55 protein-coding genes, 1 tRNA gene and 1 pseudogene (1 of these 57 running past the window's edge) are annotated in these 57,671 nt (G+C 39.4%); 25 read left to right on the top strand and 32 right to left on the bottom strand.

Annotated elements, in window-relative coordinates:
• Positions 1 to 54 precede the first annotated feature (54 nt).
• Positions 55 to 525 (top strand): annotated as a pseudogene (locus CAL6303_RS23850) (ABC transporter); the annotation flags it as partial.
• Between the two features lie 295 nt (positions 526 to 820).
• Complete coding sequence (locus CAL6303_RS23845) at positions 821 to 1,243, top strand: hypothetical protein (RefSeq protein ID WP_015200398.1); 423 nt, start codon at positions 821 to 823, stop codon at positions 1,241 to 1,243.
• Positions 1,244 to 1,432: 189 nt separating this feature from the next.
• Here the strand turns inward: CAL6303_RS23845 and CAL6303_RS23840 are convergent, their stop codons facing one another.
• The 8 genes from CAL6303_RS23840 to hemL form a co-directional block, all read right to left on the bottom strand.
• Positions 1,433 to 2,119 carry a J domain-containing protein gene (locus CAL6303_RS23840; RefSeq protein ID WP_015200397.1) on the bottom strand — a complete coding sequence of 229 codons (687 nt, stop codon included), beginning with the start codon at positions 2,117 to 2,119 and terminating at the stop codon, positions 1,433 to 1,435.
• A gap of 25 nt (positions 2,120 to 2,144) precedes the next feature.
• Positions 2,145 to 3,107 (bottom strand): cysteine synthase A, encoded by a 963-nt coding sequence (cysK, locus tag CAL6303_RS23835; RefSeq protein ID WP_015200396.1) that lies wholly within the window; start codon positions 3,105 to 3,107, stop codon positions 2,145 to 2,147.
• A 116-nt stretch (positions 3,108 to 3,223) separates the two neighbouring features.
• Entirely contained in the window at positions 3,224 to 3,661 is a 438-nt protein-coding gene (locus tag CAL6303_RS23830) for an RrF2 family transcriptional regulator (protein WP_015200395.1), read from the bottom strand.
• Positions 3,662 to 3,879: 218 nt separating this feature from the next.
• Positions 3,880 to 5,649 carry an iron uptake porin gene (locus CAL6303_RS23825; protein WP_015200394.1) on the bottom strand — a complete coding sequence of 590 codons (1,770 nt, stop codon included), beginning with the start codon at positions 5,647 to 5,649 and terminating at the stop codon, positions 3,880 to 3,882.
• Positions 5,650 to 6,055: 406 nt separating this feature from the next.
• Positions 6,056 to 6,337 (bottom strand): 4a-hydroxytetrahydrobiopterin dehydratase, encoded by a 282-nt coding sequence (locus CAL6303_RS23820; RefSeq protein WP_015200393.1) that lies wholly within the window; start codon positions 6,335 to 6,337, stop codon positions 6,056 to 6,058.
• A 465-nt stretch (positions 6,338 to 6,802) separates the two neighbouring features.
• The gene (locus CAL6303_RS23815) at positions 6,803 to 7,801 is read right to left on the bottom strand and encodes a glycosyltransferase (RefSeq protein WP_015200392.1); all 999 of its coding nucleotides are present in this window, start codon (positions 7,799 to 7,801) and stop codon (positions 6,803 to 6,805) included.
• A gap of 159 nt (positions 7,802 to 7,960) precedes the next feature.
• Positions 7,961 to 8,614 (bottom strand): DUF6391 domain-containing protein, encoded by a 654-nt coding sequence (locus CAL6303_RS23810; protein ID WP_015200391.1) that lies wholly within the window; start codon positions 8,612 to 8,614, stop codon positions 7,961 to 7,963.
• Between the two features lie 176 nt (positions 8,615 to 8,790).
• A complete protein-coding gene (gene hemL / locus CAL6303_RS23805) occupies positions 8,791 to 10,089 on the bottom strand; it encodes a glutamate-1-semialdehyde 2,1-aminomutase (RefSeq protein WP_015200390.1) in 1,299 nt (432 codons plus the stop codon).
• Positions 10,090 to 10,193: 104 nt separating this feature from the next.
• Here hemL and CAL6303_RS23800 point away from each other — a divergent pair, with 104 nt between their 5' ends.
• Positions 10,194 to 10,382, top strand: coding sequence for a ChaB family protein (locus tag CAL6303_RS23800; RefSeq protein ID WP_015200389.1), 189 nt, complete (start codon positions 10,194 to 10,196; stop codon positions 10,380 to 10,382).
• Positions 10,383 to 10,577: 195 nt separating this feature from the next.
• A complete protein-coding gene (hisIE, locus tag CAL6303_RS23795; RefSeq protein ID WP_015200388.1) occupies positions 10,578 to 11,228 on the top strand; it encodes a bifunctional phosphoribosyl-AMP cyclohydrolase/phosphoribosyl-ATP diphosphatase HisIE in 651 nt (216 codons plus the stop codon).
• A gap of 78 nt (positions 11,229 to 11,306) precedes the next feature.
• On the opposite strand, the gene CAL6303_RS23790 is transcribed toward hisIE, so the two are convergent.
• A complete protein-coding gene (locus CAL6303_RS23790; RefSeq protein WP_041739921.1) occupies positions 11,307 to 12,287 on the bottom strand; it encodes a HEPN domain-containing protein in 981 nt (326 codons plus the stop codon).
• A gap of 427 nt (positions 12,288 to 12,714) precedes the next feature.
• On the opposite strand from CAL6303_RS23790, the gene CAL6303_RS23785 reads away from it, so the two are divergent.
• The 10 genes from CAL6303_RS23785 (at position 12,715) to CAL6303_RS23740 (ending at position 21,717) form a co-directional block, all read left to right on the top strand.
• Positions 12,715 to 13,092: a nuclear transport factor 2 family protein gene (locus CAL6303_RS23785; protein ID WP_041739919.1), complete on the top strand. Its 378-nt coding sequence runs from the start codon at positions 12,715 to 12,717 to the stop codon at positions 13,090 to 13,092.
• Positions 13,093 to 13,224: 132 nt separating this feature from the next.
• Positions 13,225 to 13,794, top strand: a complete 570-nt coding sequence (locus CAL6303_RS23780) for a Uma2 family endonuclease (RefSeq protein WP_015200385.1) — start codon at positions 13,225 to 13,227, stop codon at positions 13,792 to 13,794.
• An 83-nt stretch (positions 13,795 to 13,877) separates the two neighbouring features.
• Positions 13,878 to 14,360, top strand: coding sequence for a GNAT family N-acetyltransferase (locus tag CAL6303_RS23775; RefSeq protein ID WP_015200384.1), 483 nt, complete (start codon positions 13,878 to 13,880; stop codon positions 14,358 to 14,360).
• A 325-nt stretch (positions 14,361 to 14,685) separates the two neighbouring features.
• On the top strand, positions 14,686 to 15,747 hold the full coding sequence (rseP, locus tag CAL6303_RS23770) for an RIP metalloprotease RseP (RefSeq protein ID WP_015200383.1): 1,062 nt from the start codon (positions 14,686 to 14,688) through the stop codon (positions 15,745 to 15,747).
• Positions 15,744 to 16,400, top strand: coding sequence for an endonuclease III (nth, locus tag CAL6303_RS23765; protein WP_015200382.1), 657 nt, complete (start codon positions 15,744 to 15,746; stop codon positions 16,398 to 16,400). Before rseP ends, nth begins: the two co-directional genes overlap by 4 nt.
• Before the next feature lie 94 nt (positions 16,401 to 16,494).
• On the top strand, positions 16,495 to 16,797 hold the full coding sequence (gene rpsN, locus CAL6303_RS23760; protein ID WP_015200381.1) for a 30S ribosomal protein S14: 303 nt from the start codon (positions 16,495 to 16,497) through the stop codon (positions 16,795 to 16,797).
• Positions 16,798 to 17,674: 877 nt separating this feature from the next.
• Positions 17,675 to 18,715, top strand: a complete 1,041-nt coding sequence (locus tag CAL6303_RS23755; protein ID WP_015200380.1) for an amino acid ABC transporter substrate-binding protein — start codon at positions 17,675 to 17,677, stop codon at positions 18,713 to 18,715.
• A 169-nt stretch (positions 18,716 to 18,884) separates the two neighbouring features.
• Entirely contained in the window at positions 18,885 to 19,802 is a 918-nt protein-coding gene (locus CAL6303_RS23750; protein ID WP_015200379.1) for an amino acid ABC transporter permease, read from the top strand.
• Positions 19,803 to 19,858: 56 nt separating this feature from the next.
• On the top strand, positions 19,859 to 20,881 hold the full coding sequence (locus tag CAL6303_RS23745) for an amino acid ABC transporter permease (RefSeq protein WP_015200378.1): 1,023 nt from the start codon (positions 19,859 to 19,861) through the stop codon (positions 20,879 to 20,881).
• A 95-nt stretch (positions 20,882 to 20,976) separates the two neighbouring features.
• Complete coding sequence (locus CAL6303_RS23740) at positions 20,977 to 21,717, top strand: amino acid ABC transporter ATP-binding protein (protein WP_015200377.1); 741 nt, start codon at positions 20,977 to 20,979, stop codon at positions 21,715 to 21,717.
• A 220-nt stretch (positions 21,718 to 21,937) separates the two neighbouring features.
• Here CAL6303_RS23740 and CAL6303_RS23735 read toward each other — a convergent pair whose 3' ends face one another.
• Positions 21,938 to 22,267 (bottom strand): hypothetical protein, encoded by a 330-nt coding sequence (locus tag CAL6303_RS23735; protein ID WP_015200376.1) that lies wholly within the window; start codon positions 22,265 to 22,267, stop codon positions 21,938 to 21,940.
• A gap of 178 nt (positions 22,268 to 22,445) precedes the next feature.
• Here CAL6303_RS23735 and aat point away from each other — a divergent pair, with 178 nt between their 5' ends.
• Positions 22,446 to 23,021 (top strand): leucyl/phenylalanyl-tRNA--protein transferase, encoded by a 576-nt coding sequence (gene aat, locus CAL6303_RS23730; RefSeq protein ID WP_015200375.1) that lies wholly within the window; start codon positions 22,446 to 22,448, stop codon positions 23,019 to 23,021.
• Between the two features lie 112 nt (positions 23,022 to 23,133).
• Here the strand turns inward: aat and CAL6303_RS23725 are convergent, their stop codons facing one another.
• Complete coding sequence (locus CAL6303_RS23725) at positions 23,134 to 23,376, bottom strand: hypothetical protein (RefSeq protein WP_015200374.1); 243 nt, start codon at positions 23,374 to 23,376, stop codon at positions 23,134 to 23,136.
• 988 nt (positions 23,377 to 24,364) lie between these two features.
• Between CAL6303_RS23725 and CAL6303_RS23720 the strand changes: the two genes are divergently transcribed.
• A complete protein-coding gene (locus CAL6303_RS23720) occupies positions 24,365 to 25,753 on the top strand; it encodes a pentapeptide repeat-containing protein (protein ID WP_015200373.1) in 1,389 nt (462 codons plus the stop codon).
• 100 nt (positions 25,754 to 25,853) lie between these two features.
• Here the strand turns inward: CAL6303_RS23720 and CAL6303_RS23715 are convergent, their stop codons facing one another.
• From CAL6303_RS23715 to CAL6303_RS23695, 5 genes are all read right to left on the bottom strand, one after another.
• Complete coding sequence (locus CAL6303_RS23715; RefSeq protein ID WP_015200372.1) at positions 25,854 to 26,486, bottom strand: Uma2 family endonuclease; 633 nt, start codon at positions 26,484 to 26,486, stop codon at positions 25,854 to 25,856.
• Between the two features lie 172 nt (positions 26,487 to 26,658).
• Positions 26,659 to 27,708: a c-type cytochrome biogenesis protein CcsB gene (ccsB, locus tag CAL6303_RS23710; RefSeq protein ID WP_015200371.1), complete on the bottom strand. Its 1,050-nt coding sequence runs from the start codon at positions 27,706 to 27,708 to the stop codon at positions 26,659 to 26,661.
• A gap of 231 nt (positions 27,709 to 27,939) precedes the next feature.
• A complete protein-coding gene (locus tag CAL6303_RS23705) occupies positions 27,940 to 29,649 on the bottom strand; it encodes a DUF3352 domain-containing protein (protein WP_015200370.1) in 1,710 nt (569 codons plus the stop codon).
• A 133-nt stretch (positions 29,650 to 29,782) separates the two neighbouring features.
• Positions 29,783 to 30,403, bottom strand: a complete 621-nt coding sequence (locus CAL6303_RS23700; RefSeq protein ID WP_015200369.1) for a chorismate lyase — start codon at positions 30,401 to 30,403, stop codon at positions 29,783 to 29,785.
• A gap of 583 nt (positions 30,404 to 30,986) precedes the next feature.
• Positions 30,987 to 31,068: transfer RNA gene (locus CAL6303_RS23695), tRNA-Leu, on the bottom strand.
• Between the two features lie 470 nt (positions 31,069 to 31,538).
• Between CAL6303_RS23695 and accC the strand changes: the two genes are divergently transcribed.
• A complete protein-coding gene (accC, locus tag CAL6303_RS23690) occupies positions 31,539 to 32,897 on the top strand; it encodes an acetyl-CoA carboxylase biotin carboxylase subunit (protein ID WP_015200368.1) in 1,359 nt (452 codons plus the stop codon).
• Between the two features lie 99 nt (positions 32,898 to 32,996).
• Here the strand turns inward: accC and CAL6303_RS23685 are convergent, their stop codons facing one another.
• The gene (locus CAL6303_RS23685) at positions 32,997 to 33,290 is read right to left on the bottom strand and encodes a YggT family protein (RefSeq protein ID WP_015200367.1); all 294 of its coding nucleotides are present in this window, start codon (positions 33,288 to 33,290) and stop codon (positions 32,997 to 32,999) included.
• Positions 33,291 to 34,025: 735 nt separating this feature from the next.
• Here CAL6303_RS23685 and psbX point away from each other — a divergent pair.
• The 4 genes from psbX (at position 34,026) to CAL6303_RS23665 (ending at position 36,753) form a co-directional block, all read left to right on the top strand.
• Positions 34,026 to 34,145: a photosystem II reaction center X protein gene (psbX, locus tag CAL6303_RS23680; protein ID WP_015200366.1), complete on the top strand. Its 120-nt coding sequence runs from the start codon at positions 34,026 to 34,028 to the stop codon at positions 34,143 to 34,145.
• A 375-nt stretch (positions 34,146 to 34,520) separates the two neighbouring features.
• Positions 34,521 to 35,552: a Ycf66 family protein gene (locus CAL6303_RS23675; protein ID WP_015200365.1), complete on the top strand. Its 1,032-nt coding sequence runs from the start codon at positions 34,521 to 34,523 to the stop codon at positions 35,550 to 35,552.
• Between the two features lie 37 nt (positions 35,553 to 35,589).
• Positions 35,590 to 36,156: a TolB family protein gene (locus CAL6303_RS23670; protein WP_015200364.1), complete on the top strand. Its 567-nt coding sequence runs from the start codon at positions 35,590 to 35,592 to the stop codon at positions 36,154 to 36,156.
• Between the two features lie 72 nt (positions 36,157 to 36,228).
• Positions 36,229 to 36,753 (top strand): TolB family protein, encoded by a 525-nt coding sequence (locus tag CAL6303_RS23665; protein WP_015200363.1) that lies wholly within the window; start codon positions 36,229 to 36,231, stop codon positions 36,751 to 36,753.
• A 21-nt stretch (positions 36,754 to 36,774) separates the two neighbouring features.
• Here CAL6303_RS23665 and CAL6303_RS23660 read toward each other — a convergent pair whose 3' ends face one another.
• Positions 36,775 to 37,776: a succinate dehydrogenase/fumarate reductase iron-sulfur subunit gene (locus tag CAL6303_RS23660; RefSeq protein ID WP_015200362.1), complete on the bottom strand. Its 1,002-nt coding sequence runs from the start codon at positions 37,774 to 37,776 to the stop codon at positions 36,775 to 36,777.
• A gap of 1,469 nt (positions 37,777 to 39,245) precedes the next feature.
• Between CAL6303_RS23660 and CAL6303_RS23655 the strand changes: the two genes are divergently transcribed.
• On the top strand, positions 39,246 to 39,677 hold the full coding sequence (locus tag CAL6303_RS23655; protein WP_015200360.1) for an AbrB family transcriptional regulator: 432 nt from the start codon (positions 39,246 to 39,248) through the stop codon (positions 39,675 to 39,677).
• Positions 39,678 to 40,058: 381 nt separating this feature from the next.
• On the opposite strand, the gene CAL6303_RS23650 is transcribed toward CAL6303_RS23655, so the two are convergent.
• The 3 genes from CAL6303_RS23650 to pyrH form a co-directional block, all read right to left on the bottom strand.
• Entirely contained in the window at positions 40,059 to 41,174 is a 1,116-nt protein-coding gene (locus tag CAL6303_RS23650) for a geranylgeranyl reductase family protein (protein WP_015200359.1), read from the bottom strand.
• A 460-nt stretch (positions 41,175 to 41,634) separates the two neighbouring features.
• Positions 41,635 to 42,183, bottom strand: a complete 549-nt coding sequence (gene frr / locus CAL6303_RS23645) for a ribosome recycling factor (RefSeq protein ID WP_015200358.1) — start codon at positions 42,181 to 42,183, stop codon at positions 41,635 to 41,637.
• Entirely contained in the window at positions 42,170 to 42,898 is a 729-nt protein-coding gene (gene pyrH, locus CAL6303_RS23640) for a UMP kinase (RefSeq protein WP_015200357.1), read from the bottom strand. Before pyrH ends, frr begins: the two co-directional genes overlap by 14 nt.
• A gap of 496 nt (positions 42,899 to 43,394) precedes the next feature.
• Here pyrH and CAL6303_RS23635 point away from each other — a divergent pair, with 496 nt between their 5' ends.
• The gene (locus tag CAL6303_RS23635; protein ID WP_015200356.1) at positions 43,395 to 44,927 is read left to right on the top strand and encodes a SagB/ThcOx family dehydrogenase; all 1,533 of its coding nucleotides are present in this window, start codon (positions 43,395 to 43,397) and stop codon (positions 44,925 to 44,927) included.
• Positions 44,928 to 44,989: 62 nt separating this feature from the next.
• On the opposite strand, the gene CAL6303_RS23630 is transcribed toward CAL6303_RS23635, so the two are convergent.
• The 3 genes from CAL6303_RS23630 to CAL6303_RS23620 all read right to left on the bottom strand — a co-directional run bounded on the left by CAL6303_RS23630 (position 44,990) and on the right by CAL6303_RS23620 (position 49,226).
• Entirely contained in the window at positions 44,990 to 45,238 is a 249-nt protein-coding gene (locus CAL6303_RS23630; protein ID WP_015200355.1) for a hypothetical protein, read from the bottom strand.
• 115 nt (positions 45,239 to 45,353) lie between these two features.
• Positions 45,354 to 48,017 carry a PAS domain S-box protein gene (locus tag CAL6303_RS23625; protein WP_015200354.1) on the bottom strand — a complete coding sequence of 888 codons (2,664 nt, stop codon included), beginning with the start codon at positions 48,015 to 48,017 and terminating at the stop codon, positions 45,354 to 45,356.
• A 213-nt stretch (positions 48,018 to 48,230) separates the two neighbouring features.
• Positions 48,231 to 49,226 (bottom strand): carbohydrate kinase family protein, encoded by a 996-nt coding sequence (locus tag CAL6303_RS23620; protein WP_015200353.1) that lies wholly within the window; start codon positions 49,224 to 49,226, stop codon positions 48,231 to 48,233.
• Positions 49,227 to 49,707: 481 nt separating this feature from the next.
• Here CAL6303_RS23620 and CAL6303_RS23615 point away from each other — a divergent pair, with 481 nt between their 5' ends.
• On the top strand, positions 49,708 to 49,992 hold the full coding sequence (locus tag CAL6303_RS23615) for a helix-turn-helix domain-containing protein (protein ID WP_015200352.1): 285 nt from the start codon (positions 49,708 to 49,710) through the stop codon (positions 49,990 to 49,992).
• Between the two features lie 536 nt (positions 49,993 to 50,528).
• On the opposite strand, the gene CAL6303_RS29510 is transcribed toward CAL6303_RS23615, so the two are convergent.
• The 6 genes from CAL6303_RS29510 to CAL6303_RS23590 form a co-directional block, all read right to left on the bottom strand.
• Positions 50,529 to 50,690, bottom strand: a complete 162-nt coding sequence (locus CAL6303_RS29510; protein ID WP_015200351.1) for a metallothionein — start codon at positions 50,688 to 50,690, stop codon at positions 50,529 to 50,531.
• A 142-nt stretch (positions 50,691 to 50,832) separates the two neighbouring features.
• Entirely contained in the window at positions 50,833 to 51,576 is a 744-nt protein-coding gene (gene rph, locus CAL6303_RS23610) for a ribonuclease PH (RefSeq protein ID WP_015200350.1), read from the bottom strand.
• A gap of 214 nt (positions 51,577 to 51,790) precedes the next feature.
• On the bottom strand, positions 51,791 to 52,357 hold the full coding sequence (locus CAL6303_RS23605; protein ID WP_015200349.1) for an adenylate kinase family protein: 567 nt from the start codon (positions 52,355 to 52,357) through the stop codon (positions 51,791 to 51,793).
• A gap of 278 nt (positions 52,358 to 52,635) precedes the next feature.
• Entirely contained in the window at positions 52,636 to 52,872 is a 237-nt protein-coding gene (locus tag CAL6303_RS23600; protein ID WP_041739916.1) for a DUF4327 family protein, read from the bottom strand.
• A gap of 943 nt (positions 52,873 to 53,815) precedes the next feature.
• Entirely contained in the window at positions 53,816 to 54,217 is a 402-nt protein-coding gene (gene rbfA / locus CAL6303_RS23595) for a 30S ribosome-binding factor RbfA (RefSeq protein ID WP_015200347.1), read from the bottom strand.
• A 102-nt stretch (positions 54,218 to 54,319) separates the two neighbouring features.
• On the bottom strand, positions 54,320 to 54,526 hold the full coding sequence (locus CAL6303_RS23590) for a DUF751 family protein (RefSeq protein ID WP_015200346.1): 207 nt from the start codon (positions 54,524 to 54,526) through the stop codon (positions 54,320 to 54,322).
• 686 nt (positions 54,527 to 55,212) lie between these two features.
• Here CAL6303_RS23590 and CAL6303_RS23585 point away from each other — a divergent pair.
• A complete protein-coding gene (locus CAL6303_RS23585) occupies positions 55,213 to 55,872 on the top strand; it encodes a hypothetical protein (RefSeq protein ID WP_238993736.1) in 660 nt (219 codons plus the stop codon).
• A 130-nt stretch (positions 55,873 to 56,002) separates the two neighbouring features.
• On the opposite strand, the gene CAL6303_RS23580 is transcribed toward CAL6303_RS23585, so the two are convergent.
• Together CAL6303_RS23580 and CAL6303_RS23575 are read right to left on the bottom strand one after the other, a co-directional pair.
• Positions 56,003 to 57,454 carry an ATP-binding protein gene (locus CAL6303_RS23580; protein ID WP_015200344.1) on the bottom strand — a complete coding sequence of 484 codons (1,452 nt, stop codon included), beginning with the start codon at positions 57,452 to 57,454 and terminating at the stop codon, positions 56,003 to 56,005.
• A 178-nt stretch (positions 57,455 to 57,632) separates the two neighbouring features.
• Positions 57,633 to 57,671, bottom strand: partial view of a methanogen output domain 1-containing protein gene (locus tag CAL6303_RS23575; protein WP_015200343.1) — the end only. The gene runs 504 nt beyond the window's last position; only the last 39 of its 543 coding nucleotides appear in the window; the start codon falls outside the window, past its right edge; the stop codon is at positions 57,633 to 57,635.

Genomic DNA, 57,671 nt, shown 5'->3' with positions numbered 1-57,671 from the left:
TAGCGCGCTGTTGCTAGACATCGCTGCTAAACATCACCCAAACCTCAAATATCAGTGGTTACGGTATCAAAAACCTCTCAAGCATCCAGAAAGCGTAGAAACTTCATCCATCTCCTCAAGGGTCTGTTGGATTACGGACAGCAGTATAACAAACAAATTCATCAAGCGATCGCTTGTTGGATTTTGAATGGGTTTTTTGACTTGGCACCTCCAGCACTAATTTGCATGGCGATTGATGTTGTAGTCAAGCAGAAAGATTCTATCATTGCCCAGTTGGGAGTTAAAGATGTTTTCGGGCAGTTTTTAATATTGTCCCCTCTAACTGCCATCATTGAAGCATTAAAATCGCTGTTTGAGTACTCTGACAAAAGGCTTTGGCGCAATTTATCTCAAAATATCCTACACAATCTCTGTCTCAATGCATATCCACATCTACAGGAATTGGACTTGGTTTACCCTGAAGAACCTAGCACTGGTGCCCCTGTATCTATTCTAAGCGATGATATCAATCAGTTGGAACGTTTTTTTGCTACTGACACCACATCGTCTAACAACAATAACGATAAACCTAACGGCAGCTTCCGTTACCCCACATCCTACTTCAACCATACGTAACACCGATTGTATCTATGTCATCGATCACAGATAATTTGTACAACCTCGAACCCATAAACAACTCATAAGATAAACAAACTATTTATATCAGCTTCTAGCCAGTTCAAAGCCCTCTCAAATAAAAATCTCTAACCCAATATTTTAATTCAACAAAAAGACACGTTATTATATTCTTTCCTGAATCCTGGATACCAACCAAAACATCATGTTTAGCCCTCCTCAACCCCAAACACCCGAAAATATCTGGCGTTCCCAACTAGATCAATTCGTCAAATCTCACCAGCAGGAACTAGCCGCACTATCCTGGGGATTGTGGTTAGAAAATGGCGACACTCAAGGAACAATCGGCATCAATCTTAAACCAACACCAAACTTCGTTTATTGTCCAATTGATGCCATTGAAAAATTTAACGAACGAGCAGAAAACAGACTCCAAGAAATATTAGGTTTGATTAAACATTACAAACCAGAAACTGAAGTATTAATGATTGCCATCGGCAAAGATCAAATCAAATTAATTTATTTTGAATCGCAACCAACACCGCCAAAATGTTTCGAGCAGCTTGGCAAAGATGTCAATACTTTGTTAGATGAAATAGAACTGGGATTAAGTCAGATTTTGAATTAGTTTACGTCAAAAATATATCTCTTCATATAAGAGTCAATGGGATAGCCCAAAAACATATGATTATTATTGTATTGCGGGCAGCGTTCGACTGAGCACTCACGCCCAAGTCTTGCCCGCGTCTTATATGCAAATTTAACCCAGAAAACTGAGGATTTTTACTGTGATTTACTCTAATGCAGAAACCTAAATTTACCTGTATACAACCGCCGAATCTTGAGCCTCATGATGTAATTGAGTCGCAATCCTAAACATCTCTTGCCCAGTGTGTAAATAATTCTCATCATAACTTAATGGGAAATATTTCAACTCATCTAAACCATCACCTATTTGACTCAAACTGTAATAAAGATGTGCAGCAGTCCGAGCTAGGCTAGGAGGATTAGGTAAAGAACGGAACTTATTTTGTGCCTGCTTCAATTCTTCACGACAAGATTCCAAATAATCCTGAAAAGCACCCAACAAATCATCGTCAAAAGGATCAGCTGCTAAATCATCAATTTGCTCATCTAACGACTCAAGAATGCGAGAAATAGTCCGATTAACAGGATGGTAAATTAAAGACATCCACTCTTCAACAAGCTCATCAATTTCTCTACCTGTTTGTCGCTTTGGTTGATATTGTTGTCGAGTCGGTACCTTCCGTCCCTGAGATGAAGCATTAGAAAAGCGAAATCTTTGATCGTAATTGTGGCGGTTTTTTTCATCTCCTAAAACTTCATATGCAGCATTAATCCTAATTATTTGATCTGGATCTGTAGTTTCTTGATTAAGATCAGGATGAAATAACTTTACCAAGCGTCGGTAAGCTTGCTTAATTTCCGCTTGGCTAGCATTCGGATTAACTTTCAACGTCTCATAATGATTAGAATCTGCCATTACTCAAATTTATCGGATTAAGCTATTAGCTCATATTTACACTAGCTTGTTGCTCTAAATCTTGGAACAATGGTGTACTTAAGTACCTCTCTCCAAAACTAGGCTGAATCATAATAATTAAACTTCCAGCGTTTTCTGGGCGCTGGGCAACGCGAATTGTAGCACATAAAGCTGCACCGCTAGAGATGCCTGACAATAAGCCTTCTTCCTTTGCCAAACGCCGACCATAGCTGATAGCCTCCTCATCGGTAACGGTAATTACCTCATCTATCAATTCTACCTTGAGAACCTGAGGAATAAAACCAGCCCCAATTCCTTGAATTTTATGCGCTCCTGGTCTTCCTCCCGATAGAATTGGGCTATTGGCAGGTTCCACAGCAATCGCTTGGAAATTAGGTTTGCGTGCTTTAATCACCTCTGCAACACCCGTTAATGTTCCACCTGTACCAACTCCAGCCACCAAAATATCCACCTGTCCCTCTGTATCTTCCCAAATCTCTTCTGCGGTGCTTGTTCGGTGGATTTGAGCATTTGCCGGGTTCCGAAATTGTTGCAACATGTATGAATGTGCTGTTTGATCGACTATTTCCTGTGCACGTCGAATTGCGCCACCCATTCCTTGAATTCCTGGTGTCAATTCTAACTCCGCACCATATGCCCGTAACATTGCCCGTCTTTCAGAACTCATTGTTTCGGGCATTGTCAAAATTAACCGATAACCCTTGGCAGCAGCCACCATTGCTAAAGCAATTCCTGTATTCCCAGAGGTTGGTTCAACTAAAGTTGTCTTTCCTGGTGTAATTAAACCTGCTTTCTCTGCGTCATTAATCATACTTATTCCAATCCGATCTTTCACGGAGGCTGCGGGGTTCATACTCTCCATCTTGACAACTATTTGCGCCACACAACCTTCTGTTTGGGGAATATGATTTAAGCGTACCAGTGGAGTGCGACCTATCAGTTCTGTAACATTCTTAGCTATACGCATAAAAGTTTTGTCCTTAGTCGATAGTCAATAGTTAAAGTATTCCAAAAATGAGTTAATTATAAGCTAACCTATTTTTTTTCACACACTACTTTTCAGCTTTGACTACCAACTATTGACTAGATGTAGTACATGATATCTAGCTGTTTGCGGGAATCTCTTTTCTCACAAAGATCAGCTAAGGTATATTTCTGTAAGACCGAATTTGCTGCTTGACGCGCTTCTTGCCAAATTTCTTCTACAACTCCGCTATCAAGTGTCTTCGGTTTCGTCTCTTCCTCACTAACTTTGATATCTAAGCCTTCTAAACATTCCAATACTTCAAAAATCGTAATTCTCCAAGGTTCACGCATTAGCAAATAACCTCCCCTAGAACCGCGTTGACTTTTAACTAATCCCCCACGTCGCAATGTGGCAAGAAGCTGTTCTAGATAACGATCAGGTATTTTCTGCTGTGCCGCAATTTGCCTAATTTGCAGAGGCTCTCCGCTTTGATAATAGGTAGCCAGTTCTATTAATGCCAAGATTGCATATTCAGATTTACACGATATTTCCACAAGCTTTAATTAGAGAAGTGAAGAATTAACAACCAAGAGTTGAGGTTGTGAATCAAAAACTCATTGTCCTTAACCCTTAGCCAATTACATTATACTCCGGTTCTCCACTGGGGTTTGTTGCTTTCTAGCATAAATAATAAAAACCCCACCAATAAGGTGGGGAATACTTGGTTAATTTTGAAGCTAAATAACCAGTTTGCTAATTGGAACTACAATAATTAGAAAGTGAATGTAGTTCTTAAAGTACCAATGAATGCATCATCGTTACTGCTGCTTTGACCAGGTGCTGTCAACCAAATTACACCAGGGGTGATGGAGATATTGTCGCTAACACGGTACTTGTAGAAGCCTTCAACATGGTAAGGTACTTCTCTTTGTCCTGGACCACCTTTAGCTAAAGAATAAGGTTCAGCACCTGCAAAAATACCTAGAACGTTACCTTTTTTACCAAAGTCAGGAAGTGCAACACCTACACCATAGCTCCAAGCTTCAAAGTCATCTCCTTGACCATAACCAGTTACATCATGGTAGGAAACAAAACCACTAACTGAAAGCTTGTCGCTGGGTCGGAATGCAGCGGACAAACCGTAGGAGTTACTAGAAGATGCGTCTGTGGAACTCAATATGTTAGCTTGTGATGTTCCAACTTGAGGCGTATCGGTTCCACTGTTGAACAATGTACCATTAGTACCATGATAACCATGAACATAGGTAGCTGCTAAGGAAACGCGATCGCCTACGTTGAAGTTTACTTGACCTAGGGCAGCATAGTCACCTTGGAAAATACCTGAACCAGGAGAGGGGTTGTTAGCTTCGGAACCCAAGAAACCAACAGTTACAGAACTAGGCTTGAGACCTAGCAAACCGCCACCTTTACCAAAGTTAAAGCTCAATGCAGCACCTGCACCACCACCGATGCGGTAGATGGGGCTTTCAGATGCGAATGTTGAAAGGGCACCATTACCACCGTCGTAATCTTCAAAGTAAGGGTTGTTGGTTGCTGCGTAATCGCTGTGAATACCACCAGTTGCTGCTACGTAAAGTTGAGCAGGACCAACGGGAACATAGTATGCCAACCAATCGAGGGTAACGTTGTTACTACCTGTGTTGCCGATGTTGAAAGTTTGTTGTCCTTCAAAGGTGCTGTCCTCACCATTAGCTAGGTTCAACCTTTCGGCATTACCAGCAGCAAGACGGGTGTGCAATACGTCTTTACCTGTGAAGCTAGTTTGTAGGTCTAAACGAACCCGATTTTGGAATACCGTGTTATTGTTGTCGCCAGCATTATCACCAAAAGCATCAGTCACAGCAAAGATTGCTTCACCAACCAATTTGGTGGTGGTTGAAAACTGATTTGCTTCCAATTCAGCTGTCCGTGCTTCCAAAGAATCAACCCGACCACGTAGGGTTGCTAACTCAGCGGAGAACTCTTCTTGCAGACGCTGTAAGGTTGCCAAATCTTGCTTTGTTACCAAATCAGCTGTTGCTGTTGCAATCAACTCGTTCACACGGTCTAAACAAGCATTTAAACCAGCAGCAAATTCATAACGAGTCAAAGCACGGTTTCCACGGTAGGTACCGTTGGGATAACCTGCGATACAACCATAACGCTCAACCAAAGACTGTAATGCTTGGAATGCCCAGTCAGTTGGTTGGACATCGGAAAACTGAGATACCGATGTTACTTGACCTTGGGAGTTAGCAACGTTCTTACCTTCGTTGCTGTACTTGTTAACTTGATCTAGGGTGTTAACTTCAGTAACTGGTTGGGCTTGTGCCAACAAATCACTTTTCTGATTCGCTTCCTGGACTCCAGTAGCTGCGAAAACGTTTGTTTCGTTGGTTTGCGGTGCTTCTACAGCAGATGCCTTAGCATCAGCAGCTTTTACTGCACTGCTAGGGGTTGCCATTGCTGAAGCTGAAACTAGCAGTGTTGCTCCCAAGACTGCCGGACTGATGACTAGGGATTTCCACAAAATACTTGACATTACTTTTATCCTCACACCTTGTTTAAACTTTCTGGCTGGCTGCAAATAACCTGAGTGGTTAATACAGTTTGCCCTTGGAACCCTTGACGAGGGCTTAACATGACTCACTACCCTACTAGCTTTTTTCAAGCTAACCACTAAATTATAGTCGGGTTAGGGATTTTGCGCGATTAGCAATTAACTTATGCAAAAACAATGCTCCATAATCTGATATTATAAAACATTTTTTAATCTCGCTGACAAGATACTAGCGTTCGCCTCGATAACTGTCACACCTCTAAAGCTGTATTCCTTCAGGAATAGTAGTTGAAAGTCAACTTGCTGGATCTGAAAAAATTTTTGCTCTCGATATCTGACTTCAAAATAAACATCGGCTTTTGATATTACCACTTCCGTGGAATGGTGCTTAACTTATTTTAGAAATACTGCGAGCTAAATCAAAGTCTTTTTGAGTGAGTCCTCCTGCGTCATGTGTAGTTAGGCAAATTCTAACTCTGTTATATGATATTTCTATATCAGGATGATGCTCAATCGCCTCAGAAGGTTCCACAAGTTTATTCACAAAATCGATTGCTTGAATAAAATCGTTGAATTTACGGATAAGAATTAGTTTGTCTAGTTCTATTGTCCAACCATTAATTAGTTTTGCTTGTTCTTGAATTTCAATCTCTGTCAGTAAATTCGACATAATTACAACTGTGTATTAGTGGTTATCTTTAATATTTTCTTCATTTTAGTATGATTTTTCAAATATTTATTATTAGTCATAATTGCGGATGATCTATCAGCAAAATATTCAAGTTGGAAATCCGATTTAGCTGAAACAGCAGAAACCCCGCGTCTCACTTTAATAGGATGACAAAACACAGTAAGTAAAATTACCCAAAGTAAATAGGGAGGTGCCGCAGATGTTAGTACCTGATCAGGCTAAAGAATAACTTCGTCATTGCGTAAGTAGGTGGCTTTAAAAAACATAAATATATTTTGTTATTGTGTAGCTTGCGAACCATCGGTTGGAGGCACGACGTTGCTTGCATCCCGCAGGGTAGCATAAGCCCTCCAGGCAGGCTAAGCCTTTCTTAAATGCCGTAGGCTTTACGCAAGGGTTTCCATAATCATTTTCAATAACTTCAATCTATTTCTAGGAATGTACTTAGTTTTTCGCAGCATTCTTTTGCAACTTACTGGAAATACGCTTAATAAATAATTTTCCCCGTCTGAGTGATGTTAAAGCTTTAATGTTGGATGGGTATTGCTGTTGATGGTCAAAAAAATCATTTAACTCTTCTAAAATTAATTTGAGTCTCCGAACAATATTATCCTTTCGATATTCTTGGAAAAAATCTTCATCGACAGCAAACTTAACTTGAGAGTTAATTACCTGAGAAATTCTTTTAACATCATATTCTTGGGAATACCCAGCAATTTTATAGCAATTAAATCCCGGATCTAAATAATCTGACAATCCACCATTTACACTGGAAAAAACCTGACAACCACAGGCTAAAGCTTCCATTGGTTGTAAACCAAAACCCTCAGTTACTTTGCGTTGTGCCCAATATTCTGCTGAATCGTATAAATAAACTTTGCTGCGATTGAATAAACCGGTTAAATCTTCAACATAACTATCAACAACAAACACTTTATACTTTTGTTTTAATGTTGGTACTAATTCATTTAGCAAATATTCGGAAGACTTTCGAGCTTGAACTAAAATATCCAAATCTCGCTCCCGATTTAAATTAACAAATTCATCACTAATTTGATTAGGCAAATAATAAATTAACGAATGAGGTGCAAGTTGTCCCCAGTAGCCTAATGAACTTCTACTAACTGTAATAATTGGAATACTGGGAGGTAATTTAAAACCATAACCAGCACTATGGGAATGGTATATGACATGATAGGATTTGAGTTTATTTCCTAATTTAGCAACATCAAAACCCCAACTCATCACGAAAATAACATCATCTAGTTGTTTCTTTGCAATTAAATCATCTAAAAATAGCTTTTCGTCTTCACGTTGTCGATAAGTTACCACCTCTGCTTGACAAATTTGCTGCGCTAATTGAAGAGTTTTTAACTCAGCCCATAAACCACCACAGGAAAACTTATTAGTAGTTCCAGGTAGTAAAAAATAAAGTTTTCGCATCTAAGCCTCGTCTATTTTGAGAACCATAGTTTATGACTCCAGATTATGAGCGTAGCCAGCCTTACGGTACCCTGCGGCAAGCTTTTCTAATTCAGTGTCTACCTTGTGAAGACGCAAGCTACACAATGATAAAACTCCGCTTTTTGTGATGGACGAAGTTTAATTACACCAATTAACTTTGACAAAATGTGCTTCTCGTCCCCAGGAATCACGCGAAGGAATCACATTTTCCACAGCTAAGTTAAAAGGAATAGCGGTTGTGACAAATTTCTGGGCTAATTTTCCCAAATTGGGGGCAAGTTCGTTAGCTGCCTTTGCTGCTAATCCTAAACCAATTAATTGCTCAATTGGTCCGCGAGGTAATAATAAATGTGCCCCAACTGCAAAACCAGCAGTTAATAGCATTGCTACAGACAAATTAGTTCCACAGCGAGGATGAACTGCCAAATCCCATTCTCCACCAGTAAGTCGGTGCAAAGCTACGGTGACAGCACGTCTTAAGTCGCTAATATTAACTTGTCCGTAGAGATAAAATCCCTGTTCAGTTGACAAACCGCCCAATAATTCATTATCAACCTGAAAACTATTAGTGATCCCTGGGGGGAAATTCAGATGGCGTTGCTGGCTCAAAACCCACACTGTAGCGTGTTCTAGGGCATGAACTTGACGAAGCATCAAAATTTCCTTTAAGCCGGGGACAAAAGATAGTTGCTTAAGGATGTCTGTATCATTGTTGGGCTGTGGATTAATTAAATCAACATGCAAAAAATCAAATAGCGATGGGCTACTTTGAGGAGAAGTCGCAGTATTCATAAGCAGGCTCCACAGCTAATTGGAGCAATATGGATGTCTTTCAAATGTAACGCTTGTAGCTAGAAATTATTACTAATTTTTGTTGATTATCATAAAAATTTTTACTATAGAAAAAGCAGTTACTTACCCCCAAGCGGGGGCTTTCATCTGCCTGCTCCCTGTTTCCTCTTTAAGTATTACAAGCTGGACATGACATCGCGGGCTGCGGCGATGGTCTTTTCTATATCTTCGTCGCTATGGGCGATCGCAGTAAAACCAGCTTCAAATTGTGACGGTGCTAAATAAATTCCCCTCTCTAACATTCCACGATGAAAGCGACCGAATTTAGCGGTGTCTGCCTTTTTAGCATCTTCATAGCTGTGAATCGGACCTGCTGCAAAGAATAATCCAAACATGCCACTAATTTGACCCCCACAAACTTCATGTCCTGTTTCTTTGGCTGCTTGAAGCAAACCATCAGATAGCTTTTTGGTAATTTTGTCAAGATATTCGTAAGTACCTGCTTTTTGAAGCAATTCTAAGGTTTTAATTCCTGCTGTCATCGCCAAAGGATTCCCAGAAAGGGTTCCTGCTTGGTACATGGGACCTGCTGGTGCCACCATAGACATGATGTCACGACGACCACCGTAGGCACCCACAGGTAAACCACCACCAATAATTTTTCCTAGGGTTGTTAAATCTGGGGTAATCCCAAATTTTTCTTGGGCACCACCGTAAGCAATGCGAAAACCTGTCATTACTTCATCAAATACTAGTAATGCACCATTTTCTTGAGTAAGTTCCCTTAAACCTTCCAAAAATCCCGCATCAGGGGTGATAAAACCCGCATTACCCACAACAGGTTCCAAAATTACACCTGCAATTTCATCTTTGTTTTCGGCAAATAGAGCTTTTACAGCTTCCAAATCATTGTAGGGTGCAGTTAGGGTGTTAGCTGTGGTGGATTTTGGTACCCCTGGAGAATCTGGTAAACCCAAAGTTGCCACACCAGATCCAGCTTTCACCAAGAACATATCCGCATGTCCGTGATAACAGCCCTCAAATTTAATTAATTTATCGCGTCCAGTAAAGGCACGCATCAGGCGTAACACTGCCATACAGGCTTCGGTGCCGGAATTAACAAAACGCACCATTTCAATGCTGGGAACAGCATCAATCACCATCTCCGCCAGAACATTTTCCAGGACACAAGGAGCACCAAAACTAGTACCTTTATCCAAAGCGTCATGAAGCGCAGCAATTACTTCTGGGTGAGCATGACCGCAAATAGCTGGACCCCAAGTACCCACATAATCAATATATTGATTGCCATCAACATCCCAGATATAAGCACCTTTAACATGGTCAAAAACAATGGGTTGCCCACCAACCGATTTAAAAGCACGCACCGGAGAACTCACACCACCAGGCATTAAATTTTGGGCAGCTGCAAAGATTTCTTGCGATCGCGTTGTCTTAATTGTGGTATTTACCAAAATTTTCTCCTTTGGAAGCTATAATTGAGGGTCTATCTTAGGATAGGGGTAAGAACACCCTAAAACCTATATCCTATAGGAATAACGGAACCAAAAATAACAATATGTTATATAAATCTAACCAAGATTTGCCTTTAGAAATTCGGACGCGCTTTTCCGAGGCATACCAGGACATCTACCGAGCAGCTTTTAATTCTGCCGTCCACTGGTATGGTGAAGCTCCCAAGGCGCACAGAGTCGCCCTGAGTGCGCTGAAAATGCAATCAGCGGTACACAAAACTTTAAGCGTGTGAGATAAAAATTAACATCTAGAAACTTGTTCAGATGATCCCCATATTTCAGTGATGGGGTTTCTTATTATGGTGGTGTGAGGATTTTCTACGCTTTTTGAGGATAGGAAAGTTTGGTGAGAAAATCCAAAAGATTGGAGTTTTGTTCATGGTATCGTGAATTAGTTAGCTATTCACGACTTGAGTCAGGCAACTGATATGTTTTCTTCCAAGCCCCATTCATTGCATAACGCCATTCCGGTTGATAGTATTCGTTACGATGAAAAAGGTTTAGTTCCAGCGATAGTCCAGGATTATTTGGATGGAACTATCTTGATGATGGCTTGGATGAATCGAGAGTCGCTGCAAAAAACTCTCGAAAGTGGGGAAACTTGTTTTTGGAGCCGTTCCCGTCAAGAATTTTGGCACAAAGGTGCAACCTCTGGGCATACTCAGAAAATTCAAAGTATTCGTTACGATTGTGATAGTGATGCCATCTTAGTTACTGTTGAGCAAATTGGTGATATTGCTTGCCATACGGGAGAACGCAGTTGTTTTCACCAAGTTGACGGAAAAATTACACCACCTCCAGCAGATACGCTATCACAGGTGTTTGCAGTGATATGCGATCGCCGTGACAATCCGAGCGAGAATTCATATACATCTAAGCTATTTGCTGGTGGTGATAACAAGATTTTGAAGAAAATCGGCGAGGAAAGCGCCGAGGTCGTCATGGCATGTAAAGATGATGACGCTGATGGTATAGCTGGAGAAGTGGCGGATTTGATATACCACACTATGGTAGCAATGGCACACCACAAAGTTGATATCAAGGACGTATATCGGAAACTACAAGCTAGAAGAAGGTAAGTATTAAGAAAATTACGAAGAAATTTAATGCGTTGGTACAGGGAGGTTGTTAGCCCTCGGCATGACTCGATAAATTATTTATTCACCTTCATCATTGTCGAGTTCAGCATGAATGTAAACACTATTGATATGCAGCAATCTTAATAATGCAAAACGTACAGCCCTCTCTAAACCAATGTAAGTTGGAACTCTAGAAAGTATCTTTCTTAGCTCTTTATCATCTACAACAGGAATTCCCAACCTAATCTCATTCATAAAAGCTCGATGTGGTACCAACCAGTGACCAAAGTCGATCCCAGTATGGACATATCTACTTCTTAAGTCGTACACAGCTTTGATGCAAGTTTCAATGTTTTCCGAAGTTAATTTTGTTGATTCGTCAAGACTTTCTGTTCTATCAAAGAAATTCCTATTTAATAGCTTCTTGAAAGTTAAATTGAATCTTGCTTTAACTTGGTACAAACGCGATCTTATAAGATCGATATCTTTTGGATTTGCATCAATTTTTGCAAGTCTCTCAAACATTTCCTTTAGCCGAGAATCATATATTTCATCTTCAGAATATTGGAAATAGTTAGATAGAATTTCACCGCATGTCACCAAATCAAGAAATGCCCTTTCCATATCGGTGTCTACTGACTGAAGAGAACTGAGATAAAACTTCCCGGCAGTAAAAAATGTCTGTTTTAGCTGATCATTGGGCTTCTTGGTGAGGAAGTTAATGATTGATTTACAGTTTCTCAAATCTAATTCAATACCCAGGTTCTTCCTAGGTTGGTGATTGTTTGAACCAAAATAGTAATACTGCATAGCAGGAGCAACCTCATTTAGTAGAGGCATTGAAAACCTACCATGACTTTCAATCACACCATGATTATCGAATCTTTTCCCATAAAAAATTGATAAAGCTATTGATATAAGATTACCTACATGACTATGATCCGGAACTACCACTCCTTCACATAGCTTTGGTGGATCTATCCTAAATACACAAACGTAGTAATAACGACTAAAAGGATTTTCTTCTCTTTGTGTGACTCTAAGAATTGAGTCGTTCATACTTGGGAAAGCATGAGTAATTAGCAAGTCAGATTCATCATGTTCAGCAATTAATCTTGCAGGACTTGAAATTAGACACTTATGGAGATTTTGTTCTGGTCTTAGCAATATGAGTCTCTATAAGTTATCAAGGGCTATTTTAACAAATCATCAAGCCACCGCTCTATCGATTTCAGAGTGCTAAAATCGAATTGAGCAGTAATTACGATATAATATCTTTCCTTACATGCCGCTTTTGCTCAATATCAAATAGTCATTAGGGACTTGCAATTAAATAATATATCGATATACCAATCAGACTTTACCGTTTTATACTGGATTCAGAGTTTTCATCTGGTACTTGATTTTGACGCTAATCCCTTAGGAGTCTCAGTTTTCGGTGGAGGTAAGTCGCAAACCTATTGTTGATATTCAGGAAAGAAGTACCATGAATCAAACAGTTGAAACTCAGATTATCAATGCCGAAGAACGTCTCAGACTAGCGATGCTGGCTTCTGATGTCAGCGTCTTAGATGAACTACTAGCCCCCGAAATTATCATCATAAGTCATCTTGGCGAATTATTACAAAAACAAGATGATCTAGCTGCTCACGAATCTGGTTTGTTTAAGATCAATGAATTGACACCTTCTGAGCAGAAGATTCAACTTCATGGAGAAGTAGCAATTGTTTCAGTGCGGATGCAAATATTGGGTAGTTATAATGGCAATCCTGCAAACGGTGACTTTCGCTTTACGCGGGTTTGGGCTATTTCTCCTAGCGGAAATTGGCATATCATCGCTGCACATATTGGTATGGTGGCTTAAAAAAATATGGGTAAATTCTGAAGCGCGATCGCCTGAGCGTTCCGTAGGAATATTATTAGTTTAACTTGCCAGTTGTGTAGGTTCTAGCATTGTTAAAATAACGAATACAAGCTACATCTGGGAGGAAAAGCAATGACAGTTGCAGCCGTTAAAAAAATCACCTTTGAAGAATTCCTTAATTATGATGATGGGACAGACACTTTATATGAGTTGGAAAATGGAGAATTAATTGCCATGCCATTAGAAAGTGAGCTAAACCGAAGAATAGTCATGTTTTTAGTGGCTCATTTTCTCCAATTGGGAATTCCATTTTATCGATTAAGCATGAAAACAGAAGTTTCTGTGAATAGCAGACAGGTGGGGGTACGAGTACCTGATTTGGTTGTGTTTTCGGAAGAATTAGCAACAGTCATGGAAGGGGCAAAGCGATCGCTTATCCTAATGGATATGCCACCACCGTTGTTGGTAGTTGAGGTGGTTAGTCCCAATGAAGAAAATCGAGATTATCGTTATAAGCGTTCAGAATATGCCGCGCGGGGAATTGCCGAATATTGGATTGTTGACCCTATTGCCCAAAAGGTGACTATTTTAGAATGGGTGGAGGGATTTTATGATGAGCGAGTTTATCAGGGAGAAAGCGCAATTGTCTCTTCAATTTTTGCGAATCTCCAGTTAACTGCATCTCAAGTTTTACAAGGCTAATTTTATAAGCAGAAAATATCCAACGAACTGCGAAAGCTACTATCACTACATTAAAACTGAGAAGCGATCGCTTCTTTAGATCAATGAAGGTTCGACCTGCCACTATTAACGATGCATCTCTAATTTTATCATTCATTCAGAAGAAATCAGAATTTGACCGCAACATCGGTGCATTCTCTGGTGTCCTACAAGTATCCGAAGACAAAATACGTAAAACCCTTTTCGCAACAATTCCTTTTTCTTACGTTTTATTTGCTGAATTTTCCGGGTATGAAGTCGGCTTTGCCTTGTATGGATTCAGATACTCATCATTTGCAGGACAGCCAAGCATTTGGCTTGATGATTTATATGTGGATGAAGATACCAGAAGTCAAGGTGCAGGAGCAGCACTAATGGCTCAACTTGCCCAAATTGCCAAGGAAAATAATTGTACCCATCTTGCTTGGAATGCTGATGCTAGAAATACTCGCGGACTTAGTTTCTATCATCGCTTGGGTGCAGAAGTTACAGAACAGCATGGTAATCGATGTTTTTTGAGATGGGTTCCATGGGCAAATGCAAATTGAAGAAGGCAGTAGGCAGTGGGCAGTAGGGGTATTTTGAGATGGGGATACCCTGCGGGTAGACACGGAGTACAGACAAGGCAGCTTTTGGAGGTCATCCGACTCCCAAAACGTGCCACCCAACTCAAAACTGGCGACGCATAGGCATCGGGGTATTAAACCCCCTACTCTTGATAACTGATAAAGGTTCGGCTCCTTTACCTCTGGTAGACTTCGTTCCGGCTTCGCTTAGTCCAAGCTAATAACTGGTAACTGATAACCGAACACACCCTATTGGGGTCTACATGCCACAATAAGAAATGTATAGCGAATCAGTTTAAATTGGTCTATGTCATTTTTAGCGGCGATCGGAGTCTTAGCTCTTCTGATCCTAGTTCACGAGCTAGGACATTTCATTGCAGCAAGATCACAAGGTATTCATGTTAACCGCTTCTCCTTAGGATTCGGTCCTGTACTGTGGAAGTATCAGGGTTCAGAAACTGAATATGCCATTCGGGCTTTCCCATTGGGTGGTTTTGTTGGTTTTCCAGATGATGATCCAGAAAGCGATTTTCCCCCTGATGATCCAAATTTATTAGGCAACCGTCCAATTTTAGATCGGGCAATTGTCATCAGTGCAGGTGTAATTGCAAACTTAATATTTGCCTATTTTCTCTTAGTGGGACAAATTTCTTTTGTCGGTATACCCTACGCCACACAACCCGGTATTGTCATCACCAAACTGGCACCTGAAGGCAGTTCAGCAGCGACTAATGCGGGAATTCAGGCTGGAGATGTGATTTTAGGGGCAAATGACCGTCAACTCAACACCAAGTCCCTTCAAGATATTGAAGCTTTCAGAGAAATCATTAAAAAAAGTCCCGGTAAAGTAGTCAAACTTGATGTTGTCCGTGGAAATGAGAAAATTGCCATTGAAGTCACCCCAGAAGCCAAAACTAAAGATGGCACCATTGGAGTGGTTCTTGCCCCTAATGGTGACATAGAACGCCGTCGTAGTAGTCCAGTTGAGGCTTTAACGATTGGTGCGGGTGAATTTCAGCGCATTATAGTGATGACCTTTGAAGGATTTGGCAAACTAATTACCAACTTTGGTGAAACTGCCAGCCAAGTGGCAGGTCCTGTAAAAATCGTCAAAATGGGTGCTAGCATCGCTCAAAATGACGCAGGAAATTTGTTTTTCTTTGCAGCTTTAATTAGTATCAACCTGGCAGTAATTAATATTTTGCCTTTACCTGCTTTGGATGGGGGACAGTTAGCATTTCTCCTCATCGAAGGTTTGCGGGGTAAACCTTTACCAACTCGCATCCAAGAAGGTGTGATGCAAAGCGGTTTAATGCTACTTTTGGGTTTAGGTATTTTTCTGATTGTTAAAGAAACCCTGTTCCAGTGAATCAAACCCGCAAAAGGTCATCAAAAAAGCAACGGGCGCTCGAAATTCTTGTGCGCCTGAAGCGTCTTTATCCGGATGCTACTTGTTCTTTAGATTACTCTACTCCTGTGCAGTTGCTAGTGGCAACAATACTTTCCGCCCAATGTACTGATGAACGAGTAAATAAAGTGACACCACATTTGTTTACTCGTTTTCCGGATGCAGTGAGTATGGCAAGTGCGGATTTAGAGGAAATTATTGAGTTGGTGCGTTCTACGGGATTTTATCGCAATAAGGCGAAAAACATCCAAGGTGCTTGTCGAATGATTGTCAAGGATTTTGGTGGTCAAGTTCCTAATCGGATGGAAGATTTATTAAAGTTGCCAGGGGTAGCTAGAAAAACGGCAAATGTGGTTCTAGCTCATGCTTTTGGGATTAATGCTGGAGTAACAGTTGATACCCATGTGAAGCGTCTGAGCAACCGTTTGGGGTTTACCAAGCATGATGATCCTGTTCGCATCGAGCGGGATTTGATGCCTTTGTTGCCCCAAGCAGATTGGGAAAACTGGTCAATTAGGTTGATATATCATGGTAGGGCTGTTTGCAAAGCGCGATCGCCTGTTTGCCAGGAGTGCCAATTGGCTGATCTATGTCCATCGAAAATCGCTGAATAGAGATCTTCCTGTTTAATCTGAATTCTTTTTTTGACTCAAGAATTGTCAAGTAATATAGAATGGAAAATACTGTCAAAAATTAGTTACAGATTGTATGGCTAAAAAGAGCATGATTGAGCGCGAGAAAAAACGCGTCAAGATTCAAGAAAAGTATAGCGAGAAGCGTGAAGCTTTGTTAGATGAATTCAGAACTTGTACTAACCCTTTAGAAAAGTTTGAAATCCACCGCAAAATTCAGCAGTTACCACGCAACAGCGCTAGAGTTCGTCAACGTAACCGTTGCTGGGTGACAGGTCGTTCTAGAGGCTATTACAGCGATTTTGGTTTGTCACGGAACGTATTGCGTGAATGGGCACACCAAGGGCTTTTACCAGGTGTAGTAAAATCTAGCTGGTAGTTCATATATTAACAACTCCCCGGCATAACCAAACGGGGATTTTTGTTTTATCCGGATACATCAGCTTACTAACTGTACCTAAAATTACCTATTTGTGTGTCCCACTGCTGTATATCCACGCTGCAACACAAGCCGTGCCGGGACTATTTATATTGATAATAGCTACATCCTAAGGAACACAAATTTAATAACATACAATTTTGATTGAGCTTCAAATGGTTCGTTACGCTCCGCTTACACACCCTAATGAATGCACTTTATTTAATCCACGTTCCTAAACCATTGATAAACCTCAACGGGTGACAAAATTTTTGAACCAACTACCTGAATAAATATATAAGACTCACACTTTATTTTTGAAAACAACTCAGATATTCGCCGTTCCCTTTCTAGGCAAATGATTTCAGGAATCCGCTTTGATTCCTATATGTAAGACCGACTACTGGCGTAGCACAGCGTTAGCGTTATCTGTAAAAATCTTCTTGTGGGGGTAGGCAACTCCCAACAGGCAAGAGTTTTACCTTTATTTTTTCCGTTTTATTCTACTCTCATAAATCTGAATACAAGTTTTTTCAACATCAAAATCTTATTTGCTTGCACTTCCCTCAAAAAAACTAGGGCGGTAAAGCTTGCTAGATATCATCTGGGAACATAGAAAAGCCGTTTAAGATTTTCGACGACGGCTATGTAATTAAGGCTTTATTTCCAACTCTCAAGTCAGTTTTGCCGATCTAGAAAAAACCTCCTGAAAGCACTGATAAATATCTTTTTTATAGTTATTCAGCAAACCCTACTTACCGATAGTATTATTCATAAGGGCGGTGTAATCTAGCCCTTTACAGCTTCGCTCCTATGCAGGGTATCCACAAAATTTAAGATGAATATACGTAAACTAGGATTATTTTTAGCACTGATTCCTCTAGTTCTTTCACTGAATGCTTGTAGTGGACGATCAAGAGGAAATATTACCAGCAAGTTGGATACGATCAAAACTCGTGGCAAGTTGATTTGTGGTGTTAGTGGACAATTACCAGGGTTTAGCTTTGTCAAGGCAAACGGTGAATATGCAGGATTAGATGTGGATGTATGTCGTGCTTTAGCCGCAGCTATATTTGACGACCCCAAAAAAGTTGAGTTTCGCAATTTAAATGCTAAAGAACGTTTTACAGCCGTGCAAACTGGTGAAGTAGATATTCTCAGTCGTAATACCACCTGGACTATTAGTCGGGATACCTCCGTGGGTCTTGAGTTTGCACCAGTAGTATTTTATGACGGTCAAGGTATCATGGTAAGAAAAAATAGCAATATTAAGAAGTTAGAAGACCTGAAAGGCAAATCCATCTGTACCCAAACAGGAACCACCAACGAACAGAACCTTGCAGACCAAATGCGACAACGGGGTATTAGCTATAAACCTCTTGTTTTTGAAGACGTGAATACTACCTTTACTACCTATGAACAAGGTCGTTGTGAGGCAGTAACTTCAGACCGTTCCCAGTTAGTTTCCCGTCGTTCGACTTTGCCCAAACCGGATGAACACACGGTTCTAGATTTGGTAATCTCGAAAGAACCTTTAGCACCAGCTATTGCTAATGGAGATTCTAAGTGGTTTGATGTTGTCAAATGGACTATTTATGGTCTAATTAATGCCGAGGAATTGGGAGTTAATTCTCAAAATGTTTCCCAGTTAACTAGTAGCAACAATCCAGAGATTAAACGTTTATTAGGCACAGAAGGTGATTTAGGTCAAGGGGTAGGTCTGACCAATGACTTTGTAATTCGGATTATCAAACATGTTGGCAATTACAGCGAGATTTATGATCGCAATTTGGGTAAAAACTCAGACTTGAAACTAGAACGAGGTCCAAATAAACTTTGGAATCAAGGTGGAATTGTTTATGCTCCCCCTTTCCGTTAGAGATTTTAGATTGGGGATTGGGCATTTGTATTACAAGTGATTGCTGTGATATAAGTTATCACAAATACAAGTGTTATTTAATCCACAATTACAAGTTCAAAAATTTAAAATATAAATCCACAATCTGAAATTTCAAAGCCAAAATTCAAAATCTAAAATTCAAAATAGTATGATTCCCTTATGGCGTAATCGGAGATTTTTAAGCGTTGCTGGTCAATTTATTGCCGCATTTATAATCTTAATTGTGTTAGCAATACTGTGGGATAACCTGACCTACAACTTAGAAAGACTAGGTATTCAATTAGGGTTTGACTTTTTGCGATCGCAAGCATCTTTTGACATTGGTGAGACTCTAATTCCTTACCAGCCTTCTGACAGCTATAGTCATGCTTTATTAGTGGGATTTATCAATTCCCTCCGAGTCATAATTGTCGGCATAATTTTGGCAAGTTTTGTCGGTATCACAGTTGGGGTGGCAAGACTATCTGATAATTGGTTGGTGCGAAAGTTAGCCTTAGTATATGTTGAGATTTTACGCAATACACCCTTACTTTTACAACTATTCTTTTGGTACTTTGCTTTTTTTATCAATCTACCAAAAATAGAAAATCAAATTTCTTTGTGGGGATTAATTACGCTCAATAACCAGGGTGTAACACTTCCTTTGGGAATCGCAATATCCTCAGAATTATCAGCATTAATTTTGGGATTAACCCTGTATGCAGGTGCATTTATTGCCGAAATCATCCGAGGTGGAATTCAGTCAGTATCTAAAGGGCAATGGGAATCAGCAAAAGCACTAGGTTTAAAGCCAGGATTAATCATGCGGTTAGTGGTTTTTCCTCAAGCTTTACGGGTCATTATTCCACCATTAACAAGCCAATACCTGAATATAGCAAAGAATTCCAGTTTAGCGATCGCAATTGGTTATCCCGATATTTACTTCGTTGCTTCCACCACTTTTAATCAAACTGGTAGAGCAGTAGAAGTGATGTTATTAATTATGGTGACTTATCTAACTATGAGTTTAATCATAGCCTTTGTGATGAATTTATTAAATCGCACTGTCCAAATTCAGGAAAGATAAAATATTTTAAAGTTTTTATTCAAGTTTATTCAAATTTATTTAAATAAGTATTAATAATGAATCAAATATCCTACATCAAAAAATGGTTGCGAAAAAACTTATTTAACAACTGGTATAACAGTATTTTGACAATTGTCTGCTTTTTGTTGCTAATTTCCAGCATCAAAGGTATTCTCACCTGGGTGTTTATTCAAGCTCAATGGTCAGTTATAAATGCTAACCTACAATTATTTTTAGTGGGTCGTTTTCCCCAACAACTTCATGGAAGACTTTGGCTATCATTAGCGATTATTATAAGTCTATCTGGCTTAACTTGGGGAGCATTAATTAAGCGTTTACCCCAGCAAATTAATAGTTGGTTGTCCCTAGCTTGGGGATTATCTTTTCCCCTCATTCTATGGTTAATCGGTGGAGGTTTGGGACTAGAACAAGTAGATACAAATTTATGGAATGGTTTGCTGTTAACTTTAGTGATGGCATTGATTAGTATTATTCTTTCCTTTCCTTTGGGTGTATTACTGGCATTGGGTCGTCAAAGTCAGATGTTTGTGGTGCGAAATTTCAGTATTTTTTATATTGAAATTATTCGGGGATTACCATTAATTGGAATTTTGTTTCTAGCTCAAGTTATGCTGCCTTTAGTTTTGCCGGATGACATCCGTTTAGACAGAGTGCTGCGAGGGATTGCTGGTTTAACTCTATTCAGTGCTGCCTATTTAGCGGAAAATGTCCGTGGTGGTTTGCAATCAATTCCACGGGGACAATTTGAAGCTGCTAAAGCACTAGGTTTGAGTACTCCCTTAATGATGTTACTTGTTGTGCTTCCTCAAGCACTACGTGCAGTTATTCCAGCACTTGTTGGTCAATTTATTGGTTTATTTAAAGATACCTCTTTATTATCAATAGTTGGATTATTAGAATTAACAGGCATTTCTCGTTCAATTTTAGCTCAACCCCAGTTTCTCAATCGCTATGCAGAAGTTTATTTATTTATCGGACTCATTTATTGGATATTTTGTTATTCAATGTCCATAGCTTCGCAAAGTTTAGAAAAACAATTAGGTGTAGGTCAGAGGTAGTTTACTCTTTTTTAGTTAATCAAAAGTAATCAACAAAAATCTAAAGCTTGTACTGAGCGAAGCGAACGAATCTAAAATCTAAAATCTAAAATCCCATGAATTCAGAACAACCAATAATTATTGCCCAAGATATTCACAAATGGTATGAAAAATTCCATGTTTTAAAGGGAGTTAGCCTAACAGTAAATCGGGGAGAAGTAGTAGTAATTATGGGACCTTCAGGTTCGGGAAAGTCCACTTTTATTCGCACCTTTAATGCATTAGAAGAATATCAACAGGGAAAAATTGAAATTGATGGTATTACTCTAACTGATGATTTACGAAATATTGAAGCAATTCGACGAGAAGTAGGAATGGTATTTCAGCAGTTTAATTTATTTCCCCATCTGAGCGTACTACAAAATATTACCTTATCACCTATTTGGGTACGGAAATGGTCAAAAGTTAAAGCCGAAAAAGTAGCGATGCAGTTATTAGAAAGAGTCGGAATTGTAGAACAAGCACAAAAATATCCAGGACAATTATCTGGTGGACAACAGCAAAGAGTTGCGATCGCACGAGCTTTGGCAATGCAACCCAAAATCATGCTTTTTGATGAACCAACTTCATCCCTCGATCCAGAAATGGTGCGAGAAGTGTTAGACACAATCAAAACCCTGGCTGCTGATGGTATCACAATGGTAGTAGTCACCCACGAAGTTGGATTTGCTCGTGAAGTTGCTGACAGAGTAATTTTTATGGATGGAGGTGTAATTGTTGAGGAAGCTACACCCTCTAACTTCTTTCAAAACCCCAAGGAAGAACGTACCCGCAAGTTTTTATCCCAAATTCTCTAGATTCTTAGTGTCATATATGGATAAGTTGATGTGCAGCTAAATTGTATAAGTTAAAAACACAGAATGATTGTAGTGCGGGCAGCGTTCGATGGTTCCTGAGCCTGTCGGAACGAAGTGTACCGGAGGTAAGGACTGAGCGCTCACGCCGAAGTCCTGCCCGCGTCTTATATACAAATTAGATGCGTTGTAGAACCTGTACTAGTATATGAAGAGCCTCAAATTATTGTCCACAACATTTATCAAATCCTAGACTCTCTAAGAGTAGATCGCTGACGGCGTTAGCGATCGCAAACTCTCCGTAAAAGCTTTTAGAAAAGTCAAACAACTGCATTTCGGTGACAATGGCAATGACTAGGGAACCAAGATCATTTTCTCCTTCCATCCGTTGTCGAACAAATATCTGAGCTGCACGTTGAGCAATTTTTTGATTAACTGCTTCGGGTAAAAACTCTTCATCTAACCATTTGCTTAAGCTATTGCTTAACCATTCTCCTTCTTGTTCGGGGTTTTGGACTGGTGGCAAAATAATTGCTGGAATTGGTTCGCTCATTTTTTTAATCTCCGGTATAGAGTTAAATTGAGTAGTTTTAATAGAGGAATGTAGAAGATATTTGGTCTCTAGTTGTATTCCTCTGTTATTTTTGAGTTAAATTGCGAGTTTGAAGTCACTAGAAAGCAAAAATTAGGAGGGAAATGCTTTATTTTTTGAATGTATATTTATTGAATATATGAAATACGATGTTGCCGCTATTATTGAAGGCTACGCTCAAGGCTATTTTCTCATGGCTGATGAGCATAATCACCTGGGTTGGTATGGAAGCCGCGATCGCACTTTGATTCCCCTTGATAAATCCTTTCGTTATCCTAAATCTTTACGACGCATTCTTAACCAAGGAAGGTTTACCACCGCAATTAATCGTAATTTTACTGCTGTGATAGAAGGATGTGCAAACCGCGATACTACTTGGATTTCTGAAGATTTAAAACAAATATATTGGAAATTATACCAAGCTGGCTATGCTCATAGCTTTGAAACCTGGCAAGGTGATAATTTAGCTGGGGGAATTTTGGGAATTGCCATAAATGGTGCTTTTATTGGGGAGTCGATGTTTTTTCAGATTCCGGATGGTTCTAAAGTGGCGATGGTAAAGTTAGTTGAGCATTTACGCGATCGCCATTTCGTTCTTTTCGATGCTCAAATGATGAACCCACATCTTGAACGCTTTGGTGCTTATCGAATTGAAGATGAAGACTATCAACAATTGTTGGGTTCGGCTTTGAGTCGTTCTTGCCATTTTGCCTGAAATATTAACCCCCCAAAGCTTGTATATTTAGAGACGAGACATGTCGCGTCTCTATTTTGTCTTAGAAGATAATGAGAAAGAACTCTAAAATTTATAGAATTTAACTGATTAATCAGTTAATCCGAATATTCTGAATTACAACATCAAGATAATCAGGATGCACAACTACATATTTTTCTATTCCAATATCTAAACTTGCTAAAGCCGGAGCATTTTCCAGAATTACATTCCTTTTTTCTGCTGCTTGACAATATATGTATAAAGCTTTTGCTTCGGGTTCAAAACTAAAATGGCAAACCCCCCATCCAGGGAATTGACAAGCGAAAAACTGGGTAATTGCCAGTGCAAAATTCATTTAAAAGTCACTCCAAACATTAGCCAATATGTTAAAAATGTCTGCCCATACTATAACTATGGGACTTCGGGTATTTGGTAAATTATTGATGCAGAAAGCAAATTTAACTTTCATCGATTCACTGAAAATTTCCCAATTATCTGGCGATATCTTTTGAAATCAGTAATCGAAAACTACTTTTTATCAGCTAGATACAGCATTTTGCACGTACATGAGCTATATCCTTCGGCAATTCTCCCCTCAGTAAGGGTACGAGATAACGGAAGTGGAGTATTTTTCTACTTCACAAAGTTAAAATTTTCTGCATATATAAAATTAGTAAAGTTAAAAGACGGCAATATTCTATTTTTTTTATTTGGTAAATTTAACATCATTACTAGGTTGATTTTAGTCAATAGTCAAACGTTCTTGATTATTTAATATTCATAGATGGAGGTATCACATTACTAAGTATAATTCTCATCTGTCATAAAATTGTCAAAGCTTACACCTGTCTAATATTGGACAAAATTTGTCAAGTTTATTAAGCATAAACTTTGAATATCAAGATTTAATTATGATGGCATTTTAATATTTAAAAACTTGTACCACAAGAGCATTAATTTCATTTCCAGAAATAGTTAATCAACATTATATTTTGTTAACTAATAACTAAATTTGATTTAATATCAATGTTTGATAGTAATTAGATTGTCATCAAATCAAAAGATTTCTAGAATATTTAATATTTTCTTAATATTTGCCGATAACTGGCTCAATGACTTCCTCGAAAAAGGGTATGGGAAGCGACTAAGGATGAAAAATACCCATTTCAGTATCCAGCATGTAGGTAGTTTTCTGCTGCTTTTCAACGATGAAGCGAAAAGCTAAAGGCGAAGCAAAGAACATCATCAATGCGATGTGTAATAAGTCACAAGATTTCAAAAATGAAAAAATCTGATATCCTATTAACCATAAATGTAAATCTGCCCAGTCTTGTGAAATTGATGTGATTTTAGATTATCGCCGTGCAAAGCTCAGGGGTGAGTCCTTTAAAGGAAAAGATTTGGCGGGTGCTGATTTCTCATACGCTGACATCCGAGGTACAGATTTCGCAGACGCAATTTTGACGGGAGCGAATTTCAGCCATGTAAAAGCCGGACTACAACGGCGTTGGTTGCTTGCGCTCATTTTGTTTGCGCTATTATTATCAGCGTTATCGGGATTCTTGGTAGCTATTGGTGGCTCACTGTTAGGAATTATACTTGCTGATCGTAGCCGTGAGAATTTGTATGTAGGCGCGATCGCATTAGGGATAATCTCGGTATTTTTGGTTGTGACGTTTTGGCGAGGAGTTGCCACTGCTTCTGGATTCTTAGCTATTTCCATCATGAGTGCTGGTGTGGCGGCTGTCCTATGGGCAGGCATAGTGGCGCTCACTTGGGCGGGGATAGTGGCTCCCACAGGGGCAATGCAGCTAGCAAATGCGGTAGGAGTAATAGTTACTGGTGCAGTGGCAGTTGTAATAATCGCTGCTGGAACTATTGCTATTGCTGGCTCAGTTGCTTTAGCGGGGATAATAGGTGGTTTGTGGACTGTGACACTAACAGTTTTACTCACCGTCGGGCTTTGTGGAGCAATTACCATTGCTTTTACTTCTGCAAATCCCGCTGCTGATGGTATTTGGCTAATTGTAAATCGACATTTCATTGATGGATTCACAGTGGGAATAGTTCTGCTGGCATGTTACCTTGGCTGCTTGGCATTATTTGCGAATAAAAAGCAGTTACCAATTCGGAATATGGCTTTAGGTTTGGCAACCAGACGTGGAACCAATTTTGAAAATAGTGATTTAACCGATGTAGATTTTAGTCAGGCAAGTTTAAAGAATACCAATTTAAATCAGGCAAATATCACTAGAACCTGTTGGTTTCAAGTTAAAAAGTTAAATTTTGCCACAGTTGGCAAGTCTTATCTAGCAAATTCTCAAATTCGTCATTTGGTAGTTAGCAAAAATCTCCAAAGCAGAAATTTAGACGGTTGGAATTTGCAGGGAATAAACTTACAAGCTGCTAACCTTAAAGATGTGAGTTTAATTGGTGCAAATTTGAGTGAATCAAACCTTAGAGATGCTGATATTTCTAGGGCAACGCTGATTCGTGCTGAACTAGATAAAACAGACTTTCGCGGTGCAATTTTAACTGGTGCCTATATCGAAAGTTGGCATATTACTCCAGATACTAAATTGGATGGAGTTCGCTGCGATTACATTTTTATGCGTGTCCCCACAAAAAACGATCCAAATCCGCACCGTTTACCAACAAATTGGGAAGCTACTTTACAAGCAGGTGAATTTAGTCGGTTATTTAGCCTTTCGTCTTCAACAAAAAAAGCCTAGTATGTAAGCTACCCGGGCAGCCCAAGCCCAGGAACTATCGGGGTAAAATCCCCGTTAAAAAACGTACTTATTACTCATTACTTATTACTTATTTTTTAATCTAATTGGTTACTGAGCTAAAAACTTGCTCTACTGTCAAGTTTAACTGGGGGAAAGTTGGCGATACAATTAAATCGCTACCTCTAAACGGTGTCATTTGGTATTCCCCATCAATTAACTGGCAGACAAAAATTGTTGGGACTTTGGGATTGCCGATAAATATACGTCCACCGAGGGCTGCATAGTCTACAATCCAGTATTCGGGTATCCCCATCGACTCATAATCACGAAGTTTGTTGTAGTAGTCGTCTTGCCAATTGCTTGAAACTACTTCAACTATCAATTTGACAGAAGTTGCGTTTTGAATAACAGATTCTTTTTTCCAACGTGTCTCGCTGCCAATAGTTTCTTGATTTAAAATAATAATGTCTGGTTCATAACCTGATCTATCATTTTTAGGTTTAACGATTGATTCTTTCGGAATAGTCCAGATGCCGCGCTTATTCATATCTCTAATTGTAATCAGCAGTTCTTCAATCAAAAAGCCAGCCAAATCTGAATGTTGTCCTTTAGGCTTAGGCATTTCGACAATCACCCCGTCATGCAATTCGTAATGTACTTCTGAGTTTTGTGGATACCATTCGATAAATTCATCAAAAGTATATAGCTTTAGTTCGGCTTGTATTTGAGTCATAGTTAGCACCTCTACAATTTGAAGAAAGGTAGAGTTAAAGGTAAAATATTAATCCATTAATTGCATCAATAAAATTGTTATTGGTTTGTAGCTGCGCTTTATCGCTATAGGTTTCATTCCCGCAGGGTAGCGCAACTACAAACTAAAATTTATTTACTTGAATCTATGGCAATTAGAAAAACCATCCATAGGAATGTAAACCCTTACCGAGAATATTCACTCCCAAGTAACAAATCCAGACGACAACAAAGCCGCTAGCTGCCAAAATTGCGGGACGGCGACCTTGCCAACCCTTGGTAATGCGAGAATGGAGATAAGCAGCGAAAACTAACCAAGTAATTAATGCCCAAGTTTCTTTAGGATCCCAACTCCAGTATGAACCCCAAGCTTCATTTGCCCAAACAGCCCCGGCAATAATACCAATTGTCAACAGAGGAAATCCTAAACCAATGATGCGGTAACTGATGTTGTCGAGGGTTTCAGCAAGATTGAGACGCTGAGGTGATAGGGTTACAGACGTATCAACTGTTTGGGCAACAGGTTCAGTGACTAAATTTAAAACTGCTGTTTTCCCGTTATTATTGGCTTCGTAACGGCTAAAGCCATTATTTTCAAAGTTAACTGGGGCTGATTCTGTTACAAGTTCACCAGCTTTGTGTAATTTATACCCATTACTGCGATAACCACCTGCACCAAAGGAACTTCCTTGGAGTTGAATGTTCTCCCCACGGGTGACAAATAGGAATGCGATCGCTAATAATGATCCAACCATTAATGCGGAGTAACTCAACATCATGACGCTGACATGCATCATCAACCAATTGGATTTGAGTGCAGGTACTAAAGGTTCTGAGACTTGCATCCCTGATGGTAGGGTGAGGGCTGCGAATGCCGTGATTGCCATGGCTACAGGGGCAGTTACAACCCCTACCAAGCGACTACGACTGTTATATTCAGCTAATAAATGGACGCTGGTGATTCCCCAAGTTAAGAAAAATAGGGATTCATATAAATTACTCAAGGGGAAGTAACCCGCTTCAATCCATCTTGCACCCAGTAAAACTGCTATGCATAGGTTGGCAATTGCCATTCCTGCTGTACCTAAACCAGCTAAATAGGGAATATTTGGAAAAGCTGCCCCTCCCCAGTAAACCAGCATTGTCATAAATAAAACTGCAAAGGAGGCGTTATCTAGCCAACTTTGGAGTGAAAACAGATCCATAAAAGTGTTCTCCCCAATTGCTTTCTATATTATTCTTTATTTTGACGAAGTTAGGACTTACGCAGATGTTTCCAGGAAGTTGCCTGAGTTGATTGGTCTTTTTTTAGGACACTAGAAAGTAATCACGAGTAGTTTAATTTGAGCATGTTCTTTAATGATCCTATCTGTTTCGGGGAAAATAGAGAGTGAATAATTGAGTTTTTCCTGTTTTATTTTCCTGTGGCACTGAGTTCAAGAGGTTTTTTGTACCTTCTTCATTGTCAGAAAAACATCATAGCGGTTACTTCGACTATCCTTAACTTCTGAAGTGATGCCAATGAAACGGATGGCATCGAGAAATTTTTGCTGGGTAGGTTGGTTTGGAAACAAGGAAGTCAGGGGGAAATACTTAGTTGTCCGTTGAATATCCAAGAAAATTTGACCGTTAGTTTTTTCAAATTCCGAGGGAACTGTAATTTTAAATACTGGTGTTTTGGCGAGGGAATTATTTGGTTGAGCAATAATTTTATCTACGATGGGTCCGCCGATTGTCAAAAAGGCGACATTTTCATCTAGCCAACCATGGCTAGAGGTGACTGTGCCAAGAGGGGCAATCCAGTTAGTTACAGGTTTTCCGGCGATAGTTGTGCTTTGAATTTGGAATTGATATTGACTTCGCATCACCTCATCAAGCTGTTTAAAGGAGGTTTCAGCCAGAGTGCGATCGCTTGTTTGCACAAGGAATAATAATGCTGTGCGAAAGTTATCTTTTTCCCCTGGTTTAGCAACTGTGGGAATTAATGATACCGAAAATTCACCAGCCATCCAACTCAGTAAATCCCGATCTAAATCTAAATTGGTGAGTGATTTTAATCCTGCGCGTAATTGTTCGGGTGAGATTGGTGATAAGGGGTTGCCTTGAGATGCGATCGCATAATCAGCCCATAATCGTTTTAGATTACCACCTGAAAGCATCGCTAAAGTATCATCGGGAATTCGATTCTGCATTTTCCCGGCATTATTTTCCACAGCTAGTTTTTTAGAACTATTAGGATTTAACCAAGAAACACCTTTTAATTTAATTCCTTCCGCTTCTAAGCTAATTGTCCCTGCTAATCCTTGATTGTTTTGGAGTTGGCTTAAAATCTGTGCAGGTAATTGAGGGTTAGGGGAAGCACTAGCAATTTTGGCGGAGTAGGGAACGTTGATGTAAAATTCTGCAAAGGCGTTTTTTTGGGCTACTTGGGGAAAATTATCGGCAAATCCAGGGACAGCAACTAAGGATGCCTTACCTTTGTAAGCATCGATAGATTTTTCCATTGCCTGGGAATTATCTGTAATTACCAAGTACCTGCTATCGAGGACGGTAGCTGAAAATTTCTCTCCTCCATCCAAATCTGTTTCTTTGATGGGGATATTTTGGTAAGTGCGATCGCTCCAGTTTTTTTCTTGAGGAGCTTTAATTTGGGATAAAATATTTTTGGCAACAACCGGGTTTTTAATTGGTAAAACCATCACCATCTGTTGACTATTGCTAACTTTACCGTCGGTTGCCACAGGTTTAGATTTTGGTTTACTTGCTTCCGGTGCCAAAACAGCTAGCGTTACCTGTTCCCCTACCCAAGGTTGAATATCTTTTTGGAAACTATAGCCGTTTCCAGCCAGGAAGCGATCGCTTAACATCACCAAGCTTTGTTCTAACTCAGTTTGGAGTTCTTTTGTTCCATATTCTCTTAGTTTCGCCCACTGTTCTTCATTAGTGCTTAAGGAAACCGTAAATAAGGCATCTTGGGGAATTATATTCACTCCCGGTGGCAAATCCCGCGATAATGGCTTTCCCTGAGTCAATAGTAAATAAGCAGCAACACCACCACCAACCAACAACCCAGCAGATGATAGTGTTAGTACCAAAGACGATTTCTTTTTTTTCTTGGCTGGAATAGCTAAAATGGGTGTCACCATGAAAATCCTACCTTTTCCTCAAAATCGCCATCTTTAATAGTCACAACTAAAAGATGACATCAGTTCATCACGATACTTCTATAAGTAGCAAGTTTTCATAATTATTGACACCTTTTTCAGTTAATCCAACTTGCTATTGACTATTCCCTATTTCAGTTGGTCCCAAATATCTTGTTAAATAAGGTGAAAAAACCTCATAAATTAGCGTTAATGGTTGCCCATGATGCCAAAATAAGTAATGGCGACCCCAAAACAAACCATCAGTATCAAAACCGATCTTTAAAGCTTCCGAGTTACCGTAATAAATACCTCGAACATCCCGATACAGTTCTGTTCGCAACCTAGCTAAACTAGCCCAAATTGGTAAAGAACGGTTTTGTAAATATTCATCAACATGGGAAGCTTCCCACCAGGAAGTAGCATAGGCTAAACGCTGTCCAGAAGCCGTTTTTAACCATACCTGTCTTCTCAAACGTGGTCCCGGTACAGCTTGGATCAAATCCGGTGCTGAGTCTGTATCCTCACCAATCAACGACATATCAATTACATCTACTTCTGTCGGTTCACCCGTCAGTAGCTGTAAGTGCCGTGTTGGTGAACCATCACCCAATAATAATATTTGCCACGGTGGTGCTAATCGATTGTGGGGCAAGCCTTTTTGAACATCTTCTTCGGTTCCTTGCCAAATTGGATTTAAGCGATGCCACCCGGTTGGTAGTGCTAAGTTGTTGCTTGGAGTAAAAGTTACAGTCAAGGTTATTTACAAAAGTTCACCTATTTCTATGAAAGCATAAAAACAGTGGTGAGTGCGGATTTTGCATATCAATTCTGACATTCTTCCAAGTAAGGGACTTCCAGAAAATAAAAATATCTTCATGGTTTGGGCATGTTATCCGAAAAGATTGGGATGCTGCAAAGTTTGGCGGAATGGAAACTGACACCATCAACTTCATTGAAGAAGGCAGTAGGGGACTAGCGCCAAAATAAACTACCAGATAAAAACTGTGAATCCAGTATAAAACGGTAAAGTCTGATTAGTATATCGGTATATTATTTAATTGGAAGTCCCTAGGGATGTTCTGGGACGGGAATTCAGACCCAACCCTTTCAGTGCGAACCAATGTACTATTTTTGTTGTAAAAAACACGCGTTTGATTAACCCGCTAAAAATGAGGCTTACGGAGAATTTTCGGCAAAAATTTAACTTCGGGTATTTATTTCTTGATGTATTTAATCTCTTACTTACAACGTAGCTAAGTTGTGTCACTGAGGAATCGCATCAAATAGCTAGCTGTAAGATTAAGCATCAATATTGATGATCATCAATTATTTTGAAATGCGGATGGCGAGACTCGAACTCGCAAGGGCAAGCCCACACGCACCTCAAGCGTGCGCGTATACCAATTCCGCCACATCCGCAGGCATTTCTCCATAATTATATCACATCATAACGGATTTAAATATAGTAATCTAATATTTAGGCTCAATAAAATCACTTCAAAACAAGATTAGGCGTGCAAATCCACGAATCACTTGAAAAAGAAGCAAGGGAGCAAGGGGGATTCAAACCTACTTGGGCGAAAACGACTTAGCAGAAGTGGGAGACCCAGACCCATGTTTAGTTCCATTCCCCAACAGGTAGAGGGGGTCGTCTCCCCCTGCCCGTCCCTGTCCCCTGCCTCTTCGTTGAATGCTGATATCAGGCTAATAGAAAATTCCTGCCTGTTGGAGCACGATAAGCAGGATTACGAAAAATAAACAAGATGCGCCACAGTAATGTTGCAAATCGAGTTAATAACACCCAAGAAGGCAACAAGCCAGATCCGCTGGTTGCGATAATAACAGAGCGGAATACTTATATCTATTTAGACTAATGTCGTAGCTAGAAAATGAAGTTTGACAAAATTTTAATTGCCAATCGGGGAGAAATAGCACTGCGTGTCCTCCGTGCTTGTGAAGAGATGGGGATTGCCACGATTGCCGTCCACTCAACTGTCGATCGAAATGCCCTGCATGTCCAGCTTGCCGATGAGGCGGTTTGTATCGGGGAAGCGGCTAGTAGTAAAAGCTATTTAAATATCCCCAACATTATCGCCGCTGCCCTAACTAGGGGAGCAAGCGCCATTCATCCCGGCTATGGTTTCTTGTCGGAGAATGCCAAATTTGCCGAAATTTGTGCCGATCATCAAATAGCCTTTATTGGACCATCACCAGATTCTATTCGCCAAATGGGTGATAAATCGACAGCCAAAGATACGATGAAGCGGGCTGGAGTACCCACAGTTCCTGGTAGTGATGGCTTGCTAGAATGCGAATCTGAAGGTTTAGCGATCGCTAACAAGATGGGATACCCAGTTATGATCAAAGCCACCGCCGGAGGTGGTGGACGGGGTATGCGTTTGGTACGCTCAGAAGATGAATTTGTCAAGTTATTTTTAGCAGCACGGGGAGAAGCCGAAGCTGCTTTTGGCAATGGTGGTGTTTACATGGAGAAATTCATCGAACGTCCACGCCACATCGAATTTCAAATCCTCGCCGATAACTACGGAAATGTGATTCACCTAGGTGAACGCGACTGTTCCATTCAACGTCGCAACCAAAAACTACTAGAAGAAGCCCCCAGTCCTGCCCTTGACCCCGAATTGAGGGAAAAAATGGGGCAAGCTGCCGTCAAAGCAGCCCAATTTATCGGCTATAGCGGTGCCGGAACCATTGAATTTCTCTTAGATAAATCCGGACATTTCTACTTTATGGAAATGAATACCCGAATCCAAGTAGAACACCCAGTCACAGAAATGATCACCGGAGTTGACTTAGTTGCCGAACAAATCCGGATTGCTCAAGGTGAAAGATTATCCCTCACTCAAGACCAAGTAGTATTACGGGGACATGCAATCGAGTGCCGTATCAACGCCGAAGATCCTGATCACGACTTTCGCCCCGCACCAGGTAGAATCAGCGGCTACCTCCCACCCGGAGGACCAGGTGTAAGAATTGATTCCCATGTTTACACCGACTACATGATTCCCCCATACTACGATTCCCTCATTGGCAAACTCATAGTTTGGGCACCAGATCGTCCCACTGCGATCAATCGGATGAAACGTGCCTTAAGGGAATGTGCCATCACTGGACTACACACCACCATTGGCTTTCATCAAAAGATTATGGAAACCCCTCAGTTTTTGCAAGGCAAGGTGTACACCAGTTTTATTCAGGAAATGAATGATGGAGTGGTGAAAAACTAATGAAAACAGGTTTTACAAGTTTTTGAGTAGAAAAAGTAGGGGATATTTAATCTCAATCTAGGATATCTCCTACTTTTCTAACCTTTGCAAGGATTTTCCTCACACCCTCGACATCATCATTGTTAGTAATCCCTGTTGACCTAACAAAACTTCTCTGATCAAACTCATAATTCCCACCCAAATTATTGGGGAAATATCCACACCTCCCAAGGGTGGGATAATTTTTCTTGTAGGAATCAAAAAAATTTCTGTGGGGAAAGCAATTAAACTAAATGGCAAACGCCTCAAGTCAACTTGGGGATACCAAGTCAAGATAATCCGGAAAATAAATAAAAATATCATCAATCCCAGTAAAATACCGAGAGTTAAGTTTGTTGCTGCAAGTGTAGTCATGATGTAGTAGTGATTTAGATCGAAATTTCACAGATTGAATTAAAGTCTTAAAACAAGTCGCAATGGGCTACGCCCCGCTGCGAATTGCCCCAATAAGTTTTGTGACGGAGATTTTACAAGGCAGCTTCGCGGGGTCATCCGACAGAAGCAAACCTGCCACCCCAGACAAAACACCGCAAAGTAAGGGGGGCTTTGACTAGGCTGTAAAGTTTGATATGACTTTCAGGCTTTTTATGCATACAATTTTTGTGTCATCGACTGGTTTCTAGGCTCTGCCTGTGAACCCTGAGCTTGAGGCTCCACCTCATATACTGACTGAAGAAGGTGTTCTTCCAACTCTGTATTTCTTGCCAGAAACAAGGAACAAGTTATGTCACAGATATTGCGTGAACTTTTAACTCTGAAAAAGCACAGAATCAACAGCCTAGGCTTTGCCTCCACTTAACTTTGTAAGAAAGCTGTCTCTAGAGACAGGGGAATCAAACCACCAGACTTTGTTGAATAAGTTGGGGTTCTGATAGCCTAAATACAGTCTGGTATTCAGGATTGACTCACAAAAATCAGCAAAACTTTAAGCTTTGTTAAGGGGTATTTACATTTTACCTGTAGGCGACTTGAATTCAGCACCCAGGTAAAAGCATTATTAAACTATGCTTTTACATTAAATACTTGCTTTTCAAGCATGTAATAGACTATTAGAATTAAAATAAAGTATGTAAACAAAGGTTGAAAAAAATGACACCTTCTTTAGCAAATTTTCTTTTGAGTTTGGTTGCAGGTACTGCGATTGTAGTTATCCCCGCTACTGTGTTCTTGATTTTTGTCAGTCAAAAAGACAAAATCCAGCGCGGTTAGTTTTCTGGGCAAGAGTTTGCTAGGATTTCCAAATTCGGCAAACTTTTTACCGAAAAACTGGGTTTAGAGCCACGTCCTTCTACGACGGCTTTATATTGTGATGTCGGTAAGCAGTACAGAATCTTTTCTAAGTTTATGGCTTCAAAGCACTTGATACTGCTTTGAAGCTTTAATATTGTTTATGAACTTCAGTTTGTAAAAAATCATTTGGCAAAAGCTAAGTTAAACTTAATTCAAAGATGTTGGTGCTAATTTTGGGTAATTTTCCAGCAGACTATGTTGTATTACCCTGAAGCTTTAATGTTATTGTGTCTAGTTACAGTAGAGATTGAAATTCCGAGTCGCTAACATATATTTGATATTGGGATAAGAATAATGGTGATTTTTGGGCTGAACTCAGCCAGTGTTCTGGCTCAGATAAATGTGGGAGCAACTCCAGCGTCGTTTTTAGGGATTTTCCTGGCTGTAGCTGGAGCGGGTCTTTATTTTTTGCGTAGCGTCAAACCAGAGTTAGCGCGGGATTATGATATATTTTTCGCCGCAGTAGGCTTACTTTGTGGTTTTATTCTGATTTTCCAAGGTTGGCGACTCGATCCAATTTTGCAGTTTAGTCAGTTATTGCTAGTTGGCTCTACTGTTTTTTTCGCTTACGATAGTATCCGTTTGCGAAAGATCGCCACCGAACAAGCTAAACGTGATACACCAATCGTGGATCGTGAGCGTCGGGTAAGTGACGATTATCGATATGGCGGTAATAACAGACGACCTTATCAAGCAGAACGGATGGATGCTGATTATGAGTCTCTACCCTACTATGAAGATGATGAGGATGGTAGACCCCAGCGTCGAATTACCGAAAGTCGAGAAAATCGTTCTTCCCGCAGCAATCGTGAGACTCGTGATGATAGTTACTACGACGATGATGCACCCGTAAATCGTTCATCTCGCCGTAATACTAGTAGCAATACTAATAATAGTGACCGTTCTGAAACAGCTTCTCGTGGTTCTAGTCGTCGTGGTGCTTCCCGTCCTAGCAGTCGGAATCCAGAAAGATCTGATGAAGAAGATTGGGGAACTCCCAGTAAACCGATTGAAGATGATTGGGAAAACTCTGGTAATCGTGAAGAAAAGCGTTCTCGGCGACGTAAAGATAGTTCTTCAGAGCCTTCAGTGTCTTCACAACGTCCATCAATGTACGAAGATGATGTTCAGGTTACACCCAAACCTAAGCGTCGTCGTCCGGCGAGTGATTCCGCACCAAAACGGGATGCCTATGGCGGGCGAAGCGATCGCATAAACGATGATGAGATGATTCCCACGACAGACTATGTTGACTACAAACCCATTGATCGTGATGAAGAGCCGAGAAATCCGATCAATTTTGACGATGATACCCCAATTACTTAATGTACAGGTCGTTAATTAAGCGACATCAATAGTTAAGGTGAAAAAAACTACACCTATATTCCGGCTCCACAAATCTTTACGTTGGAGTCTTCTTTTTGGATTAGTGAACTTGCTTTTTGGTTGTGGGGGAGAAAATATCCCCGCTGGTCCCACTTCCCTCAACAGCCGCTACACTGAGGAACAACCTGCCTTAAGTGGTAATGGTCGTTTTTTGGCGTTTGTTTCCAACCGTAATGGCTACCATCAAGCCTTGGTATACGATTTACAACAACAAAAATTTGTCAGCACTCCGCGTCTAAATCGCCCCGATACTGTTGTTGAGAGTCCTAGCTTGAGCTACACCGGGCGCTACATCGCCTACATTACCAGCGACCAAGGTAGACCTGTTGTGGCGCTTTATGACCGAGCATCCCAACAATCTCAAATTCTCACCCCCATTTATCGGGGTTGGGTACGTAATCCTGCTATTAGTCCCGATGGGCGCTATGTCGTATTTGAAACCACTATTCGAGGTCAGTGGGATGTGGAAGTACTGGATCGGGGTCCTGGTATTGAGTTGGATATACCCAATGGTGCAACAGTTTCTCAACCACCGGGGAATTAGAAGAGGTAGGGAGCAGGGGAGGCAGGGGAAGCAGGGGAAGCAGGGGAGGCAGGGGGAGTGAAGGAGAGAAAAATGACTAAAGAACTGTTTATACCAGTATTAGCAAGTTTGAGTTTACTAAGTGGTTGTGTTGGCTACCCTCGAATACTCAGTTATCCTTTTGATCCAGGTGGCAGAAGCCTTAATAGTTCGGCTTCGGAGTTAAATCCCCAAATATCTGGTCGGTATATTATTTATACAACTGACCGTCGAGGTACCCAAGATGTATATCTTTTTGATACTGTGACTCGAAACTTGGTGGATCTACCAGGGCTAAATTCCTATGACGCGATCGCATCTCACCCCAGTGTCTCGGATAATGGTCGCTATGTTGTTTTTGCCGCATCCCGTCAAGGTCGTTCGGCAATTTTTTTATTTGATCGCCAAACTCGGCAATCACGGAATCTAACGGCAAATTTGCCAGCAGAAGTCCGCAACCCCACTATCAGCGCAGACGGTAGTCGCATTGCTTTTGAAACCACGGTTAACGGACAGTGGGATGTTTTGGTTTATGAGGTTTCAGGAAGACAATTAGATATTCCCCAAGATCCAAGATAAGTTATTTTCCCCCTTTTCTTCTTACCCCTTTTTTTCTTCTGCTTGAACGGCTTCAATAAGCGATCGCACTTGGGCTGTACCCTGGGAAGGCTCGAACTTCATGGGAAATTTGCCGCGAGTTAGCATCTTGATTCCCAAGGGAGCGATACTCAGTAAACCTTTGAGATCTTTAAAAGAATTACCCACTACTTTTAAACCAAATTGCCGCTCATCTACCCAGCCACCTTCCTTAACTAGTTCAATTAAAACTTTACGGTGACGAATCGAACGGCTATCATCAGCTTGTTTACGATCTAAAATTTCTTGCTTAATCTTGGTAATTTGATCCATGGGAGCCACTTCCATCGGACAAACTGAGTTGCAATAATAACAACGGGTACAACCCCAAACCCCATCAGTTCCTTGATTATATTTTTCCAAACGGTTTTCAGTTTGATTGTCGCGGGAATCTAAAACCATCCGCGAAGCTTTTGCCAATGCATGGGGTCCGGCAAAATTGGGATTCACCTCACGAGCATTACACTCAGAATAACAAGCCCCACACATGATACAGTTACCAGTTTGGTCTAAACGCGATCGCTCTTCTTGTGTCTGCAAGAATTCACGTTCGGGAACCTGCCTCCCAGCAGTACTTACATAAGGCATAACTGCTTCCAAATTATCCCAAAAACTACTCATATCCACCACCAAATCCTTAATCACAGGCATGTTGCCAAGGGGAGCAATAGTAATTTCTGGGATAGTATTTTCTTTAGCATTTTTGCCGTTTTGTCCGGCAAAAATAATCTCACTGCCAACATTTTCTTTACAAGCTAAAGCCGAACGTCCGTTAATCCGGATTGCACAACTACCACAAATTGTATTCCGGCAATTTTTCCGAAACGCTAAAGTTCCATCCTGTTCCCACTTAATTTGATTTAGACAATCAAGGATTGTGTTACCAGCTTCAACATCTAAGCGGTAATTTTGTACTGATGCACAGGATTTTTCTGCTTGACGAAGAATTTTAAAAATAACTTCCATAACTAAAACCAAATTTTTTACTGCTACTTATGAAAAATTAGCCAGTCAAGTAAACTGACGACATAACGAGATAAATTGACACCATTAACACACTAAAGCAAAGAAGTTATTCTAGGCTTGAGCCGAAAAGCCATTTTTGACTTAGGCATCATTATGATGCCTAAACTACCCCTAACTTACCTTTTGTTACTCTCAAATTAAACATCAGAACTTCCATAGCTAGCTAATCAAACCTAAACTGATACCAGGATAACCATTAAAATCTCACTTCGAGAACTGTTGCATTAGCAATTTTGTCTAAAGCATAATAAGGTCTCCACCCATAACCCCGATATTCACTACCTTGTATCTGTGAATTTTATTTTGATGTTTATCCACACGTCCAGCAATCCTATAAACACCTAAAACTTCGGATCTCCAACAAAAGACCATTTTAATTTTGACAGGCTACTATAAGCTACTTGAGTTTTAAGTCAGATTGATGTACTTGTACAGATCAAAAAATTTACGAAAATTAGTATTTCTCCCACTTACCCATAGCCACTTGTTTTGACATTTTCGGGATTTTACAGAACTCAAGGGACATTACCTGCTCAAAAAACAGAATTATCCTCAACTAATTTACCCTTATCCCATCTACCTTCATCGTCAAATCTGTAGAAGGAATGGTAATGCCGAGGGTTTTGGATATATAGAATTGTTAAATATGATGATGAGCAAGAAAATCTCTCTATCGATAACTGATATTTGTAACTCTCACCAAAACCATCTGCCGAAATTAAATGAATTTTGACAAAAGCATCTGCATAATCCTGATCCCAACAACCGATATTTTGAGATAAAGTGTAATCACAAGTTTAATTCAAAATTAAACAATTATTTTGCTATTATTAGTCCATGCTAGTATTTAATAGAAAATTACAAAGCCACAAAACCAGTAAAAAATGCCGTACAACTGCGGCTAACATTACTTTTGTTCTTTGTAATCTTCACCAGATGTGATTTTACACATCTTTAACATCAAGCAATAAAAGGTTGTATACTCATACAACATGGCGATAATACTATGCAGCCTAAAGCTGAAGTGTGTCATTGGGTAAAATCCATAGACTCAGAAGCAATAAAGGCAAGTGCTGAAAGTAAAAACCTGCAATTTCAAAGTTTTACAACTGACTTAGAGTTGTAGAAGTTCTAAGAATTGTCAAGCTTGCTGAAAATGGCACTGTTACATTGGGTCAATAAATAAAAATATTTCGTTTTAGATGGTAAATAATCGTTAAAATTACCATCGAATGAGCGAAATCAAATCCTATTAAGCCATCTCATAGCAAAAGATGTGGGATTGCTGCGATTAGGAATTTTCCCTTTAATTTAGGGTATTGACAGCCCTTGTGCAGATGTCGAAAAACCATGTCATGGCAACAACATTGGTTTAAACATTTGGAGATAGTAAGGATATTGAGAGCATAATGAGTGAGACTGCAACTGCACCATTAACTGGAAAATCACTGCTTGCGAAGGTAAAAGAACTTTCTAACTTACCTCGCCGGGAACGGGCAAAGCAGTGTGGTTATTACACCACTACAAAAGGTGGTCAAGTTAGAGTAAATCTAACGGATTTTTATGATGCTTTGCTTTCAGCAAGAGGGATTCCTTTAAGTCCTGAAGCACCAAAAGATGGTCGGGGTCGTGAACCGACATATCGGGTTAGCGTTCATCAAAATGGGCAAATTGTAATTGGTGCAACCTATACCAAGGCAATGGGCTTAAAATCTGGTGACGAATTTGAAATTAAGCTGGGATATAAGCATATTCATTTGATTCAAGTTGACGCTGACAAAAGGTTAGGTGGAGATCTTGACTTAGAAGCAGATGAAGATGATGAAGATGAAGATGAGTAAATTTGGTAAATAGAGGTGGTAACTAAATAATAGAAGTTAAGATGTTTGGGATAAAGCTACGTCCCAATCAATCTAACTGCTTTAAATTCATGCTTGCCACCTTAGAGATGAAGTAAAATCAACTCGAAATAACCCTCGATACATCAGAATAGAGCTAAGTGATTAGCTGCGCTCAACTCGCTGTTAAAGTATAATTGCTTACTCAAAACGGAAGCTATTGCAATTGTGTATACCGCTTCTTTTCAGTGATGGTCTAAATGTAGATTTTTTGAGACTTTGCTTTTGTATAAAGCAAAAATATCAGGTTGTTTGCTTGAGATAAACAACCTGATATTTTTTTTGCCAAACTAAATTTTCCCGCAAATATTTCTAACCAAAATTCTAACCAAAAGGAGTTAGACGCTTAATTGCCCTACCTGCTACATCTCCATACCGTAACTGTCCACAGAGGATTTTACCCATCAATTGAGGACCGGAAGGACGCTTAATCCCGACCTTATAACCAACTTTAGGAAAGCGGTAGAATAAACCAGCAATTTTTGCTGCCCATGCCATATCACTACCCCATTCATCATTCATAATGTCTGAGTAGTTTTTCAAGGCACCAGGATTACCACCTAAAGCTTGATCAATAGCTTCCGAGGCTTTAATTCCACTATAGATAGAAGGACGAATTCCTTCTGCTGTCATCGGGTCAACCACACAAGCAGCTTCACCAGCTAAAACAGCATTTTGGGTATGGAGAGTTTGTTCACCATTCCACAAACACAAAGCATGACCATACTGTTTGCAAGAACTGATATTCAAGCCAAAACTTTTACCATATTCATCCAAAATCTTTTTAAAATCTTGGGGTTCACCACCGATAAAAGTACCGACACCAATTGAGTAACCATCGGCTTTGGGAAAGTTCCAGACATAGCCATTTTTGACCATTCCGAACTCAAAATCGATGATGTTGGTGTTGGGAACTGTGGCAACAGCTTCGGCTTCTAAAGCCGCAGCTAGACGGCGCTTACGCTCTTTGAAACCAAGCCATTTCGCCATTGGACCTTTGGCACCATCAGCAGCAATTATATATTTCCCGGTGATGGGACCATTTGCGGTATTAACTTGCCAATGATCGCTTTTAAATTCAATTCCAGTAACTTCAGTGTTATCACGGAGTTCAGCACCTTGTTTTTGTGCTTGCTGGACTAAGAAATGGTCAAATACATCACGGCGCACCATCCATACGGGTTCGGGAGTTTCTAGTTTCACCGAAACTGGATCTTCCATATTCCAAGTACAGCGAATGGTGTCAGCTTTGACTGAAATTGCAGGGCTAAAGTCAAAATCAAACCATTGCGCGATCGCAGGTGACACTCCACCTCCACAGGGCTTATATCGAGGTAAAGATTCCTTTTCTAGAATTAATACTGAATGTCCACGTTTGGCTAAATGATACGCGGCGCTGCCACCCGCTGGTCCGGCACCGACAATTATACAGTCATACATAAGGCTGAATGATTGCTCCTCAACTCGTTTACTAGGAAATCCGGGGATTTTACGGATAGATAATTGAAAAATTCCGTAAATAATCTAGGTTAATTTGGAACTGCCACGTAAGCTACGCATTTACAGTTTAGTGGTACTGATCTAAATCTTTATTCTTGGTAACTCAAATTCATCCGTAAATATATTTTATTTGCTTACGTGAAGCCATGACTTATTTAACACCATTATCTGGCTTTTGATTGACCAGATTGGCAAAATTTCTCAGTTTTTAGCTTTGAGACATGATAAGAAGGCAAAAACGGGAAAAAGTCAACAATAGTTTGACAATTTCCCGTTTTAACTGCTCTCAGGCATCATCCAAAAATCATTTGAACCCTTTTAATTGAGAAGTAAAGCTTGTAGGCTGTTTCCCATTCAATTTGTGCAGTTATTTTTGCGAGACTTCTAAGAAGCTGAATTATCAGACAGTTGTAATGTCCTTTTCTTTTTCTACTAGCAACTCACTAATTTTGGCATTGTATTTATCGGTGAGTTTTTGTAATTTGTCTTGCTGATCGCGGGATTCATCTTCCGACATTTCCCCAGCTTTCTCTTGTTTCCGAATTGCATCTACAGTATCTCGGCGGATATTACGAATAGCCACCCGTCCCTCTTCAGCGTATTTGGCAGCAAGTTTGACAAACTCTTTACGGCGATCGCTAGTTAGTGGTGGAATATTTAATCTAATCACCGAACCGTCATTACTGGGGGTTAATCCCACATCAGATAATGAAATTGCCTTTTCCACCGCATTGAGGCTACTTTTATCATAGGGTTGAATCAAGATAGTTGTAGCATCGGGTGTGCTGATGTTAACCAGCGATTTTAAAGGTGTTGGCGTGCCATAATACTCCACCGTCACTTTATCAAGTAGGCTGGAATTGGCGCGACCAGTGCGAATTGTGTTAAAAGCCCGCAAAGTTGCCTCTACAGTCTTTTGCATCGTACTCTCAGCTTCAGCTAATTTCACAGGAACCTCCCACAAGCGTGCCAATCGATTCTCCCATAACTGCACGCTTGATGTTACCCCTGACGGTGAGGTCAAAAACTAAAATGGGGATATTGTTTTCTTTGCATAGAGCAATAGCAGTGCTATCCATTACCCGTAAATCTTTTGCTAGAACATGGTTATAAGTTAAAGTATTGTAACGTCTGGCATCGGGAACCTCCATCGGATCAGCATCATAGATACCGTCTACTTTGGTGGCTTTAAAAATCACCTCGGCTTCGATTTCCGCAGCACGTAATGCCGCAGCAGTATCAGTAGTGAAAAAAGGATTACCTGAACCAGCGCCAAAAATCACCACCCGCCCCTTTTCTAGGTGACGAATCGCTTTGCGGCGAATGTAAGGTTCAGCTAATTCTTGCATAGCGATCGCAGTTTGTACTCGCGTCTCGATATTAATCTGTTCTAAGGAGTCTTGTAGCGTCATGGCATTCATTACCGTAGCAATCATGCCGATGTAGTCAGCGTTTGCCCGATCCATTCCTGCTGATGCAGCTTTAACTCCGCGAAAAATATTTCCACCGCCAACAACGATGGCAATTTCAACACCTGTGGCTACTACCTCTGCTACCTCTTGTGCTATTTCCTTGACCACTTCGGGGTCAATGCCATAGCCCATGTTGCCCATTAAGGCTTCACCGCTTAGTTTAAGTAAAACCCTTCGGTAATTTCTACCCATGAAGTTATATCTATCTCAAAGAAAAAGTTGCAATTTCCTCCAACTTAAGATAGCAGTGAGCGTGACAATCTGTCTCTAGTGGTTGGTCAACTTCTACTTGAAGTTAGCGGTTGTTTATACTGAGAATGAAAAATTTATACGTGATATTTTTACAAAGATTAGATCGATTTACGGAACTAATAGTTTCCAATATATGAATTAATTTTATTTTTGAGCGTAGAATTATGTAGATTCCAAATATTGTACCCATAATGACTAAATGATGGCACCGAGGAATGCCAAGATATTTAACAGTTATCAGTTATCAGTTGTCAGTTATCAGTTGGGAGTCTGAATCTCCCACGTTTAAAAGTAGCGGGTTTTAGTTGGGGTGGTTACTAAGCAATTCAACAGGCTCACTGTGTCACTTTTTCCTGTCTTAAATCCGCAACTCAAACTGTGATAACTGTCCACTGTTCACTGTTCACTGATTTAACAGAAGCGTATTTATCCTCCCATGCCAGAACTGCACCAATCTATTGCCCAGCACTACCATGAACGAACGAAGTATGATCCAGAAACCATCGCCTCTAGAAGTCAAAGTTTGGACTGGTCAAAACAACCAGTTCCGTTTAAAGAATATAAAATAGGTGCGACGTTTGATTTAAAGTCTTATATTCAAGAAGCACCAGAAGCATTTGCGAATAACCCTGATGGGCAATGGTGGCGGAGATTGTCACGATTGCTATTTTGCAGCTACGGATTAACTGCGAGAATGCCGTCGATGGGAAATACCGTGTATTTACGTTCATCTCCCAGTGCTGGCGGTTTATATCCAGCTGAAATTTATTTGGTTTCTAAGGGTACGCCTTTACTACCACCCGGTCTTTATAATTATCAGTGTCGAACCCATTCCCTGATGCATTTTTGGGAAAGTAATGTTTGGCAAAATTTGCAGGAAGCTTGTTTTTGGCATCCTTCTTTAGAAAATACTCAAATAGCTTTGGTAATTACATCAGTTTTCTACCGTTCTGCATGGCGTTATGAAGATCGTGCATATCGGCGAATTTTCTTAGATACAGGACATTTGCTAGGTAATATTGAGTTGGCAGCAGCTATTAGTGATTATCGCCCCCATTTAATCGGCGGATTTATTGATCAAGCTGTAGATGAAATGCTGTATATTGACCCTCAACAAGAAAGCGCGATCGCTGTTTTGCCTCTAGCCGATTTACTCGATATTAATCAAAATTTACCCACCGGACGCACCGCTTTACCTTCTGCAACCGAAACCGAATATCCTCATCTCCCTGATGGTGAACTACTCCCGTACTTTCACCGGATGACACAAATTCAGCCGGGAACAACTGGTAAACTTAATCTCCCAGAGATTAAACAAGAAAAATCTATCGAAGATAAATATAACTTTCCTTTCTGTCAGAAATTTGCCACTCAAACTACGCAGATTGATTGGGGAGAAAAGTTAGATAAACTGGAAAGTACAATTCTCAAACGTCGTTCTACTAGGGCTTACAGTGGCGATGATTTAACCCTTGATGAACTAAAATCACTGTTGGATTTTACGTATCAATCGGAACATTATCTAGACCAAGGATTAGATATTTGCCCTGACTATTTTGACCTAAACCTGATCCAAACCTTTATTGTCACTTCTGGAGTCGAAGGCTTGGAAACTGGCTGCTACTACTATGCACCCAAAGCTCAAGAATTACGTCAAATTCGCTTTAAAAACTTTCGTAGAGAGTTACATTTTCTCTGCTTAGGACAAGAACTAGGTCGTGATGCCTCCGCTGTAATTTTTCATACGGCAGATTTAAGGGCAGCTGTCCATCAATATGGCGATCGAGTTTACCGCTATTTGCATATGGATGCTGGGCATTTAGGACAAAAGCTGAATTTAGCGGCTACTCGTCTAAGTATTGGTGTAAGTGGAATTGGTGGATTTTTTGATGACAAAGTGAATGAAGTCTTAGGCATTCCTATTGATGAAGCTGTTTTGTATATTACAACTCTAGGAAGACAAAGATAAAAGTATCGGAATTTTTGTGCCAAAATATAGCTTTTGTCATCTAGTTTTTCCTACTGAACACACTAGAGAAACTCACCCAGAAAGTCGAAGGGATCTTCATCCCAAGAAGGTTCAGGAACCATCAAACTTAGTTTTGACATAACCTCAGCTTCGATTTCATCACCGTCTTGTCTATCAAATAATATTATCAAAGCTAACCAGTCACGATCCTTCAGAGGTGCTAAGGGTGCTGCATGATTATATCCCTCATGGCTAGCTGCGGAATCAAGATGCCAATTTTGAGATGACTTTTGGGGAAACTTATCAGTCACAGCTAATCAATAGGAAATTTTGCTTAAATAATCCATTTAATGTTCTGGATTATACATTTTTGATACATACTCGAATATTCACACTTCAACCTGATACTACCGGAAAATTGTACCTTTATCTTGCAGTGGTCACTTGCTGTCGCACGGGAATTTTAATGATAAATTCCGAACTAATACCTTCGGTAGAAATACATATTAATTGTCCATGATGACGTTCGGTAATAATCTGATAGCTAATTGATAAACCCATTCCCGTACCTTTCCCGACTGGTTTAGTTGTAAAAAATGGATCAAATAACCTTTTACAAACAACTTCGGGCATTCCTCCAGCATTATCTTTAATACTAATTTCAACTTGATTATGATCAATAACTTTGGTTGATATATGAATTTGCGGTGTTCCAGATAAACTGTTATACCTCTCTTCTAAGACATCAATCGCATTGACTATAATATTCATGAAAACTTGATTTAATTGCCCAGGATAGCACTCAACCAGTGGCAACTGATTATATTGTTTAATCACCTCAACACCAGCAAGATATTCTCTACCCTTAAGACGATGTTGCAAAATCATTAATGTACTGTCAATGCCATCATGAATATCTGCTTGTTTAAATTCAGCTTCATCAAGTCGAGAAAAACTGCGTAGGCTTAAAACAATTTCTCGAATTCGTTGTGTACCAACTTTCATTGATGTAAGCAATTTTGGTAAATCTTCAACCACAAAATCAAAATCAATTTCTTCTCGTATTTTTAGAACTTCGCTTACAGGTTCGGGGTAATGTTTTTGATATACATTAATTAAATTTAGTAAATCTTTTGTATATTCACGGGCAGGGGCAAGATTTCCGTGAATAAAATTTACTGGATTATTAATTTCGTGAGCAACACCTGCAACTAGTTGCCCAAGTGATGACATTTTTTCGCTTTGAATTAGTTGTGTTTGGGCAATTTGTAATTCTTTTAATGCTTCTTCAGTTTCTTGTGTTTTAATTTGACTTTGGCGGTAAAGTTCTGCTTGATTTAAAGCAATCATTAGTTGAGAAATCACTGATTCTAATAATTCGACTTCAAAATCATTCCACATCCGTACTGAGCGATTATGACTACAACTAACAGCACAAATTGCACCGGAATTGGTCTTACCAGGAATGGATAAAAAAGATTTGTGACCTAGGGACAACAAAAATTCTTTTAAATCCCGGTTTTTCAGCATTTCTACATTATCAATTCTTTGAATTTTTAGCCCCAACATCAAGTTACTTAAAGATGTTATTTCTGAAATTGGATAGCAACCGCTAAAATCTGCTAAATCAGGGTGATGAGAGTCTTTCACAACCTCCCAATATGGGTTTTCAATTTCGTGATGGTACCAAGCGAAATGACACGAATCAATTTCTAATAAACCACGGATTTCTTCTACAGTTGTACTTAGAATATAATCAAAATCTAAAGAACCACGAATTTGATTAATAATACAATTAAGTAATTTCTCTCGCTGCGCTTTTTGTTGAATCAAAATTTCTGATTCTAATTTATCTTCTTCAATATTTTTGCGTTCCGTAATATCTTCAGAAATAACCAAGACACCAACTACATTTCCACTAGTATCATGAAGTGGTAATTTACTAGTATCAAGCCAAACTTTTGTACCATCTGCTTGCAGATGTTGCTGAATAATATGAATTTCTGGTGTATCTGTTTCCATGATTCGGCTATTATTTTTTCGGAAAGCATCTGCATCTTTATAGTTACATGACAATTGATAATCAGTTTTACCAATAATTTTTTCAGGTGTAATAACCCCGACAGCAACAGCCAGTTTACGGTTACACCCCATATAAACTAAGTTGCGATTTTGCCAAGAAATAGATTGGGGGATTGTATCTATAACTATCTGTAAAATTTCTTTCGATTTTCGTAATTCTTCTTCTGTGTGTTTGCGCTTATTAATACTCATACCCACACCCCGAAATCCAATGACATTTTCATTTTCATCCAGTAATGGGATACCGTTAACCTCCTCCCAAAATATTTCTCCATAGGGAGTTATATTACGATGTTCGAGTTTAAAACTAGTTTTGTTAATGTATGAGTCTTTTAAAGTTTTTCCAATTAATTCTATGTCTTCCTTGGGCATGAAATCCACTAGAGAACGACCGAGTAGTTCTTCAGGCTCATAGCCTTTAACACATTTAGATTTGCCTGCTAAAAAGGTATATTTTAAGTTTTTATCCACCTCCCAAATATATTCCCCTATTGCCTCAGATATATCTTGAAAACGTCGCTTAATTTTGGATAGTTCATCTTCAATAATTTTGATAACTGAGTTATATTCAGATTCTTTGAATTTTAGTTTTTCAATATTACGAATGACATATTGGAAAAAGAAATTATTACCTTTTCTATGAGATGTTAAAGTTATTTCTGTCCAGAAGGTAGCACCATCCAAAGTTTGATTAAGCCACTCGAAAACAGAGTTGACATCAGTTATAGCAGCTTGAAGATGTTGAGCAAATAATTGCTCTGATGAAATGCCACTGGGTTGAAATTCAGGTGAAAAATCTAGAATATTTTTACCAATAAAATCTTCTTTTTGGAAGCATTTAAACATCTCGATAGATGCAATATTACATTCAATAAATTCCTCTTCATTGGCAATAATAATTGCATCACCTGCTATTTCAAAAAAATGGCGAAGCGCCATATCAAAATCTTGACAATGGAGTGATGGTTGATTTTGAATGATAGATACTTCTGAATTATCACTTTGCATAAAGCTAACCAATCAAGAGGCAGTAACAACAGGTTATTTTTTGCTGTTTGTACATATTATTCCCAAAAATATTTGGTTTTTAACAATTTTCAGTTCTTGATTGGATTGTTTGCGGAAGTATGGACTCAGAAAAAAATGTCCGTCAAAATTTATTTGACAGACTCGTAGTCTTCCAACAAATTAATTTGTAATTAATTTGTATAAGTTGTTGATTTACCTCAAACTTTTACCTGCATCAGCTTGGGAAGCAATAAAAGCTTCGACTTCTGCCAGATTTGGTTGAGATGCGATCGCACCTGATGTCAAAGTGGTTAATGCCCCAACTGCACTAGAAAATATAACGATTTGTTTCGCAATATCGGGATTACTCAGGCTATTGACACCATAAGTTAGCAATTGGTGGATAAAACCAGCTAGAAAACTATCCCCTGCACCAGTTGTATCTGCTACCTTGACATTAAAAGCAGGTAATTTGCCTTCGTTTTCATCGAGACAGTAAGCACAGCCATTTTCACCGTCAGTAATCAGCACACCTTCTACAGAATCAAGACGATATTTAATTGCCCCTGCATCACTGGTGTTAAACAGCCATTCAGCTTCTTCCTTGGCTAACTTGATAAAATCAACCCGACTAAATATCTCCCTAATTGCCACCATTGCAGCATCGGGATTCTGCCAAAAAACAGGTCGCCAATTAATATCCAGTACGACTTTCATATCATACTTTTCTGCCAAACTCAGAGCACGATGCACAGCCTTAGCGCTTTCAGGGTACGCTAACTCCAAAGTTCCTAAAACTAAAATATCGGCAATTTCAAACAAAGACTCCGGTAAATTTGCCGCTTGTAACTTCGTGTCGGCAAAATCCCTCGTGTCGTAATTACCAAATCCAGCAAAAGCGCGATCGCCTTCTAAACTCCGCACCACATATACCTGACGCGTCGGTGCTGTCGGATGACGTTGCACCCCAGTTATATCTACTCCAGTTTTCCCCAATAAATCAACTAGCTCGTTTCCAGTTTCATCTTCTCCGACACAGCCGACAAATCCAGCAGGAACACCCAATTTCACCAATGAACAGGCAACGTTCGCAGGTGCTCCTCCTGGATAGGGAGTCCAAGATTCGACCTCCTCTAAGCTTTGTCCTAATTGATCTGCTAAAAGGTCAAATAAAACCTCACCCAGACATAAAACACGGGGATTACTCATCTGAATTTTTGAGTGATTAATGATTGCAAGAAAAATTCTCTAATATTGAATCTACAATGATTCATGCGCTGCGCGCAGCGTTCCGGAGGAACATAATGCAGCATTCCGATGGTGGTTGAGCAAAGCCGAAACTAAATTTATCGCGTTGCCAGTAGTTTACACAATTGAGTACCAACTTAAGCAGAATTTTGATAAATATTGCAACCCTGACTCAAGCGTAACTTTGGAGCAGCACTCTATCTCATGCATAAGTTTACTCATTTGCTACCACCATAGACCAAGTAAGAACTTCCATATCTATCTAAGTACAAAGTGACAAAATAGACGAAACCCTTCATAATAATCTCGCTGCTAACTTTACTCATAAATAAATATGCTCAATCGTATAACCGCTAACAGTTGAAACACCGACTCATCAAAGAATCTTCTAAAATGGGAAAGAGCGATTAAGTACAAATACCAATGGAGGAATAAACTGCTCATGGTTGGTGGCGAGTCTCAGACCCCTGTTAGTCTGTCAGACAGAGAACTGCAAATTATTGACTTAGTGGCTGCTGGCTTAACTAACCAACAAATTGCAGGTAAACTGGAAATCAGCAAACGTACAGTTGATAACCATATCAGCAATATTCTCACGAAAACTGAAACTGACAACCGAGTTGCACTTGTCCGCTGGGCAATGCTTTGGGGTAAGGTTTGCCTCAATGATGTTAATTGCTGTCAATTACCTCTCCCGAACGACCTCACCAATACAACTCACCAGTAGATTGTCCAAATGATTTTGGCTGTTTGCTTTTCATTCTCCTCATTACGCGGCAATTTGATCGCAACACAGCCAGAAGCAACTAATGCCAATGTACTCACTAGTTTGTAACGACTCCATCTCAATGATTATTCCCTAATAGACTCCATATCAGCCTCGCATCATCATCCCTCCAAGTGGTACACAAGCCAACAAGAACCTGATTTAGGCATGGAAATATTTCTCTGAGGCACTGACTCCAAGTCATTCCGTACCTCCGTCACCGCTTCTTTGGGAGTCATTCGAGAGTAGGTAATCTAGAAATCTTATTATTTGCAATTGGTGCGTAAATCTGATTCATAGATAAATCTGGCAAAATCCTAATTTATCCACAAAGGGAATAGGGAATAGCTTGTCCTGTTGCGTACTGCTGGTTCCCTATTCCCTCTTTTAATCAAGTGATATACGAAATTTGCCGATCATCAAAAAAATAATCAGCATCTGTTTTCTAGCCTCTCTAGGGAAAACAAATGCTGTTGAGGAAGTATTTTTAGCTTGTTCTAACAGCCGCAACCACTATTGGCACAACCTTTCATTGTTTTGTGTCCTTCTGCACAAGCTGGAGAACAGTAGTACTTATTGTCTTTCTGTACTGCATCTTGGGTGGAAACTACACATAAGCAAGTTTGGCAAGCACATTTCATTAAAGTAACGCTTTCCATATCCGAACCTTTGGTTTTGGTACATCTATAACTATATTATATATGAACAGATGTTCATAAATAACTTAATATAAATATACATTCCATAGATTTAAGAGTACTGCAAGTAAAAAAATGCCCAATTGTCATTGCGTTCGCCTTCCTAATCACCCATATAAATATCATTCCAATTCGGAATTGCTTGACGTTGAGATGCTAATAACTGCTGAATACCTTTTTCTGAAAAATCCAACAACTGATTTAACTGTTGTCGGCTAAAATAACCTTCTTCTGCTGTCCCTTGAACTTCAATAATGCCAAGATTTTGATTCATCACCACATTAAAATCAACTTCTGCAGCAACATCTTCAACATAGTTTAAATCTAGGAATGCTTCACCACCTAGTAAACCAACCGACGTAGCAGCTACTTGTCCGATGATAGGCGATCGCGTCAACGATCCCATCTGTACTAATTTGGAAATAGCACAAGCTAAAGCGACAAAACCACCAGTAATCGCAGTTGTTCTGGTTCCAGCATCAGCTTGCAACACATCAGCATCAACTGTAAAAGTATTTTCACCCAACGCGTCAAAATCAATTACAGATCTTAAACTGCGTCCAATTAAACGTTGAATCTCCTGGGTGCGTCCCGATAACTTCAAATCTTCCCTTTGCTTGCGCTGGAGAGTGGCAGATGGCAACATGCGATACTCAGCAGTTAACCAACCTTTACCGCTACCCTCCAGAAACTTCGGTACACCTTTAGCTATGCTCACAGTACAAAGGACACGAGTTTCACCGCATTGAGCCAAAACTGAACCAGGTGCAAAACAAGTAAAATCTGTCTGGAAGTTTACAGGACGTAATTGGTAAGGTTGCCGACCATCTGGACGTTGCCAAGTCATTGCGGAGTGCCTCAAAATTGTCACTTAGGAGAATACAGTATTTATGGTGCCGATTATCAAAATTAATATGAATCCTCAAGAATTGGTTTATAAAAAATAGTAAAGTCTTAAATTACAGCTACTAAGTAATCGCGCAGAATTATTTACACACAAGTATTTAGTCTGGATAAGGGTTTCATGCCTTAATATTATGTAATTAATTTTGTTTAACTACTTACCTGATGTTTTTTTCTGGAAACAATAAACCAATCAGATCCTCCTGTACCAAATCTGGTGATTGATCCCCATTGATAGTCAGTAAACGACGGCGGCGGTCATAATACTCTAAAATCGGTACCGTGCGATCGTAAAATAGCTCAACTCGACGGTGAACAATTTCTGGTTGATCATCAGGTAACGAGCGTCCTAAAGAACGACCTACCATGACAACCTCTGGCACTTGCAGATAAATTGCCCAATTTAAACTTTGTCCCAATTCTTCTAGTAAAAAATCTAGTTCCTCAGCTTGGAAAGCAGTTCGCGGATAACCTTCCAGCACCCAACCTTGAGCAACATCTGCTTCTTGAAGACGGATTCGTATAAACTCAATCATTAGTTCATCGGGAACTAATTCACCCCGTCTCATATACGGTAAAGCCTGATTTCCCAACTCCAAACCATTGGTAATCGCTGAACGTAGCACCTCACCTGTGGAAATCAAGGGAATCTTGTACTGCCAACAAAGCATTTGTGCCTGAGTACTCTTACCCGAACCGGAACCTCCCAAAATCACAAACCGCACAATATCTTGCTCCTGATTCAGTCAAATTTACAATAGTCTGAACCTGTTTTACCCAAACAAGGAGAAGATGTAACACAGAGGCGGGAATCAAGAAATTAAAGAATCTATGAACTTCCAATAAAAAAGAGCAGTTGCCGACATCGCACCGCTCCTTTTCAGATTTTTCTTTCGGCGTTGCCACCCGCAAGCGTGGCAACATTTGAATCACTACGTTTAACACCAGGATAGTTTCAGGCTAAAGGGACACAATGAATCCCAAGCGTTAAATTCAAAATCTGTTAGTCGTTATCCCACTCTTCACGACCAATCAAATCGGCAATGCGATCGCGTAACAAAAAATCACATTTTTCTAATTCACATTCCACGCAAACCCATTCTCTGGCAGGAATGTACTGACAAAGGGTATATATAGGCTGCTGTCTGCTAACTACTCCTTTATGCACCAGTTGGCGCGCCTCATCCTGAATAATGTCTAAAGAGTAGTAGTTGATATAAGGCACCGTATTCACACTCATGGTTTTTTGCTCACGAATTACACATAAATAGTGTTCCCATTTTTGACGCGAAACAAACACGACAAAGAATAGAGTTGTTGCTGATTTTCTGTAATTTGGTATACGGAACTAATTTTATTTTCACTCCATACACCCTAAAATTATCTAAAGAAATGTTAAGAAAATCAATAAGTCATGACATTGATCTCATTAATGCTCAATTTTGTGCTTCTGAGGTTACTTTTAATACCTATGCTGCCATATTTCAGTAGAGTTTATGTAAACTTTGTTTTCCAACCTATTATATGAAGTTGCAATTAACAAAGTGAATACCTAATGTTTCATGACTAGCTAAGTCAAGCATGAAAGGACTATGTTAACTTTTTTGATTATCGATGGCAGGCTTTTGTTGGACTTGTAAATATACTGTATTTTGTAATACAACTAACACATTACACCAATTGCGTGCCTACTTGCTTGCTCTTAACACTTTCTTAAATGTATGCCTCTTGATTATGAATTTGCGGTAGATTTCTGAAAATAATTCATCCAGAGCTACTGTATTAATAGTAACTAAAAATTCAGTAAGTATAGATCGTAGGAGATCTGTCAGACTAGTTTTTCGCAATTCACGAAAGTTTTTGATGTATTTTTAATCACATTTTGTTGCAACTTTTTATATCAGCTTAACTAATATAACTATCAGTGAATGTTTAAATTATGTTAAAAAAAAGGTTGATTTTAGATAAAACTTAAGAAATCACAATTTAACTTAATTAAGATAATCAAAAATTAAAATCTCAAAAAAATATAGTAAATTTGGTCCAATCAAAAATGGATTTTTGTCAAGACGCGATCAAACCACGCTTTGTGAAAAGCGGGGAGTGGCTGCCACGGTTGTATCACGTCTTTAACAAGGGATCTAATCCACTGTAGCTAAATTGTTCTTTAAACTACAAAATACTTAAACTTCCTCTTCTTCACTATCACTATTGCCCTCTGAAACATCTTGCCGCCGACTTTGGAGTTGATTAAGCAGCGATAAAACTTTTGTTCCCTCTTCAATCGAGTTGTCTTCGATAAAGATGACTTCCGGTGTTCGACGTAAACTCATCCTTGCCCCCAACTCACTACGGACATAACCCGTAGCTGATTTTAATCCAGCCATAGTTTCAGCTTTAGCAGCATCATCTCCATAGATAGACACATAAATCTTGGCATGTTGCAAATCACCAGAAACGTTGACATTAGTGACACTTACCATCCCTGTACCCACACGGTCATCCTTAATTCCATTGAGCAGCATTTGACTAATTTCACGTCTAATTAATTCTGCAACGCGGGAAACACGACGATTAGTAGCCATAAAAAATAAAGCCTCCCGAAGAGAGCTTGTACAAAACAAATTACAAATGATTTCTGGAAAGTATCCAGTTTATTCCTTACTCAGGCATTTTTGAGCCATTGTTTAAACCGCACTAAAACCCAGCATCGCACGCAGGGTTAAGGTGACAAACACAAGACTGCTAGCAAACAAACCAATCAACGCAATCAAAGTGATGGGTCGCTTGAATAATGGAGCTAAGGGCGCAAAGGTATTGAGTAATACACCCAAAAGAGTTGTGAGAAAATAACGTGGATAACGAAATACATTATCCCAAAATCCATCAAACATCTGAATTAATACTGCCTTGTTATATACTGTGCATCTACCTTAAAGTAGTTGATCTGTCATGACATATACTACACTAGCCGCAAACATCACATTAAAGTATCAGCTTCTTTGTGACTTTTATTAATGCATAGGAATTTTTCTGAACCGCTCTGCCAAAGACTGATCTCTGGGTCAGTTAGAATCTTTTGTCATAACTAGCTAAATTGTACTAGATTCAGCAGAGACATCGCTAAAATAGTAAAGCTTGTCCAGGCTCAATCAGCTGCTGATGGAATTTAGGGAGCAATTATATTTTTTACGCAATTTAACGCATATAGATGTATCTTTATGTTGTAATCACAGTAAAACAATGTGATTAACTCTTATGCAATAAGCTGATGTGCAGCTAAAATATAAGTCAAAAACACAAAATTATTGTAGTGCGGGCAATTCTGCCCGCGTCTTATATACAAATTAGATGCGTTGCAGCTTATCACTTTTAGGGAAGTGTAACTTCTTCGTAACCTTTGCTACTTATGAATATAACGTTAGCGAAGCATAACTTTAATTACTGAATTTGCCAACTGAGGAGAGATGTGCGAGTCTATCACTTATTAATCGGTTTACTTCTTCTAGCCCTGTCACCATTAATCTTTAAATCAGTCTTTTCAAAGCCAAAAATTGAGGAGAAAACAAAACCAGTAAAGGTGACAGAAACTCAGTCCACAATTAACTTAGTACAAACAAGCCCTAATACTGCAAATAACCCAGTTAATTCTGGAACTACCAATATTTGGAAAAATTTGTTGGGTAAAACATCATCTCCAAATAATTGGAAAACTTTGCCATGTCAAGGAAGTAGCGCTACCCTATGCGTTACCTCCCAAGGCAAAAATATTGGCACAGTCGAGATGACTACATACACTCTCTCTCAGCAGCCCAATTTTCCAAAGATGTTACTTACAGCAGGTATTGATCCCAATTCCCCAGCCGAATATACCAATATCGATTACCAAAATAAAGTATCAGCAGCACTAGGAATCTGGATCGCACAATACTACGCGACAATTTTAAATGATAGACAAACAACTGTACAAAATCCTAACGTTACCTTTTCCGTATATCCTCCCCAGAAAGTTGCCTTTGGTAAACTTCAGGGAATCCGCTACGGCTTTGCAGAAATCAAAAACGAAGGTGGAGTATTAGAACAACATTTTGGCTACATTGCATTTGATGGTAAAGCAATTTACAACATTACCACTGCTTTTGATCCTAATGCGATTACAGGGAAATTTGCACAACTGGAAAATATGGCAGTTTTTGAACCGTATCTAAGCGCGACTATTGCTGATTTGAAGCTACCTTAGAGAATTCTTCTAATTTACAATAAAATAAACATTGCCAAGGTCAGGGTATGCGGTAGTGCGGGTGGGGTATTTTTGTAACTCACGAAGTTAAAATCTGCCGTATATCTCACTAGTGTGAAAACACTGTAACCTATTTATCCTTTAAATTGAGTGGTATCTCAATAAAAAATTGACTCCCCTCTCCCATAACAGAATTAAAGCACAGTTTACCTTGGTGTTTTTCTACAATAATGTGATAACTAGTGGATAATCCTAACCCAGTACCTTTACCAATCGCCTTAGTGGTAAAAAATGGATCGAACACTTTATGGCGAATATCCTCTGGTATTCCTGTACCATTGTCAGCAATAGTCACAAGTATCTTATTCTCTTCAACTAACTCAGTTCGGATCCAAATAGTTGGTACATCATTCCCATCTTTTACCGTAGTTGTTATTTCATTGAGCTCCAGTTGTTGATGCTCATAATTATCGATAAAAAACTTTTTGATTGATTTTATATTAGAAAACTTAGATGTTTTTTTCAAAACATCGATGGCGTTAGTTAAAACATTTAAAAATACTTGATTTAGTTGGCTAGGATAACATGTAACTAAAGGGATATCTCCATATTGTTTAACAATTTTGATTTTAATATCATCTTTAGTGCTAAATAACTTATGTTCAATGATCATCAAAACACTATCAATTCCATCATGAACATTAACTTTCTTGAATTCTGCCTCATCAAATCGAGAAAATACTCGTAAAGACTTAACTAACTCTTTAATTCTATTTGTTCCTGAACACATTGAGTCTAAAATTTTATTTAAATCCTGCTTAACATAATCTAAATCAATAGATTCTATATAATCTTGGATTTCTTCTGGAGGATTAGGTAAATTTTTTTGATAAAGTAAGACTAAATTGAGTAAATCTTCAATATGGCTTTGGGCATGAATAATATTTCCGTGAATAAATCCAATAGGATTGTTTATTTCATGTGCCATTCCAGCTACAATCTGTCCTAAACCAGACATTTTTTCACTTTGTACAAGTTGTGCCTGGGTCATTTGAACTTTAGACAAAGCTTCTTGAAGAGCGTTCGTCCTTTCCTCAACACGTTTTTCTAATTCTTGATTTGCCAGAGCAAGTTGTATTTCAGCTTGTCTGCGTTGATGAACTTCTTGAGCTAATTCATCAATTTTACGATTGAGTAAAGCAAAATTATTATTTGCTGTAACTTGCTTTTCTAATCTTAGTAAAATCTGGGCATCTGATTCAGGTGTCCATGGTTGAACAACTGCACCTTGAGAGCGATATGTTGTAACCTCTTCATTGGCGATACGTAACTTAAATGAGCCTAAAATTATAGCTCTGCTGGTAGAGCAGGTTTGTATATATCGTAATACTTGTGTGTGGCTCTCAGAGACAAAATCTAAAATATTTTTTAATAGTAAATCTTTACGTTTTACCCCAAAAATATCTGCTGCTGGATTATTTGCAGATATAAAATTACCTTTAATATCTATTAATATTAGAGGTTCAGGTAAAACTTGTGTTAACTCAAAAAAAAATCTGGATTCATAACAATAATTACTCATTAATATCAAGATGATTTGGTGAAACTATTTAGTTTTGCTTAAAAATAGAAGATTTTTATAAACTAGTGCGTCAAACTAATTTACACAATAGCCTGCTTGTGCTCAGGTGGTTTATACTGTTTTGCAGTATAAACCTATTTAACATTTAACAAAACTAAATTATTACTCTAATGCTAGATTATACAGTTTCCATACCTCTAAAATATTCTCTTCCAAC

Origin of the sequence: Calothrix sp. PCC 6303 (genome assembly GCF_000317435.1) — a bacterium.
Taxonomy (GTDB): Bacteria; Cyanobacteriota; Cyanobacteriia; order Cyanobacteriales; family Nostocaceae; genus PCC-6303.
The sequence above is the reverse complement of the archived record's forward strand: the minus strand, read 5'-3'. Positions and strand labels throughout refer to the sequence as shown.

What these genes read in the sequence shown, in the direction of transcription:
- CAL6303_RS23845 (WP_015200398.1), top strand. Translation starts at nt 821, where the DNA reads ATGTTTAGCCCTCCTCAACCCCAAACACCCGAAAATATCTGGCGTTCC.
- CAL6303_RS23840 (WP_015200397.1), bottom strand. Translation starts at nt 2,119, where the DNA reads ATGGCAGATTCTAATCATTATGAGACGTTGAAAGTTAATCCGAATGCT.
- cysK (WP_015200396.1), bottom strand. Translation starts at nt 3,107, where the DNA reads ATGCGTATAGCTAAGAATGTTACAGAACTGATAGGTCGCACTCCACTG.
- CAL6303_RS23825 (WP_015200394.1), bottom strand. Translation starts at nt 5,649, where the DNA reads ATGTCAAGTATTTTGTGGAAATCCCTAGTCATCAGTCCGGCAGTCTTG.
- CAL6303_RS23820 (WP_015200393.1), bottom strand. Translation starts at nt 6,337, where the DNA reads ATGTCGAATTTACTGACAGAGATTGAAATTCAAGAACAAGCAAAACTA.
- CAL6303_RS23815 (WP_015200392.1), bottom strand. Translation starts at nt 7,801, where the DNA reads ATGCGAAAACTTTATTTTTTACTACCTGGAACTACTAATAAGTTTTCC.
- CAL6303_RS23810 (WP_015200391.1), bottom strand. Translation starts at nt 8,614, where the DNA reads ATGAATACTGCGACTTCTCCTCAAAGTAGCCCATCGCTATTTGATTTT.
- CAL6303_RS23800 (WP_015200389.1), top strand. Translation starts at nt 10,194, where the DNA reads ATGTTATATAAATCTAACCAAGATTTGCCTTTAGAAATTCGGACGCGC.
- hisIE (WP_015200388.1), top strand. Translation starts at nt 10,578, where the DNA reads ATGTTTTCTTCCAAGCCCCATTCATTGCATAACGCCATTCCGGTTGAT.
- CAL6303_RS23790 (WP_041739921.1), bottom strand. Translation starts at nt 12,287, where the DNA reads ATGAACGACTCAATTCTTAGAGTCACACAAAGAGAAGAAAATCCTTTT.
- CAL6303_RS23785 (WP_041739919.1), top strand. Translation starts at nt 12,715, where the DNA reads ATGAATCAAACAGTTGAAACTCAGATTATCAATGCCGAAGAACGTCTC.
- CAL6303_RS23780 (WP_015200385.1), top strand. Translation starts at nt 13,225, where the DNA reads ATGACAGTTGCAGCCGTTAAAAAAATCACCTTTGAAGAATTCCTTAAT.
- CAL6303_RS23775 (WP_015200384.1), top strand. Translation starts at nt 13,878, where the DNA reads ATGAAGGTTCGACCTGCCACTATTAACGATGCATCTCTAATTTTATCA.
- rseP (WP_015200383.1), top strand. Translation starts at nt 14,686, where the DNA reads ATGTCATTTTTAGCGGCGATCGGAGTCTTAGCTCTTCTGATCCTAGTT.
- rpsN (WP_015200381.1), top strand. Translation starts at nt 16,495, where the DNA reads ATGGCTAAAAAGAGCATGATTGAGCGCGAGAAAAAACGCGTCAAGATT.
- CAL6303_RS23755 (WP_015200380.1), top strand. Translation starts at nt 17,675, where the DNA reads ATGAATATACGTAAACTAGGATTATTTTTAGCACTGATTCCTCTAGTT.
- CAL6303_RS23750 (WP_015200379.1), top strand. Translation starts at nt 18,885, where the DNA reads ATGATTCCCTTATGGCGTAATCGGAGATTTTTAAGCGTTGCTGGTCAA.
- CAL6303_RS23745 (WP_015200378.1), top strand. Translation starts at nt 19,859, where the DNA reads ATGAATCAAATATCCTACATCAAAAAATGGTTGCGAAAAAACTTATTT.
- CAL6303_RS23740 (WP_015200377.1), top strand. Translation starts at nt 20,977, where the DNA reads ATGAATTCAGAACAACCAATAATTATTGCCCAAGATATTCACAAATGG.
- CAL6303_RS23735 (WP_015200376.1), bottom strand. Translation starts at nt 22,267, where the DNA reads ATGAGCGAACCAATTCCAGCAATTATTTTGCCACCAGTCCAAAACCCC.
- aat (WP_015200375.1), top strand. Translation starts at nt 22,446, where the DNA reads ATGAAATACGATGTTGCCGCTATTATTGAAGGCTACGCTCAAGGCTAT.
- CAL6303_RS23725 (WP_015200374.1), bottom strand. Translation starts at nt 23,376, where the DNA reads ATGAATTTTGCACTGGCAATTACCCAGTTTTTCGCTTGTCAATTCCCT.
- CAL6303_RS23715 (WP_015200372.1), bottom strand. Translation starts at nt 26,486, where the DNA reads ATGACTCAAATACAAGCCGAACTAAAGCTATATACTTTTGATGAATTT.
- ccsB (WP_015200371.1), bottom strand. Translation starts at nt 27,708, where the DNA reads ATGGATCTGTTTTCACTCCAAAGTTGGCTAGATAACGCCTCCTTTGCA.
- CAL6303_RS23705 (WP_015200370.1), bottom strand. Translation starts at nt 29,649, where the DNA reads ATGGTGACACCCATTTTAGCTATTCCAGCCAAGAAAAAAAAGAAATCG.
- accC (WP_015200368.1), top strand. Translation starts at nt 31,539, where the DNA reads ATGAAGTTTGACAAAATTTTAATTGCCAATCGGGGAGAAATAGCACTG.
- CAL6303_RS23685 (WP_015200367.1), bottom strand. Translation starts at nt 33,290, where the DNA reads ATGACTACACTTGCAGCAACAAACTTAACTCTCGGTATTTTACTGGGA.
- psbX (WP_015200366.1), top strand. Translation starts at nt 34,026, where the DNA reads ATGACACCTTCTTTAGCAAATTTTCTTTTGAGTTTGGTTGCAGGTACT.
- CAL6303_RS23675 (WP_015200365.1), top strand. Translation starts at nt 34,521, where the DNA reads ATGGTGATTTTTGGGCTGAACTCAGCCAGTGTTCTGGCTCAGATAAAT.
- CAL6303_RS23665 (WP_015200363.1), top strand. Translation starts at nt 36,229, where the DNA reads ATGACTAAAGAACTGTTTATACCAGTATTAGCAAGTTTGAGTTTACTA.
- CAL6303_RS23660 (WP_015200362.1), bottom strand. Translation starts at nt 37,776, where the DNA reads ATGGAAGTTATTTTTAAAATTCTTCGTCAAGCAGAAAAATCCTGTGCA.
- CAL6303_RS23655 (WP_015200360.1), top strand. Translation starts at nt 39,246, where the DNA reads ATGAGTGAGACTGCAACTGCACCATTAACTGGAAAATCACTGCTTGCG.
- CAL6303_RS23650 (WP_015200359.1), bottom strand. Translation starts at nt 41,174, where the DNA reads ATGTATGACTGTATAATTGTCGGTGCCGGACCAGCGGGTGGCAGCGCC.
- pyrH (WP_015200357.1), bottom strand. Translation starts at nt 42,898, where the DNA reads ATGGGTAGAAATTACCGAAGGGTTTTACTTAAACTAAGCGGTGAAGCC.
- CAL6303_RS23635 (WP_015200356.1), top strand. Translation starts at nt 43,395, where the DNA reads ATGCCAGAACTGCACCAATCTATTGCCCAGCACTACCATGAACGAACG.
- CAL6303_RS23625 (WP_015200354.1), bottom strand. Translation starts at nt 48,017, where the DNA reads ATGCAAAGTGATAATTCAGAAGTATCTATCATTCAAAATCAACCATCA.
- CAL6303_RS23620 (WP_015200353.1), bottom strand. Translation starts at nt 49,226, where the DNA reads ATGAGTAATCCCCGTGTTTTATGTCTGGGTGAGGTTTTATTTGACCTT.
- CAL6303_RS23615 (WP_015200352.1), top strand. Translation starts at nt 49,708, where the DNA reads ATGGTTGGTGGCGAGTCTCAGACCCCTGTTAGTCTGTCAGACAGAGAA.
- CAL6303_RS29510 (WP_015200351.1), bottom strand. Translation starts at nt 50,690, where the DNA reads ATGGAAAGCGTTACTTTAATGAAATGTGCTTGCCAAACTTGCTTATGT.
- rph (WP_015200350.1), bottom strand. Translation starts at nt 51,576, where the DNA reads ATGACTTGGCAACGTCCAGATGGTCGGCAACCTTACCAATTACGTCCT.
- CAL6303_RS23600 (WP_041739916.1), bottom strand. Translation starts at nt 52,872, where the DNA reads ATGAGTGTGAATACGGTGCCTTATATCAACTACTACTCTTTAGACATT.
- rbfA (WP_015200347.1), bottom strand. Translation starts at nt 54,217, where the DNA reads ATGGCTACTAATCGTCGTGTTTCCCGCGTTGCAGAATTAATTAGACGT.
- CAL6303_RS23590 (WP_015200346.1), bottom strand. Translation starts at nt 54,526, where the DNA reads ATGTTTGATGGATTTTGGGATAATGTATTTCGTTATCCACGTTATTTT.
- CAL6303_RS23580 (WP_015200344.1), bottom strand. Translation starts at nt 57,454, where the DNA reads ATGAGTAATTATTGTTATGAATCCAGATTTTTTTTTGAGTTAACACAA.